The 54,809-nt window shown below is 65.2% G+C and carries 54 protein-coding genes and 2 pseudogenes (2 of these 56 running past the window's edge); 33 read left to right on the top strand and 23 right to left on the bottom strand.

Annotation, left to right across the window (positions count from 1 at the left end):
* A protein-coding gene (locus ABNX08_RS27220; RefSeq protein WP_022538809.1) for a LysR family transcriptional regulator crosses the window boundary here: on the bottom strand, positions 1–94 show its 5' end (the start). 800 nt of this gene lie to the left of the window's left edge; 94 of the gene's 894 nt are visible here — the first part of the coding sequence; it begins with the start codon at positions 92–94; the stop codon falls past the left edge of the window.
* Positions 95–181: 87 nt separating this feature from the next.
* Here ABNX08_RS27220 and ABNX08_RS27215 point away from each other — a divergent pair, with 87 nt between their 5' ends.
* The 4 genes from ABNX08_RS27215 to ABNX08_RS27200 all read left to right on the top strand — a co-directional run bounded on the left by ABNX08_RS27215 (position 182) and on the right by ABNX08_RS27200 (position 3,956).
* Positions 182–850, top strand: coding sequence for an RraA family protein (locus tag ABNX08_RS27215; protein ID WP_022538808.1), 669 nt, complete (start codon positions 182–184; stop codon positions 848–850).
* A 64-nt stretch (positions 851–914) separates the two neighbouring features.
* Positions 915–1,931 carry a tripartite tricarboxylate transporter substrate binding protein gene (locus ABNX08_RS27210; protein ID WP_022538807.1) on the top strand — a complete coding sequence of 339 codons (1,017 nt, stop codon included), beginning with the start codon at positions 915–917 and terminating at the stop codon, positions 1,929–1,931.
* Positions 1,932–1,972: 41 nt separating this feature from the next.
* Positions 1,973–2,632: a 4-carboxy-4-hydroxy-2-oxoadipate aldolase/oxaloacetate decarboxylase gene (locus ABNX08_RS27205; RefSeq protein WP_349606719.1), complete on the top strand. Its 660-nt coding sequence runs from the start codon at positions 1,973–1,975 to the stop codon at positions 2,630–2,632.
* A 352-nt stretch (positions 2,633–2,984) separates the two neighbouring features.
* Complete coding sequence (locus ABNX08_RS27200) at positions 2,985–3,956, top strand: tripartite tricarboxylate transporter substrate binding protein (protein ID WP_022538805.1); 972 nt, start codon at positions 2,985–2,987, stop codon at positions 3,954–3,956.
* Here ABNX08_RS27200 and ABNX08_RS27195 read toward each other — a convergent pair.
* A pseudogene (locus ABNX08_RS27195) lies at positions 3,848–4,170 on the bottom strand (hypothetical protein); the annotation flags it as partial. The gene ABNX08_RS27200 and the pseudogene ABNX08_RS27195 overlap by 109 nt on opposite strands.
* Before the next feature lie 364 nt (positions 4,171–4,534).
* Between ABNX08_RS27195 and ABNX08_RS27190 the strand changes: the two are divergent.
* Complete coding sequence (locus tag ABNX08_RS27190; protein WP_041681797.1) at positions 4,535–5,251, top strand: hypothetical protein; 717 nt, start codon at positions 4,535–4,537, stop codon at positions 5,249–5,251.
* 33 nt (positions 5,252–5,284) lie between these two features.
* Here the strand turns inward: ABNX08_RS27190 and ABNX08_RS27185 are convergent, their stop codons facing one another.
* From ABNX08_RS27185 to ABNX08_RS27150, 8 genes are all read right to left on the bottom strand, one after another.
* On the bottom strand, positions 5,285–5,659 hold the full coding sequence (locus ABNX08_RS27185; protein ID WP_374063720.1) for a transcriptional regulator: 375 nt from the start codon (positions 5,657–5,659) through the stop codon (positions 5,285–5,287).
* Between the two features lie 139 nt (positions 5,660–5,798).
* A complete protein-coding gene (locus ABNX08_RS27180; protein WP_022538802.1) occupies positions 5,799–6,716 on the bottom strand; it encodes a carbohydrate kinase in 918 nt (305 codons plus the stop codon).
* A 38-nt stretch (positions 6,717–6,754) separates the two neighbouring features.
* Entirely contained in the window at positions 6,755–8,395 is a 1,641-nt protein-coding gene (gene pgi, locus ABNX08_RS27175; RefSeq protein WP_022538801.1) for a glucose-6-phosphate isomerase, read from the bottom strand.
* 24 nt (positions 8,396–8,419) lie between these two features.
* Complete coding sequence (zwf, locus tag ABNX08_RS27170; protein WP_022538800.1) at positions 8,420–9,916, bottom strand: glucose-6-phosphate dehydrogenase; 1,497 nt, start codon at positions 9,914–9,916, stop codon at positions 8,420–8,422.
* A 39-nt stretch (positions 9,917–9,955) separates the two neighbouring features.
* A complete protein-coding gene (locus ABNX08_RS27165) occupies positions 9,956–10,888 on the bottom strand; it encodes an ABC transporter substrate-binding protein (RefSeq protein WP_041682100.1) in 933 nt (310 codons plus the stop codon).
* Positions 10,889–10,958: 70 nt separating this feature from the next.
* Complete coding sequence (locus tag ABNX08_RS27160; protein WP_022538798.1) at positions 10,959–11,990, bottom strand: ABC transporter permease; 1,032 nt, start codon at positions 11,988–11,990, stop codon at positions 10,959–10,961.
* A 159-nt stretch (positions 11,991–12,149) separates the two neighbouring features.
* Positions 12,150–13,712, bottom strand: a complete 1,563-nt coding sequence (locus ABNX08_RS27155) for a sugar ABC transporter ATP-binding protein (RefSeq protein ID WP_041681796.1) — start codon at positions 13,710–13,712, stop codon at positions 12,150–12,152.
* Between the two features lie 13 nt (positions 13,713–13,725).
* Positions 13,726–14,994: an ROK family protein gene (locus tag ABNX08_RS27150; RefSeq protein WP_022538796.1), complete on the bottom strand. Its 1,269-nt coding sequence runs from the start codon at positions 14,992–14,994 to the stop codon at positions 13,726–13,728.
* A 220-nt stretch (positions 14,995–15,214) separates the two neighbouring features.
* Here ABNX08_RS27150 and ABNX08_RS27145 point away from each other — a divergent pair, with 220 nt between their 5' ends.
* A complete protein-coding gene (locus tag ABNX08_RS27145; protein WP_022538795.1) occupies positions 15,215–15,559 on the top strand; it encodes a hypothetical protein in 345 nt (114 codons plus the stop codon).
* A gap of 40 nt (positions 15,560–15,599) precedes the next feature.
* Here the strand turns inward: ABNX08_RS27145 and ABNX08_RS27140 are convergent, their stop codons facing one another.
* The 3 genes from ABNX08_RS27140 to ABNX08_RS27130 form a co-directional block, all read right to left on the bottom strand.
* The gene (locus ABNX08_RS27140) at positions 15,600–15,929 is read right to left on the bottom strand and encodes a hypothetical protein (protein ID WP_022538794.1); all 330 of its coding nucleotides are present in this window, start codon (positions 15,927–15,929) and stop codon (positions 15,600–15,602) included.
* 46 nt (positions 15,930–15,975) lie between these two features.
* Entirely contained in the window at positions 15,976–16,527 is a 552-nt protein-coding gene (locus ABNX08_RS27135; protein ID WP_022538793.1) for a DUF3455 domain-containing protein, read from the bottom strand.
* A 206-nt stretch (positions 16,528–16,733) separates the two neighbouring features.
* A complete protein-coding gene (locus ABNX08_RS27130; RefSeq protein WP_022538792.1) occupies positions 16,734–17,573 on the bottom strand; it encodes a penicillin-binding transpeptidase domain-containing protein in 840 nt (279 codons plus the stop codon).
* A gap of 143 nt (positions 17,574–17,716) precedes the next feature.
* On the opposite strand from ABNX08_RS27130, the gene ABNX08_RS27125 reads away from it, so the two are divergent.
* Positions 17,717–19,381 carry a hypothetical protein gene (locus tag ABNX08_RS27125; RefSeq protein ID WP_022538791.1) on the top strand — a complete coding sequence of 555 codons (1,665 nt, stop codon included), beginning with the start codon at positions 17,717–17,719 and terminating at the stop codon, positions 19,379–19,381.
* Between the two features lie 182 nt (positions 19,382–19,563).
* Here the strand turns inward: ABNX08_RS27125 and ABNX08_RS27120 are convergent, their stop codons facing one another.
* Positions 19,564–19,869, bottom strand: a complete 306-nt coding sequence (locus ABNX08_RS27120) for a zf-TFIIB domain-containing protein (RefSeq protein ID WP_022538790.1) — start codon at positions 19,867–19,869, stop codon at positions 19,564–19,566.
* A 168-nt stretch (positions 19,870–20,037) separates the two neighbouring features.
* Here ABNX08_RS27120 and ABNX08_RS27115 point away from each other — a divergent pair, with 168 nt between their 5' ends.
* The 3 genes from ABNX08_RS27115 to ABNX08_RS27105 all read left to right on the top strand — a co-directional run bounded on the left by ABNX08_RS27115 (position 20,038) and on the right by ABNX08_RS27105 (position 21,689).
* A complete protein-coding gene (locus ABNX08_RS27115; RefSeq protein ID WP_374063719.1) occupies positions 20,038–20,619 on the top strand; it encodes a M23 family metallopeptidase in 582 nt (193 codons plus the stop codon).
* A gap of 91 nt (positions 20,620–20,710) precedes the next feature.
* Positions 20,711–21,232 (top strand): hypothetical protein, encoded by a 522-nt coding sequence (locus ABNX08_RS27110; RefSeq protein WP_349606710.1) that lies wholly within the window; start codon positions 20,711–20,713, stop codon positions 21,230–21,232.
* Between the two features lie 13 nt (positions 21,233–21,245).
* Positions 21,246–21,689, top strand: a complete 444-nt coding sequence (locus ABNX08_RS27105; protein WP_349606712.1) for a fimbrial protein — start codon at positions 21,246–21,248, stop codon at positions 21,687–21,689.
* Between the two features lie 151 nt (positions 21,690–21,840).
* Here ABNX08_RS27105 and ABNX08_RS27100 read toward each other — a convergent pair whose 3' ends face one another.
* Together ABNX08_RS27100 and ABNX08_RS27095 are read right to left on the bottom strand one after the other, a co-directional pair.
* Complete coding sequence (locus ABNX08_RS27100; protein ID WP_022538788.1) at positions 21,841–22,866, bottom strand: alpha/beta fold hydrolase; 1,026 nt, start codon at positions 22,864–22,866, stop codon at positions 21,841–21,843.
* Between the two features lie 55 nt (positions 22,867–22,921).
* Positions 22,922–23,461 carry a thioredoxin family protein gene (locus ABNX08_RS27095; RefSeq protein ID WP_022538787.1) on the bottom strand — a complete coding sequence of 180 codons (540 nt, stop codon included), beginning with the start codon at positions 23,459–23,461 and terminating at the stop codon, positions 22,922–22,924.
* 245 nt (positions 23,462–23,706) lie between these two features.
* Here ABNX08_RS27095 and ABNX08_RS27090 point away from each other — a divergent pair, with 245 nt between their 5' ends.
* From ABNX08_RS27090 to ABNX08_RS27070, 5 genes are all read left to right on the top strand, one after another.
* The gene (locus ABNX08_RS27090) at positions 23,707–24,447 is read left to right on the top strand and encodes a response regulator (RefSeq protein ID WP_022538786.1); all 741 of its coding nucleotides are present in this window, start codon (positions 23,707–23,709) and stop codon (positions 24,445–24,447) included.
* A gap of 53 nt (positions 24,448–24,500) precedes the next feature.
* A complete protein-coding gene (locus ABNX08_RS27085; protein WP_051370022.1) occupies positions 24,501–25,760 on the top strand; it encodes a HAMP domain-containing sensor histidine kinase in 1,260 nt (419 codons plus the stop codon).
* A gap of 349 nt (positions 25,761–26,109) precedes the next feature.
* Positions 26,110–26,472, top strand: a complete 363-nt coding sequence (locus ABNX08_RS27080; RefSeq protein ID WP_022538784.1) for a hypothetical protein — start codon at positions 26,110–26,112, stop codon at positions 26,470–26,472.
* Positions 26,473–26,543: 71 nt separating this feature from the next.
* Positions 26,544–26,960, top strand: coding sequence for an organic hydroperoxide resistance protein (locus ABNX08_RS27075; RefSeq protein WP_022538783.1), 417 nt, complete (start codon positions 26,544–26,546; stop codon positions 26,958–26,960).
* Between the two features lie 433 nt (positions 26,961–27,393).
* On the top strand, positions 27,394–28,518 hold the full coding sequence (locus ABNX08_RS27070) for a GNAT family N-acetyltransferase (protein WP_022538782.1): 1,125 nt from the start codon (positions 27,394–27,396) through the stop codon (positions 28,516–28,518).
* Between the two features lie 117 nt (positions 28,519–28,635).
* On the opposite strand, the gene ABNX08_RS27065 is transcribed toward ABNX08_RS27070, so the two are convergent.
* Complete coding sequence (locus ABNX08_RS27065; protein ID WP_022538781.1) at positions 28,636–30,870, bottom strand: polysaccharide biosynthesis tyrosine autokinase; 2,235 nt, start codon at positions 30,868–30,870, stop codon at positions 28,636–28,638.
* Between the two features lie 528 nt (positions 30,871–31,398).
* Here ABNX08_RS27065 and wbpA point away from each other — a divergent pair.
* The 9 genes from wbpA (at position 31,399) to ABNX08_RS27020 (ending at position 42,235) form a co-directional block, all read left to right on the top strand.
* Positions 31,399–32,715 carry a UDP-N-acetyl-D-glucosamine 6-dehydrogenase gene (gene wbpA / locus ABNX08_RS27060; RefSeq protein WP_022538780.1) on the top strand — a complete coding sequence of 439 codons (1,317 nt, stop codon included), beginning with the start codon at positions 31,399–31,401 and terminating at the stop codon, positions 32,713–32,715.
* An 18-nt stretch (positions 32,716–32,733) separates the two neighbouring features.
* Positions 32,734–33,684, top strand: a complete 951-nt coding sequence (gene wbpB / locus ABNX08_RS27055) for a UDP-N-acetyl-2-amino-2-deoxy-D-glucuronate oxidase (RefSeq protein WP_022538779.1) — start codon at positions 32,734–32,736, stop codon at positions 33,682–33,684.
* A gap of 7 nt (positions 33,685–33,691) precedes the next feature.
* Positions 33,692–34,273, top strand: a complete 582-nt coding sequence (wbpD, locus tag ABNX08_RS27050; protein WP_022538778.1) for a UDP-2-acetamido-3-amino-2,3-dideoxy-D-glucuronate N-acetyltransferase — start codon at positions 33,692–33,694, stop codon at positions 34,271–34,273.
* Positions 34,274–34,318: 45 nt separating this feature from the next.
* Entirely contained in the window at positions 34,319–35,434 is a 1,116-nt protein-coding gene (locus ABNX08_RS27045) for a DegT/DnrJ/EryC1/StrS aminotransferase family protein (RefSeq protein WP_022538777.1), read from the top strand.
* Positions 35,431–36,891, top strand: a complete 1,461-nt coding sequence (locus ABNX08_RS27040; RefSeq protein ID WP_374063718.1) for a lipopolysaccharide biosynthesis protein — start codon at positions 35,431–35,433, stop codon at positions 36,889–36,891. Before ABNX08_RS27045 ends, ABNX08_RS27040 begins: the two co-directional genes overlap by 4 nt.
* A gap of 30 nt (positions 36,892–36,921) precedes the next feature.
* Positions 36,922–38,028: a glycosyltransferase family 4 protein gene (locus ABNX08_RS27035; RefSeq protein WP_022538775.1), complete on the top strand. Its 1,107-nt coding sequence runs from the start codon at positions 36,922–36,924 to the stop codon at positions 38,026–38,028.
* Between the two features lie 220 nt (positions 38,029–38,248).
* A complete protein-coding gene (locus ABNX08_RS27030) occupies positions 38,249–39,508 on the top strand; it encodes an O-antigen ligase (RefSeq protein ID WP_022538774.1) in 1,260 nt (419 codons plus the stop codon).
* A gap of 164 nt (positions 39,509–39,672) precedes the next feature.
* Positions 39,673–40,629 (top strand): hypothetical protein, encoded by a 957-nt coding sequence (locus tag ABNX08_RS27025; RefSeq protein ID WP_022538773.1) that lies wholly within the window; start codon positions 39,673–39,675, stop codon positions 40,627–40,629.
* 52 nt (positions 40,630–40,681) lie between these two features.
* A complete protein-coding gene (locus tag ABNX08_RS27020; RefSeq protein ID WP_022538772.1) occupies positions 40,682–42,235 on the top strand; it encodes a hypothetical protein in 1,554 nt (517 codons plus the stop codon).
* 90 nt (positions 42,236–42,325) lie between these two features.
* On the opposite strand, the gene ABNX08_RS27015 is transcribed toward ABNX08_RS27020, so the two are convergent.
* From ABNX08_RS27015 to ABNX08_RS27005, 3 genes and pseudogenes are all read right to left on the bottom strand, one after another.
* Complete coding sequence (locus ABNX08_RS27015; RefSeq protein WP_022538771.1) at positions 42,326–42,718, bottom strand: hypothetical protein; 393 nt, start codon at positions 42,716–42,718, stop codon at positions 42,326–42,328.
* On the bottom strand, positions 42,715–44,238 hold the full coding sequence (locus ABNX08_RS27010) for a Rieske 2Fe-2S domain-containing protein (protein ID WP_022538770.1): 1,524 nt from the start codon (positions 44,236–44,238) through the stop codon (positions 42,715–42,717). Before ABNX08_RS27010 ends, ABNX08_RS27015 begins: the two co-directional genes overlap by 4 nt.
* A gap of 707 nt (positions 44,239–44,945) precedes the next feature.
* Positions 44,946–45,354 (bottom strand): annotated as a pseudogene (locus ABNX08_RS27005) (DDE-type integrase/transposase/recombinase); the annotation flags it as partial.
* Between ABNX08_RS27005 and ABNX08_RS27000 the strand changes: the two are divergent.
* From ABNX08_RS27000 to ABNX08_RS26985, 4 genes are all read left to right on the top strand, one after another.
* Positions 45,324–45,572: a glycosyltransferase gene (locus ABNX08_RS27000; RefSeq protein WP_349605902.1), complete on the top strand. Its 249-nt coding sequence runs from the start codon at positions 45,324–45,326 to the stop codon at positions 45,570–45,572. The pseudogene ABNX08_RS27005 and the gene ABNX08_RS27000 overlap by 31 nt on opposite strands.
* 265 nt (positions 45,573–45,837) lie before the next feature.
* Positions 45,838–46,794, top strand: a complete 957-nt coding sequence (locus tag ABNX08_RS26995) for a hypothetical protein (protein WP_022538765.1) — start codon at positions 45,838–45,840, stop codon at positions 46,792–46,794.
* A 52-nt stretch (positions 46,795–46,846) separates the two neighbouring features.
* Entirely contained in the window at positions 46,847–47,095 is a 249-nt protein-coding gene (locus ABNX08_RS26990) for a hypothetical protein (RefSeq protein ID WP_022538764.1), read from the top strand.
* A gap of 35 nt (positions 47,096–47,130) precedes the next feature.
* Entirely contained in the window at positions 47,131–47,331 is a 201-nt protein-coding gene (locus tag ABNX08_RS26985; protein ID WP_022538763.1) for a hypothetical protein, read from the top strand.
* Positions 47,332–47,421: 90 nt separating this feature from the next.
* Here ABNX08_RS26985 and ABNX08_RS26980 read toward each other — a convergent pair whose 3' ends face one another.
* Positions 47,422–48,774 carry a polysaccharide deacetylase family protein gene (locus tag ABNX08_RS26980; protein WP_041681793.1) on the bottom strand — a complete coding sequence of 451 codons (1,353 nt, stop codon included), beginning with the start codon at positions 48,772–48,774 and terminating at the stop codon, positions 47,422–47,424.
* Between the two features lie 420 nt (positions 48,775–49,194).
* Between ABNX08_RS26980 and ABNX08_RS26975 the strand changes: the two genes are divergently transcribed.
* A complete protein-coding gene (locus tag ABNX08_RS26975; RefSeq protein ID WP_022538761.1) occupies positions 49,195–50,439 on the top strand; it encodes a glycosyltransferase family 4 protein in 1,245 nt (414 codons plus the stop codon).
* A 117-nt stretch (positions 50,440–50,556) separates the two neighbouring features.
* Positions 50,557–51,699 (top strand): 3-deoxy-7-phosphoheptulonate synthase, encoded by a 1,143-nt coding sequence (locus ABNX08_RS26970; protein WP_022538760.1) that lies wholly within the window; start codon positions 50,557–50,559, stop codon positions 51,697–51,699.
* Positions 51,700–51,754: 55 nt separating this feature from the next.
* On the opposite strand, the gene ABNX08_RS26965 is transcribed toward ABNX08_RS26970, so the two are convergent.
* Together ABNX08_RS26965 and ABNX08_RS26960 are read right to left on the bottom strand one after the other, a co-directional pair.
* Positions 51,755–53,080 carry a phosphoribosyltransferase family protein gene (locus tag ABNX08_RS26965; protein ID WP_349605905.1) on the bottom strand — a complete coding sequence of 442 codons (1,326 nt, stop codon included), beginning with the start codon at positions 53,078–53,080 and terminating at the stop codon, positions 51,755–51,757.
* 114 nt (positions 53,081–53,194) lie between these two features.
* On the bottom strand, positions 53,195–53,650 hold the full coding sequence (locus tag ABNX08_RS26960; RefSeq protein ID WP_022538758.1) for a universal stress protein: 456 nt from the start codon (positions 53,648–53,650) through the stop codon (positions 53,195–53,197).
* 174 nt (positions 53,651–53,824) lie between these two features.
* Between ABNX08_RS26960 and ABNX08_RS26955 the strand changes: the two genes are divergently transcribed.
* The 3 genes from ABNX08_RS26955 to ABNX08_RS26945 all read left to right on the top strand — a co-directional run.
* Positions 53,825–53,980: a hypothetical protein gene (locus ABNX08_RS26955; RefSeq protein ID WP_374063717.1), complete on the top strand. Its 156-nt coding sequence runs from the start codon at positions 53,825–53,827 to the stop codon at positions 53,978–53,980.
* Positions 53,981–54,066: 86 nt separating this feature from the next.
* Positions 54,067–54,486, top strand: a complete 420-nt coding sequence (locus tag ABNX08_RS26950; protein ID WP_022538757.1) for an Hsp20/alpha crystallin family protein — start codon at positions 54,067–54,069, stop codon at positions 54,484–54,486.
* Between the two features lie 26 nt (positions 54,487–54,512).
* Positions 54,513–54,809: the 5' end (the start) of a universal stress protein gene (locus tag ABNX08_RS26945; protein WP_022538756.1), read on the top strand. 537 nt of this gene lie beyond the right edge of the window; only the first 297 of its 834 coding nucleotides appear in the window; the start codon lies at positions 54,513–54,515; the stop codon falls past the right edge of the window.

Here is a 54,809-nt window from a genome sequence, read left to right as displayed (position 1 = left end):
TCGCCGTCGGCGCGACGAAGAGCCGCTTTGCCGCCTCGGCCGCGCTGCCGGCGTCGACCACCTCGCAAAAGTAGCGGAGCTGCCTTTGGTTCATTTTTTATGAAGTTATATCCAAAAAACGATGTTTGATCTCGTCGTTACTTTACTCGAAACTCCATTGCATCAACACAGGGAGTGAGCGATGACGCAGGAGACACAAGCCGACTGGATCGAAGCAGCGAAGGCACTGACCACCGCTGAGGTTGCCGACGCGCTGGACTTTTTCCGGCTGCCCGGCAGTGCGCACGGCATCGGGCGCATTGCGGGGGCAGGCAAGCTGTTCGGCCAGGCCTATACCGTGCGCTACGCGCCGGTGGATACGGCAGCACCCGGCAGCGTCGGCGACTACCTCGATGAAGTGCCCGCCGGCGCCGTCGTGGTGCTCGACAACGGCGGCCGCACCGACTGCACCGTCTGGGGCGGCATCCTCAGCGCGCTGTCCGCGCATCGTGGCATCGCAGGTACGGTCATCAACGGCGTTTGCCGCGACACGGAGGAGGCCGAGCAGGCCAACTACCGTCTTTATGCCCGCGGCCGCTTCATGCGCACTGGCAAGGACCGGGTGCAGGTGGAAGCGTTGCGCGTACCGGTGAGTCTTGGCGAGGTACGGGTTTGCGCCGGCGATTTTGTCGTCGGCGATGCCGACGGCATCGTCGTGGTGCCGCAGGGCAGGGCGGAGGAAGTGTTCCGCAAGGCGCTGGCCACGCGCGCCGCCGAAGAAAAGATCCTGGCGGCAGCACTGGCTGGCGCAACGCTGTCGGAAGCCCGCCGCCAGCACGGCTACCACACGCTGCAACGCGCCGCCGGCTAAGGCGGCCTTCGGGCCAAAGCCGGCAGTCCGACCGGCGTATCGGCCCGAATCACGGAGACAATCAATGCCCGACACCTTCAACACCCGCGCGATGCGCGGGGACCGCCACGCATTCAATGTATTGTGCGGCGCCATGCTGTGCCTCACCTTTGCCGGCGTCGCGTCGCATGCTCAGGCGGAAGCGGCTTACCCGTGCCCGACCGTCCGGCTGGTCTCTCCCTATCCGCCGGGCGGCACCACCGACATCCTGGCGCGCATCGTGGCACCCGGATTGTCCAAGGGTCTTGGCACCACGGTCATCGTTGACAACAAAGGCGGGGCCAGCAGCAATATCGGCACCGAGTTCGTCGCCCGCGCCAAAGCGGACGGTTGCACGGTACTGCTGGGCAATAACACCGGCATCGTGATCAACCGCAATCTCTACAAGCTGAAGATCGACCCGGTGAAGGACCTGGCGCCCGTGGGCATGGTCGCGTCGGTCCCGCTGGTGCTGTATGTCAACCAGTCCGTCCCTGCGAAGACCGCGCCGCAACTGGTGGAGCTGGTCAAGTCGTCGCCGGGCAAATACAGCTATGCATCCGGCGGCAGCGGCAGCCCGCAGCATCTGGCTGGCGAACTGATGAAGCTCGACAAGCATCTCGACATGCTGCACGTGCCGTACCGTGGTCAGGGCCCTGCGCTCAGCGATGTGCTGGCGGGCCAGGTGCCGATTGCGTTCGAAACCACCACGGCACTCGCGCCGCAGCTCAAGTCTGGCCGCATCCGCCCGCTGGCGACCACCGGCGCCCAGCGTGCCAGCACGCTGCCTGACGTGCCGACCATGCAGGAGATCGGCTTCCCCAACTTCGTGATCGAGAACTGGTACGGGCTGTTTGTCCCTGCCGAGACGCCGAAGACATTGGTCGATCGCCTCAACGCCGAACTCAACCGCGTGCTGCACGACACAAGCGTGGCAGCGAAGCTCGCCGAGCTGGGCTCCCGTGATGTCAGTGGCACGGTGGCGCAGTTCCGGTCCTTCATTAGCAAGGAGCTGCCGCTGTGGGAGTCGGTCGTCAAGCGCTCAGGCGCGACCGTCGACTAAGCGCGCGTGGTATCGCCCTGCAATCGCTCCGTTATTCCACTATCTGCATCGCCATGATCCATTCCTCGACGCCACAACAACTCGAACGCCTGAAGGCCTTCGGCACCGCAACCCTGCACGAAGCGCAAGGCCAGAAGGGCGCGCTGGACGGCGGCCTGAAGCCGCTGGACCCGACGCTCAGGATGGCCGGGCCCGCCCTCACCGTGGACCTGCGTCCCGGCGACAACCTGATGGTCCACTACGCGCTGACCAAGGCGCGCCCCGGCGACGTGCTGGTGCTCGACGCCAAGGGCTTTACTGAAGCGGGACCGTGGGGCGACGTGCTGACCCTTGCTGCCCAACAAGTGGGTTTGGCGGGCCTGGTGATCAACGGCGCCGTACGCGACGGCAGTGCAATTATCGAAATGGGCTTCCCGGTGTTCTGCCGCGGGCTGTCGATCAAGGGCACCAACAAGAACCAGCCTGGCAAGGTCAATGTGCCGGTGTGCGTGGGCGGGGTATCGATTGCTCCCGGCGATTTCGTTGTCGGGGACCGTGACGGACTGGTGGTGGTCGCTGCCGGGGAGGTGGAGTCTGTGCTCGCAAAAAGCGCCGAGCGGGAAGAGAAGGAAGACTGGATGCGCCAACAGTTGGTGGAAGGCAAGACCATGGTTGAGTTGCTGGGGCTTGGCGGGACGCTGGAGCGCTTCGGACTTAGCTGAGCAGTAAGCCGGTCGAAATCATCACTGGCACCGCTGTCCGCACATACCCTCGGTTGACGTGGAAATTTATGTGCGTAAAATCAAATTCATAAATATGAATATCGGCCGGTGCGAACCCCGGGTCTGCACCGCCGCCGAATGGAGACAGCCATGCCTGGACGCCCCGGTCAGCCTGCGTACCGCCACGCCGTTCCCGACCGCTTTCCGAACCGCATCGGGCGCCCCGCGGCCGTGCCGTCCTTGTCTCCCCCGTTGTCCGCGCCCGGCCGCTGCTGAGCTGCCGGCATTGCTGCACCGCCGCGCGCCGTGCCGGCGCGGGCTATCGACAACCGCCATCCTGGAGACAGCCCCGATGAAACCGAACCTGCGTCGCCGCCTGATGCTGTGCGCCGCCGTGCTGGGCGCCATGCCCGCACAGGCCTGGAGCGATACCTACCCCAGCAAGCCGATCCGCATGGTGGTGCCGTTCGCCCCCGGCGGCGCCACCGATGTGGTCGCGCGGCTGATCTCGCAGAAGCTGGGCGAGGCGCTGAAGCAGTCGGTGGTGGTGGAGAACCGCCCCGGCGCCAACGGCATCATCGGCACCGACATCGTGGCGCGCGCGGCGCCCGACGGCTATACGCTGCTGCTGAACAGCGCCGGCGCGCAGACGCTCAGCCCGCTGCTGTACAAGGCCGGCTACGAGCCGCTGAAGAGCTTTGCGCCGATTTCGCTGATCAGCAATATCGGCTTCGTGATGGTGGTCCATCCTTCGGTCCCGGCGAAGACGGTGCAGGAGTTCGTGGCGCTGGCCAAATCGAAGAGCAAGCCGCTGAGCCTGTCGGCCGGCAGCAGCATGATCGAGCTGATCGGCGCCACCTTCAAATCAACCGCGGGCACGCCCGATATCGTCAGCGTGTCTTACCGCGGCACCGGGCCGCAGATGCAGGCGGTGGTGGCGGGCGAGGTGGACATGACCATCGATCCGTTCAATTCGATGGCGATGATCAAGGCCGGCAAGCTGCGGCCGCTGGCGGTGTTCGCGTCCAGGCGCTCGCCGGCGCTGCCGGACGTGCCGACCATGCAGGAAGCTGGCTTCGACGGCATGGCGTTCAATTCCTGGGCGGGTTTGCTGGCACCTGCCGGCACGCCGAAGGAGATCGTCACGCGGCTGAACCAGGAGGTGAATCGCATCGTGGCGCTGCCGGAGATCCGGCAGCGGCTGGCGGCGATCGACTACGAAGCCGTGGGCAGCACGCCGGAGCAGTTCGCCAGCACGATTGCCGAAGACGCGGCCCGATGGGCCAGGATCGTCAAGGAGACGCAGTACAAGGCGGGTTCGTGAAGCGCTACGCCGCCGCTGATGGCGGCGGCGATCATCACGTAAATCGTGGTGGCCATGCTGCTGCCGGTGTGGCCAGGTGATGATGAACGAGGCAAAGTCGCCGAAGATCGTCACCACGAAATTGGAGCTACCGGCGGGCCGATCGACTGCACGACGTGCCGGGAACAATTCGGAGAACGCCGCCAGGGATCGGGCCGGTGTAGGTGGCGATCAGCGTACTGGCGCACGATCTCGATGGGCGCTCCACCGCAGCCGACTGTACATTGGCTCGGCGCTGGGTCGGGTTGACCAGGCTGCAAGCCACGCATTACACTGCGCTCGGTTTTCACAAGCGGAGCTATCCGTGGACAGTTGTCCCAGTCATTCTCGCGGAAGGGGAGTTCCCCGAGCCGCCATGGCAAGCTGAACAACTGTAGTCTTTTGCTGCAGTATCGCCATGGCGGGCTGTATTGATTGCGGCCGGGCGCCAGCGCGCAGCCGCGCCGTCTTCCTCCTCCTTCCTGTCCTTTGTTTGTCGTGTCACGGCCGGCGTGTATCCTCGCCTGCCACGCCGCTGCTTGTTGTTCAGGAGGGTTGCCATGGTGTGGCACCGGTTTTTCGTTCGTCTTGCTGCAATGGCGGTCCTGGTGGCCGCCGCATCCGGTCCGGCCTTCGCGGCCCGGCCGCTGATCACCGACGATGCGCGTATCGTCGATCCCAAGTCCTGCCAGCTAGAGTCCTGGATGCAGTTCCAGTCGGGCGGCAACGAGTACTGGGCGCTGCCGGGCTGCAACTTCACCGGCAACCTGGAGCTGACGCTGGGCGGTTCGTTGCAGCGGGTCGATGGCGCGTTCGATGCCACCAACGTGCAGTTCCAGGCCAAGACCCTGCTGAAGCCGCTGGAGACCAACGGTTACGGCATTGCTTTGTCAGCGGGCGCCATCCACCATCCCAATGCTGAGCAAAGCAAGCTGTTCGGCAACTTGTATTTGAACGTGCCGGTGTCGTTCTCGTTTGCCGACGACCGCTTTGTCGCGCACCTGAATGTGGGCGCCAACCGCGACACCGAGAACGACCAGAGCCGCATGACATGGGGCATCGGCACGGAAACCCAGCTGCACCCGCGCGTCTATCTGATAGCCGAGACCTTTGGCGAGAATCGCGGCAAGCCGTCGTTTCAGGCGGGGTTCCGCTTCTGGGTGGTGCAGGACCGGGTGCAGGTCGATACCACCTACGGCAATGTGTTCGGCGGCGGTACCGGCGAGCGCTTCTTTACGATCGGGCTGCGTCTGCTGTCGCCGGCGTTCCTCCGGTAGCGGCGAGCACGCCGGCCATCCAGCCGCCCCATGTCAGCGTGCGCTAGTGAAGGCAAGCTCAAGTTCAACACCGCTGTAGTCAACGCGCGGTGCAAGCCTGCGGCGTGGGCCTTGCTCGAAGTGAATCAGGCCGTAGCCCTCCATCGTGCGGAGCGTCCGCGACAGGTTCGACACGGCGCGTCCTGTTTTCACCGACAGATCTTCGAGCGATTCTGGATTCGTTTCGGCGATCAGCGCGAGCAATTGGCGATTGGCTGGGGACAGGACCTTGGCCAGCACGTCCAGCGATTGAAACCAGACCTTGGGCTCATTCTTTCCGGGCTTGAGTTCGCCGCGGGCGATAGCCATGGTGCGGGCCTTGAAGTCTTCCAGTGAGGCGATGCCGATCTTGAGGTTGCCGCTCATCATTCACTCCTTTTGCTGCAGGATCTAACGAAGGGCTTACTTTCTCGAAATCTGGCGCGTATTTAGAGCTTTCCCAAAGGGCATTCCCTACTGGCTCCGGCTTTCCCATAGCTGATCGGCTTGCGGCGCCTGGCGCCGGCCTTCATGCCATAGCAGCCAACAATGCTTCCACTTCCTCGCGCCGCGGCGGATACGCGCCGGCCCAGGTCGCAGCGATGGCCGCCGCGGCGGCAGCCAGCCGCGCCTGCGCCGCAAGGTCGGCCGCGGCGCCGGACAGCACGCCGGCCATCCAGCCTCCCATCGCCGCATCGCCACAGCCGACGGTGTCTGCCACCTCGACGGTCAGCGCGGGCTGCTCGACGGCAACGCTGCCCTTGAGCAAGGTCATGCCATGCGCGCCGCGCGTCAGCATGACAGTGGCATTGGGCGCCATGCCGCGTACGTGCGCCAGTGCTGCGTTGGTATCGAGCGCGGGAAAGAGTCCGGCCAGGTCTTCGTCGGAGATCTTGACGTAGCTGGCCAGCCGCAGCATGTGAGCGAGGACGTCGCCGTAGCCGGACGCGCGCATCAGGTCGCGGAAGTTGGGATCGAAGGCAATCCGCTTGCCCGCCTGCGCGGCCAGCGTGGCTTCTTCGCAAAGCCGTGCCGCCAGCGGCTGGCGCACCAGGCTGATCGAGCCGAAATGCACCACCTCTGCCGCCTGCCGCCAGCCTGCGGGCAGGCGGGCCGGGTCAAAATGCAGGTCCGCGCTGTCATCGCCGACAAAGAAATATTGCGGCGGATGGCGCGACGCAACAAAGGCGAGGAAAGGCGAGCGCGCTACGCGCTGCAGGAAGCGGTCGTCCAGCCCGGCTTCGGCGCTGGCCAGCGCCAGGTCGTCGCCGAACAGGTCCTGGCTCACCGCGCCGGCGAACGCGGTGGCGATCCCCAGCCGGGCGCCGACGCGGGCCACGTTCCAGCAGGAGCCGCCGGGCAGGCCCAGCCAGCTGCCGTCGGGCTGGCGGACCATGTCGGTCAGCGCCTCGCCAAATACAACGTAGCGAGGAAGGGGCATGGACATTGCTGTCTCCTGTGATGTCTTGGTTTTGCGCTGCCCACTCAGCCGGCCACCGCGGTGCGCACCGCCTGTGCCCGGCGGATCAGCGCGGCGGTCGAGGCATCGTGCGCGGCGGCGCTACCTGCCGGTGCGCCTTCCAGCTCGCGCTGGATCGGCCCGGCCAGCTTCTTGCCGAGTTCCACGCCCCACTGGTCGAAGGAATTGATCTGCCACAACGCGCCCTGCACGAAGGTGCGGTGCTCCGACAACGCCAGCAGCGCGCCCAGGTGGAACGGGTTCAGCCGCTGCATCAGCAGCGTATTGCTGGGCCGGTTGCCTTCGAAGACCAGGTGCGGCACCAGCGTTTCATCGGACACGCCTTCGGCGCGTACTTCGTCGGCGGTGCGTCCGCGCAGCAGCGCTTCGCCCTGCGCAAAGCAGTTGGCGAGCAGCTTGGTATGGTGGCCGGGCAGGTCGCAGACCGGTTCCAGCGTGGCAATGAAGTCTACCGGAACCAGTTGCGAGCCCTGGTGCATCATCTGGAAGTAGGCGTGCTGGCCGTTGGTGCCGGTCGTGCCCCATACCACCGCCGCCGAGCCGGCGTCGAGGGTGCGGCCATCCAGCCGCACGGACTTGCCGTTGCTTTCCATCTCCAGCTGCTGCAGGAAGGCCGGCAGCAGTTCCAGCGGTTCGCAGTACGGCGCGACGCAGCGGCTGCCGGCGCCGAGGAAGCTGCGATACCAGACATCGAGCAGGCCGAGGATCATCGGCAGGTTTTGCGCCGGTGGCGCGCCCGCGAAATGCAGGTCCATCGCACGCGCTCCGTCGAGCAGCTGCCGGAAACGGTCGAAGCCGATGCCCACGGCAATCGACAACCCCACCGCCGACCACAGCGAGAAGCGCCCGCCGACCCAGTCCCAGAACGGGAACATATTGGCCGGGTCGATGCCGAATGCGGCCACGGCCTCGCGATTGGTCGACACCGCCACGAAATGCCGCGCCAGCGCCGCCTGGGTTGCGCCCTGATGCAGGAACCAGTCGCGCGCGGTACGCGCATTGGCCATGGTCTCCAGCGTGGTGAAGGTCTTGGAGCAGACGATCACCAGCGTGGTGGCGGCATCGAGCGTGGCCAGCGTGCGGGCGAGGTCGCTGCCGTCGACATTGGCGACGAAGTGCAGGCGCGGGCCGGCGGCTTGCGGGTCGGCCAGCGCGCGGCATACCATGCGCGGGCCCAGGTCCGAACCGCCGATGCCGATATTGACAACATCCGTGATGGCACGCCCGTCGAAGCCCGTCCACGCGCCGCTGCGCACCGCGCCGGCAAAGCGCGCCATCTGCGCCAGCACCCCGGCGACATCGTCACCGACCGCCACGCCGAGCGCGCGATAGCCGTCCTCGGGATAGGCGCGCAGCGCGATATGCAGCGCGGCGCGGTGTTCGGTGGTGTTGACCGCTTCGCCGGCGAACATGGCGTCGCGCCGCTCGCCCACCCGTGCCTGTGCGGCCAGTGCGAACAGCAGCGCCAGGGTCTCGTCAGTGATGCGGTTCTTGGCGTAATCGAGCGTCAGGCCGCAGGCTTCCGCGACATAGCGTTCGGCGCGCGCCTGGCCGTGCGGGCCAGCGAACCAGTCGCGCATATGGGCGCCGCGCAGGGTATCGGCGTGCGTGCGCAGGGCATGCCAGGCGGGTAGGGAAGTGGTCATCTCGGTTCCTCTGCAATACTCGGACTACATCTCTTCATGCCAGGCCAGGCCATCGCGCGACAGCAGGGCGCTGGAGGCCGCCGGCCCCCAGGTGCCGGCGGTGTACAGCTTGGGCGGCGCGGTGGTGTTCTCCCACGCCTTCAGGATCGGTGCGACCCAGCGCCACGCCTGCACCTGTTCGTCGCGCCGCACGAACAGGCCCAGCCGGCCGCGGATCACGTCGAGCAGCAGCCGTTCATACGCGCCGACGCGGCGCACGCGCGGCGCGGCGCTGGTCAGCTGCAGGTCGAGCGAGGCGGGCAGCAGTGCCTGCGTATCGCCCGGCTGCTTGGTCAGGAAATACAGCCGGATGCTTTCCTCCGGCTGCAGCGTGATCACCAGCCGGTTGCCCGGCGTGGTGCCCAGCGGATGCGGGAACAGCGGGTAGGGCACGTCGTGGAAGTGGATCACGATCTCCGCCACGCGCGATTGCATGCGCTTGCCGGTGCGCAGGTAGAACGGCACGCCGGCCCAGCGCCAGTTGGCGATCTCGGCGCGGATGGCGACGAAGGTCTCGGTGCGGCTGTCGGGGGCGATGCCCGCTTCGCTCGAGTAGCCGGGCACGGGATCGCCGCCGGCCGCGCCGCGGCAGTACTGGCCGCGTACCACTTTCTCGGCGACGTCCTCGGGGCGGATCGGACGCAGTGCCTTCAGGATCTTCAGCTTCTCGTCGCGGATGGCGTCTTCAGACAGGCTGGTGGGCGGTTCCATCGCCACCATGCACAGCAGCTGCAGCAGGTGGTTCTGCACCATGTCGCGCAGCGCGCCGATGCCGTCGTAGAAGTTGCCGCGGCGCTCCACGCCGAGTTCTTCGGCAATCGTGATCTGCACCTGCCGCACCCATTCACGCCGCCACAGCGGTTCGAACAGCACGTTTCCGAAGCGCACCGCCATCAGGTTCTGCACCGACTCCTTGCCCAGGTAGTGGTCGATCCGGTAGATGCGGTCCTCGGCAAAGTGGCGCGCCACTTCGGCGTTGATCGCTTCGGACGAGGCCAGGTCGTGGCCGAGCGGTTTCTCCAGCACCACGCGGCTGCGCTCGCCGGCCAGGCCCACGCGCGCCAGCTGCTCGCAGATCCTGACGAACAGGTGCGGTGCGGTGGCGAGGTAGCACACCACCACCGCTGCGGCGCGTGCATTGACCAGTTCGGCCAGCGCATCGAAGCCGCCGTCGGCGTTGGCATCGACCTGCAGGTAGACGATGCGGTCGAGAAAACCCTGCCAGGCCGAAGCCGCCGCGTTGCCGGCCAGTCCCGGCAGCACTTCATCGTTGAGCATCGACAGATACGCGTCATGCGCCAGCGGCTGGCTGCCCAGCGCCAGGATGCGTCCGCGTGGATGTAGCGAGCCGGCGGCGTGCGCGTCGAACAGCGCCGGCAGCAGCTTGCGCCGCGCCAGGTCGCCGGTGGCGCCGAACAGTACGAAATCGAATTCCGGGGAAGCTTGGGGAACCGAAGCGCCGGCAGGGTGGCTGTGCATCATGTCAAAGGAAGTAGAGGGGTGGAGGGGCCGGTCATGCCTTCAGCGCGGCGTGGCCCAGCCTTTGTATTGGCCGACATTGGCGCGCGTCACCAGCGTGGACGGCAGCAGCACGGTCGGGTTGGCGGGGCGCTGGCCGTTCATCATGTCCACGCCGAGCTGCACCGCCGTGCGCGCGATGGCCCACGGGTCCTGGCTGGCCGAGGCCTGCACCAGCGTGTCGGCCTTCAGCGCGGCCTCGATATCCGGCGCGCCGTCGACCGAGGCGATCAGGATGCCGCGGCGGTTGAGCTGGCGCGCGGCCAGGTCCGCGCCCACGGCCTGTGGATCGTTGATGGTGAAGACCGCATCCACCTTCGGGAAGCGCGTCAGGTACAGCTGCATCACGTTCAGCCCGCCTTCGCGCGAACCCTTGGCATCCTGGTCGTCGGACAGGATGCGGATCTGCGGATGCCGCGCAAGCACCGTCTTGCAGCCCTTGACGCGGTCGAGCACCGCCGACACCGGCGGGCCGTTCTGGATGATCACGTTGCCGCGTCCCTTGAGCTGCTCGGCGATATAGCCGCAGGCCAGCTCGCCGGCCTGGGTGTTGTCGGTCTGCACGGTGGCGTCGGCGCCGGCGGCGGCAACGTCGACCGCCACCACCACGATGCCTGCCTTGCGCGCCTTGCGTACCGCCGGCTCGATCGCGCGCGCATCGGCGGCGTTGATCAGGATCAGGTCGACCTTGGCGACGATAAAGCTGTCGATATGGGTGAACTGCTTGTTCAGGTCATAGTCTGCCGACAGCACCGTCACCTTGGCCTGCGGATTGACCTGCCGGGCCGCGGCCTCGGCGCCACGCGCCAGGGCGACGAAATACGGGTTGCCGAGGGAACCCAGTGTCACGCCGACTTTTTTCAGCTGGCGTTGCTGGGCTGGCGCGGACGCAGGCTGCGCCGGCGTCTGTGCCACGGCGGGGAGCGCACACACCATGGCGAGGGTGCCTGCCGCCAGGGCGTTGAGGATGGGTTGGATCACGATCTGTCTCCTGTCGGGCCGACTGTCAGGTACGGGCAGAGCCCTTCTGGCGATAGCGGTCGAGCGCCACGGCGCCGATGATCACCAGGCCCTTGATGATGTATTGCCAGATATCCGACACACCCAGCAGGATCAGCCCGTTGGACAGCACCGCGATGATCAGCGCGCCCACCAGCGTGCCGGCAATGGAGCCGACGCCGCCAACGAAGCTGGTGCCGCCCAGGATCACCGCGGCGATCGCATCGAGTTCATACGACTGGCCCAGCTGCAGCCCGTTGGCCGCATACAGCCGCGACGCCGACATCACGCCGCCCAGCCCGGACAGCAGCCCCGACACCGCGTAGACGAACAGCAGCACCACCCACACCTTGATGCCCGACAGGCGCGCCGCCTCGGCATTGCCGCCGACCGCGTAGATCTGCAGGCCCAGCACCGTGCGGCGCAGCACCACCCACGACACCGCCACCACGGCGGCGGCGATCACCACCAGCCACGGCACGCCCAGCAGGTCGCCGTTGCCAATGAAGGCAAAGCCGATATCCGGGTTGTAGACCGTGCTGTCATTGCCTACCAGGCGCGCCAGCCCGCGCACCGCGGTCAGGCTGCCGAGCGTCACGATAAAGGGCGGCAGCTTCATGAAGGCGATCAGCGCGCCGTTGACCAGGCCGAACAGCAGGCCGCACAGCAGCGCCGCCGGCACGCTCAGCGCGGCGAGTTGCGGCATCAGCGATACCAGCATTGCCACCACCGCGGACACCGACAGGATCGACCCGACCGACAGGTCGATGCCGCCGGTCAGGATCACGAAGGTCATGCCCGCGGCCAGCACCAGGTTGATCGACGCCTGCTGCGCGATGATGGAGAGGTTCTGCAGGCTGGCGAAGTTCTCGGTCAGCAGCGAGAAGCCGAGGCACAGCAGCACCAGCACCGGCAGCATGCCGAGAGCGCGCAGGCGTTCCTGCGTGGTGGCGCGGCCAGTGGCGCCGGCCAGGGCAGGGCGGTTGGCAGGGGCGGCAGCCGCGGCCGCGTGGGCCGTGGGATGGAGGGGATTGCGCATGGTGTCTCCTGATCGCTGAATGTCGGGCCTGTGTCGGCCGGTTTGTCTTGGGGCGGTCGTGTTCGTGTCCGAGGTGGCTTTTGCTATGGCGTTTCCGAAATCGCTTGTTTGCTCCGCTCTCCCACTTCATGGGAGCGGGGAGCAAACAGCCCGCTTCGATTAGTGCAGGGTGGGCTGGCCGGCCCCCGTGGCAAGCGCGATGATCTGCTCCTGCATGGCCGCGGCATCGGCACTGCCCGGCACCTCGCCAACCAGCTCTCCCTCGCGCATCACCAGCACGCGGTCGCACAACCCGACCACCTCTGGCAGTTCGCTGGAAATCAGCAGCACCGCCACGCCGGAACGCGCCAGCTCATTGATCAGCCGGTAGATCTCCGCCTTGGCGCCGATATCCACGCCGCGCGTGGGCTCGTCCAGGATCAGCACGCGCGGCCGCGTTTCCAGCAAGCGCGACAGCATCACCTTCTGCTGGTTGCCCCCGGACAGCGACCCCACATTGATCTGCGGATGCGCCACGCGGATGCCGAGCGACCGGATCGCCGAGGCAGTGCGTTGCCGCGCGCTGGCGCGGTTGAGGCGCCCGCCGCGCAGCGCATCGCGCGCCGCTACGATCAGGTTGATGTTCTCGTGCACGCTCTGGTCCAGGAACAGGCCTTGCAGCTTGCGGTCCTCGGTCAGGTAGGCGATGCCGGCATCGATCGCCTGGCGCGGGCTGGTGACGGCCAGCGGCGTGCCGGCGACGAAGACCGCACCCTCGGTGCGCGCATCGGCACCAAAGACCAGCCGTGCCAGTTCGGTCCGGCCGGCGCCGACCAGCCCGGCCAGGCCCAGTACCTCGCCGGCGCGCAGGTCGAAGCTGCACGCGCGCACGCGGCGGCCGTCGGTCATATTGCGTACGGACAGCATGATCTCGCCCGGCTCGACCTCGCCATGGGTGCGGGTGTAGAAGCCGGACAGGTCGCGCCCGACCATCATCTTGACCAACGCGGCCCGCGTCAGCTGCTCGCGCTCCAGGGTGCCGACGAAGCAGCCGTCGCGCAGCACGGTGACGCGGTCGGCCAGCTCATCGATCTCTGCCATGCGATGGCTGATGTAGATGATCGCCATGCCTTCGGCGCGCAACTGGCGGATCAGCGCGAACAGCCGATCCGTCTCGCGCGTGGACAGCGGCGTGGTGGGTTCGTCCATCACCAGGATGCGGGTCTCGAAATGCACCGCGCGGGCGATCTCCACCAGCTGGCGCTGCGCGATCGACAGCGTATGCACCGGCGTCTCCGGCGTGAAATCCGCCCCCAGCCGCGCCAGCGTGGCCTCGCAGCCGCGCGCCATGCCGGCGCGGTCGACCATGCCGCGGCGGTGCAGGTGGCGGCCCAGGTAGATGTTCTCGGCCACGCTCAGGTTGGGCGCCAGGCTCAGCTCCTGGTAGATCACGGCCACGCCATGCGCGCGCGCCGTGGCCGGGCCGTCGATCTCCACCGGCGCGCCGCCGATGCGGCATTCGCCGCCGCCATCGGCGATATAGGCGCCGGACAGGATCTTCATCAGCGTGGACTTGCCCGCGCCGTTCTCGCCCATCAGCGCATGGACCTCGCCGGCATGGACGGTGAGTTGCACGTTGCTGAGCGCCTTCACGCCCGGGAAGGTCTTGGAGATATTGCGCAGTTCGAGCAGGGGAGCGGGGCCGCTTGCCTGCGCGGCGTGCAGGTGCGGCGGCAGGGGCATCGCCCCCATGGCTTCAGACAATGGCATGGCTTGCCTCCGGAACGATGGCGGACGCACCCCGAAGCAGTTCGGCGCGCGGCGAGAAGTTCATGAACATCGGCAGCGATGCGGCACCGACCGCGCCGGCGTTGGCGCCAAAGCAGCCGCGTACCACCGTGGCGGGGGCGCGCGCTTCGGGCGCGCTCTCGTCCAGCGCCTGCTGCAGGCGCGCGATCAGCGTGGGCACCAGCCCGCCGTCGATATCCGCGTCGAAGATCACCAGCGGCACGTCGAGTACCGCCAGCGCGGATTGCAGCGCGGGGGCCAGCGCATCGACGCAGTCGTCGATCCATTCCTCGACCGCCGGGTGGGCCAGTTCGACCTGGCGCTGCAGGTCGGCGTGCCCGTTGACCGTCACGCCGTGGTGGCGCAGGTGGCGCGTCAGCGCGTTGAGGGAAGCGCGCGATAGCAGGATGTCGCGTCGCCTGCCGTTGCCGGCCACGGCGGGCGCCGATGACAGCGTGCTCGGGGGCACCGGCATCATCGCGATATCGCCGGCATTGCCGGACACGCCGCGCACGCAGTCGCCGTTGAGCACCACGCCGCCGCCGATGGCCGGCCCGAGGAACACGTAGAGGAAGTGCTGGGCGTGATGCCGGCCGTAGAACAGTTCGGCCACCGCGGCGGCGGTGCCGTCGTTTTCGCTGAAGACGGGCAGTCCGGTGGCGGCGTTGAGCATCGCCGGGAAGTCAGCCTGGTCCCAGGCGCGAAAGCTGGCCTGGAAGGCCTCACCCTGCACATCGAGTTCGCGCAGCCAGGCGCCCAGGTTGTACGGCTGCGCCACGCCGATGCCGAGCAACCGCTTCTGTTCGGCGGCGCTGAGCAGGGCGCGCATCTCCGCGATGTCGTGCCGCACGGTCTCGAGCGCCTGGTCGGGGTGGGGCAGCACCAGCTGATGGGCGCGGCTGGCCAGGATATGGCCGGCAAAGTCCACCATCACCACTTCTATGCTGCCCCGGTCCAGCCGCACGCCGATGCCGAAGGCCCCCTTGGGCTGCAGCCGGATCAGGCTGGCAGGCTGGCCGCGCTGGCCTTCGGTGCGGCGCCCGGCCTGCTCGATCAGGCCTTCTTCGGCCAGGGTCTGCACGATGCTGCCGACCGCCGTGTTGGTCAGCTGCGCCATGCGCGCCAGGTCGGCCTTGGAGGCCTCGCCGGCGCGGCGCAGTGCCAGCAGCAGCGCGCGTTCGTTATACAGGCGCAGGCTGGCGGAATTCACGCCACGGCCCGCTTTGGATGCGGTCATCTTGTCTCCGTCCTGTCGGCTCGCTTCAGGGGCGAGCGGTATTAATTAATTCATGCTGAATTAAATGATACCGGGGCCCAGAACTCAACCACGGGAAAACCCGGAGGGCGTATTCGCCTCATGAGCCGTTCCGGGCGGCGGGGCGCGCCCGCCGCCGCCTTGCGTGCAGTCACGGCGGCGGCTAGCGTGGAAAGGCAACGACTGGCAACGGGGAGCCCCAATGAAAGCCCGTGCAGAACCCGGCAACTGGAGCCACTTCTATATCCTCGACAAAAGGAACCGGCCGGTTCAGGTAGCCGGCCGCGAAGAATGGCAACGCTGGATGGAGGAGAACGACCCGGTATTCCGCCGCACCGTGTTGGAGGACAGCGGCGGCACCACGGTCACCACGCGCTTCCGGGGCGTCGCCGAGGCGATGGGGAATCCGGTGCTCTTTGTCACGCGCGTGACGGGCATGGGGGAACAGGACAACGAGAGCTTTGGGTCGCCCACGCTGGAGGCCGCGCTGACGCTGCATGAGGAGATCGTGCAGAAGCGGTTGAGGCAGCTGACAGGTAAGGCCTAGCGGTGGCCCGTTCGCAGCGCCGGGGCCGCCGCCGTGTGGCTTACTGCTTCGACATCTGCGTGACGAAGTACCCGCCGGTGCCGGTGCGGCCGGACATCACCAGCGTGTGCTTGTAGCGCGTGTCCTTGGTGACCAGGATGCTGCTATCGGCCGGCATGAACCGGATCGCGGCATAGCCCGTGTGTGGCAGGCAGGCCGACAACCCGCAGGAAGTTGTCCCGGGCTTTGGCGGCGTACCCGCCACGACATCCACGACATAATGATTTTTGGCCGAGCCAGGCTCCGCCAGCGTCACGGCGCCTTGCAGCGTGCAGACCCGGGTGCCGCTGGTATTGGTGCCGGTGAGGCTGCCGGCTTCGTCGATTTGCATCTCGAACGCGTCCTGCTTCCAGCTGCCGGCGATCGCCCGGCCTGCCTCAGGCCGCCGCCTTCCAGAACAGGTAATCGGCCTGGTACCGGACCGTCTGCGTAGCGCCGCTGTTGGCCGCGCCGCAGGCCGCTGCCGGTGCAACCCCGCCGCGGGTGGCCACGCGCTGGATATACGTCACGCCGGTCATCATGCCGCTGCCTTGCGCCGGATTGGCCTTGACCAATTGATGGGGGATATTGCCATCTCCGCCCGGCGCGATCGCAACCTGGGTGGCGGTCACCTTCGATCCGTCGTTCGACTCCCAGGTGGCCGGCGGGCCGTAGTACTTGCCGACGGGCTTGCCGCCGCGGTCGCTAAGTACGGCGTCGGGGCCCACGAAGGCCCATTCGAACTGGTCGCCGGCATTGGCTTTGGGCCGGCACATATAGCGCAGCTCGCCGGTGCCGACCGTCTGCATGGCGAGCTGGTGCCCGGCAGGTACCCGGATGGTGTCGGCAACCGCGGGGGCGGCCATCATGCCCCCGTGGCGCATGTCGCTGGCACAGGCGGCGAGCGCGACGCAGGCGGAAAGCGGAACAAGCAGGGTGGGGCGGATCATGGTCTGGCTCCTGGTTTGGCTAGGGTGCACGCAGCCGGCAGGCTGCATTGGCTTGTACTCACCAGCCGGCCGTTTGGATGCGGCCGGCGGCAAATATTTCTGCAACCAGCGGGCTGAGACCGGTCAGGCGGTCTGTATATGTCTCTTGGCCTGAATTTCATCGCCGTCCTACCGTTCCAGGCAGCCCGTGCCAGGAAGCGCCCGCCTCAGTCTGACAGCGCACCCGCTTGCCGCAGCGCGGCGCGTGCAATCTCCATCCGTGCCTTGGCATGCTCCGGCCGCACCAGGTCCAGGTTGAGCGCAAAGAGGTAGTTGTCGCCACCGCGTTCGACCCAGCCGACCAGCCAGCCCACCGCAGGCTGCGCCGAATCCGCCCAGCCGGTCTTGGCATGCAGCGTGTAGCCGGCGCCGCGTTCCATCACCGTGATGTCGTCCACGGCCGCGAACGTGGCCGGGGAGAACGGCAGCGTGCGCTGCACCAACCCCTTCAGGAAGTCGATCTGCTGGTAGGCCGAGATCCGCAGCGTGCCGTTGAGCCAGAAGCGGTCGACCGGCCCGGAGCTGTCGGCATTGCCATAGTGCGATGCGCTCAGGTAGCGTCGGTACGCCGCGCTGCCCACCCGCCGTGCCAGCGCCTGGTAGGCGGGAACGCAGGAGTTGGGAAAGGCCACGCGCAGCGGCACCTCGGCGTTGCATGCCTCGGGCAGGATGGCCTTGCCGCCGACCAGCCAGACCTTGCCGTCCCATGGCAGCTTGTCATGGTCGACATCGGCGACGGCGCCGCTTTCCAGGCCGATCAGCGAGTTGAGGATCTTGAAAGTCGACGCCGGCGAGTACTGCGTGGCAGCGCGTTGCGGGTTGTACGTCAGCATCCGGTCGCGCCGCAGGTCGTAGATGACCATGGTGCCGGCGGTGCCGGTCTCGCGAAAAAGTGGCGCGGCTTCCAGGGGGACTTCCTTCGGGGCTGCGACAGCGGCGAGGGTGGAAACCAGCAGGCCGAGGCCGACGGCCACCGGTGTCAACAAACGGGCGAGGCGATGGTTCATGGCAGTGGAGAGTTGGAGTTGAGTGGCAATCCGGGCCCGGACCGTGGTGCGCAGCATAGGAGAGCGCCCAGGCAACGCCAACCGGCGCCGCTGTAACTTGCGTAACATGCCGGGGTCGCGCCACCAACACGCCTGATTGCCCGATGCCAGCCACTCCCGCCCTCATCCATATCGACCTGTCCGCCCCGTACCGGGTTGATGGCCAGCCAGCGCGCTACCAGTCGGTGTGGCTGCTGGCGCGGATCTGGCACGCGCAGCGAGCCGGGGAGGGCAGCGTGCCGGCGTCGGCGGTGCGCTGCGCGTTCCCGGCGGCGGCCAACCTACGCATGCTGGTGTCGCGCGCGTTTGCCGACTTTGCGCGCTGGCAGGTGGCGGTCGGGTGGGGTGCGGATGCGCGGCGCGATCCCGACACGGCCAACCCGGCGCACCGCAGCCGCGGGCCGTTCTGGATCACGGCCGCGAGCGCGCGGCGCCTGCGCTTCATTGTGCACGGGCGCACCGTGGGACCGGCTGCAGTGGCCCGGCACCTGGGCTTCAGCGCGGCGGCGCTTGCGCCCGCGCCAGGCAGCATCGACGGCGTCGGCTATGTGATGCGCGACATGGCCTTCTGGAGCCAGCTGACCCAGGCCATGCGCAGCGCGCAGGACGGCTATGCCGGCGCGCACGGCTCGGCCGTGGCGGAATTCTTCCGCACGGCGCAGCGCAGCGCCGCCGACGCCTTCCAACAGGCGCTGGCGCTGCTCAAGGAGAGCCTGGCGTGGCGCCGCTGCGGCCGGCTGGAGCAAAGCCGGGCCGCGCTGCGGCGCTTCGACCGGCTGGCGCAGGGTGGCGATATCAGCGCGGCGATGCCGACCTTCGCCGCCATGGGGCACGTGGTGAGCGCGTGGGAGCGCTACACCCGCGGGGACAACGATGGCGCCGGCGCGGGACTGGCCGCGCTGCGCGCCGATGCCGAGCTGGGGCTGGTGGTGCGCTACAACCCGCGACTGCGCTTTGAGGTGCTGAACCTGGAAGCGCTGCTGCATAAGGCCGAGGCCATGCGAGCGCCAGGCGCCGGCGCGGTGCCGCCGGCACAGGCCGCGCAGCGGGCGCTGGATGCCTTTGCCGGCGCGCTGCAGGCGGCCTATGAAGCGGATTCGGTCGATGCCGTGCAGCATGCCGCCGCCAATATTGGACTGTGCCTGTGGCTGTTCTGGCGGCACGGGCGGATCGATGCGGCACGCGAGTTGTCGGCGGGCGCGGTGCAGCGGCAGGCGATGCGCTGGCTGGGGTTGTCGGAATGGATCTGCGACCGTTTCGGCGTGGGCGGCGGCACCGCCTGGAATGCAATCTTCCTGCTGCGCATTGCGCGCGGCAGCAGCGGACCGGACGCACCGCAGGCAGGGAAGGGCGAGGGCAGCGGCGTGCCGACGGCGGCGGCCAGCATGGCCGCGTTCCGCCGCCAGCGGCCGCTCTCGGTGGCCGAGGCCATCGATGCGCTGCGTCCCTTCCACGCGCCGTTCGCGCCGGCCAAGGGCTTTGTGCGCTGGTCCGCGGTGGCGGCCTTCGCGCTGGAGGACCATGACGCCGGCCACGTCAGGCTGGGGCCGCTGCAGCTGGCCAACCTGCTGCTGGAATCGGCGTGGTACCTCACCCATGAGCAGGGCGCGACGGCGAAGGCCTGTGCCGCGGCGGAGCGGTTGGTTGCACAGTTGCCCTCGCTGCGTGCAGCGGAGCGTGCGTTCTTTGCGGCCGAGATCCGGGCGTTGCCGCCGGAGTTGCGCGATGCCGCGGCGGAGGCAGGCAGGGGGCGGCGCAAGGGTGGGTAGGGAGGAACGAAAAAGGGGCGACTGCATGTCGCCCCTTGGGTGAGTTTGGCGGGTGTTGGATGACCCAGGACACCATGCTTGTTGAACCGCCTGCCCTGTCCCCCGGCCCCGCTCGCGCAGGCGGAAGAGGAGCACACCGGCGGCCTGCCGTGCGTGTCAGCCCGGGTCAGGACAAGCGAGGGTCAATCAAACAACTCTTGCCAGATGCTCTTCTTGCGATAGTGCTTCTGCTCGCGCTCGTAATGGCGGTCGCGGTCGCCGTGGCTGCGGTCCTGCTCATAGCCGCGCTCGTAGCCTTGCTGCTGCGGCGGCGGGCTTTGCATCGCGGCGGGTTGCACTGCCGCGGCGGGGGCCGCGGAGCGCTCCAGGATCTTGTCGAGTTCGCCGCGATCCAGCCATACGCCGCGGCATTTGGGGCAATAGTCGATCTCGATACCCTGGCGCTCGGACATCACGAGTTGCGTCTGCGGGCATACCGGACAATCCATGGTTTCTCCTCTTTGCTGTGAAACGGTCGTGGTAAGACCGGTGCGGCGGGGGTTGGTTCGCCGCAATGCGCGGGAAAAAGTGCTGTGAAGGACGCAATCAGGGCGGCGACCAGCCCACGGGCAAGGGGCAGCACGGAATTTGTCGCCCGCACCACCGTCGAAGCGGGTATGCCTTTGTCTCCTCCCGAAACCCGTTCCCCATCCAACGCGCGGACCTTCTCGCGCCTGGCATGGCTCGCCGCGCTGACCGCCATGGTCTGGGCCGCCTGGCCCTGGCTGCAGCCCCAGCTCGAACGCGCGATCTACGCCGCCCGCCTGTCCGCGCGCGCGGCGCTGGTGGCGCTGCCGGTGCCGGTCGAAGGTGTCGCGCAACGCGCGCTGCGCGATACCTGGCACGGCATGCGCTCGGGCGGCCGCAAGCACGAAGGCATCGACATCTTTGCGCCGCGCGGCCGCCCGGTGTTGTCGGCGACCGAAGGTATCGTCACGCGCGTTGGCACCAACCGGCTGGGCGGCAAGGTGGTGTGGGTGATGGGTCCGGGCCGGCAGTTGCACTACTACGCGCACCTCGACGACTACGCCTCGATCCGCGCTGGAGATATCGTCGCGGCGGGGAGCGTGCTGGGCTATGTCGGCACCACCGGCAATGCGCGCGGCACGCCGCCGCATCTGCACTACGGCATCTACACCGCGGGCGGCGCGATCAACCCGTTCCCGCTGCTGAAGGGACCAGCGGCGGCAGGACCATGAGGGCCCATGCCGGGCTTACGTCAGCCCGTTGCGCACCGCGTAGCATATCCGCCCACCGATCACCATAAGTCTAATATGTTGGGAAATGGATATGTTTAAGCATAAATTGTCAAACGTTTTGTTTCTGATATTGATCGCTTTAATTTCAAATAATTCTCAGGCAACTTGCACTGGGTTGGCACCGATTACTCAGATTGTTCTGAATTTTCCTTCGACTATTGTGGTTGGGCGAGATGTGGCTGTTGGACAAACAGTTGCACGCGCTCAAACCATTGATGGCTCTCACAGAAGTATTCTGAGTTGCGACTCGTCAGGCGGGACTCAATTCCATAGCGGGACCCGTTCCATGGTTCCTGGTTATACCAATGTCTACGATATTGGAGTTCCGGGCTATGGTTTGCGACTTTCGCAACAAAATAGCTCGGGTACTCCATTCTGGTATGTACCTTCTGTAGAGAAGTATTCGTACGCTCTCGGCGTATATTGGATTGCTGTTGTGTATTTTACCGGTGAAATTATCAAGACGAGCAACGCTGGTGGCAGCGGCCCAATAAATCCTTGGCAATATGCAATCCTTGCCGGCGATGGCAATACGGTGTTCGTGAACTGGTAAGTTGCGGCAGGCAGTGCAATTAAAACCCACCACCTGTACTGTGACGAATCCGGTAATTAATGTGGTGATGCCGGCAATAAAGAGCAACGCGTTGGGCGGGATCAACGGGACATCAGCTGTGCAGCCATTTGCAATCAATCTTGACTGCCCTTTGGCGGGACCGAAGGTGTATGTGACGCTGACGGATGCCACCACACCGGGAAACACTGGCAGCACGCTATCGCTGGCGAACGGATCCACCGCGACTGGCGTTGGACTCCAGGTGCTCAGCGGAAGCACGGTGGTGAGTTATGGTCCGGATTCGGCTGTGGCGGGCAATCTTAATCAATGGCAGGCTGGCACTTCGGCCGGCACTGCGATGAGTATTCCGCTCGGCGTTCGCTATATCCAGACCGCCTCGTCGATGGGTGCGGGGCTGGTCAAGGGGGCGGCAACCTTCACGATATCGTATCGGTAGTCACCAGGTGAGCTAAGAGGAATCCTGTGCGTCCTGATGCAGTGCCGGGATACAACGTGGCCGGGGGCGACAGTAGTGGCCGCCGGGCGTGACAAGCGCCCATCCGGCCGCGGCGAAACCTGCTACCGCAGCCGGCGGATGGCGCGACCGCTCAAAGCTTCGCCACATCCAGCACCGCTTGCGCAAACGCCTCCGGTGCTTCCTGCGGCAGGTTATGCCCCGCGCCCCGGATGATCCGGTGCAGCCGCTTGCCCGAGAACTTGCCCGCATAGGCCTTGCCGTCAGTGGCCGGCACCACCCCGTCGGCATCACCGTCCAGCGTGATGGTCGGCACGCCGATCACCGGCCCCGCGGCCAGGTGCTGTTCCAGCGCGTCGTAGGCGGGCTCGCCCTCGGCCAGGCTCAGCCGCCAGCGGTAGTTGTGGATGACTATGGCGACGTAGTCGGGGTTGTCGAACGATGCCGCGCTGCGCGCGAAGGTGGCGTCGCTGAAGTCCCAGCGAGGCGAATTCGCCTTCCAGATCAGCCGGTTGAAGTCGCGCCGGTTGGCTTCGTAGCCAGCGCGGCCGCGCTCGGTCGCGAAGTAGTACTGGTACCACCAGCCATGCTCGAGCGCCGGCGGCAGCGGCGCCTTGTTGCGCTCGCGGTTGTTGATCAGGTAGCCGTTGACCGACACCATTGCGCGGCAGCGCTCGGGCCAGAGTGCGGCGATGATATTGGCGGTGCGCGCGCCCCAGTCATAGCCTGCCAGGATCGCCTGCGCGATGCCGAGCGCATCCATCAGTGCGATGATGTCCAGCGCCACCACGGCCTGCTGCGCGTTGCGCGGGGTTTGCCCGGAGCGGAAGCGGGTGGTGCCATGGCCGCGCAGGTGGGGCACGATCACCCGGTAGCCCGCCGCCGCCAGCTGCGGCGCCACCTCGGCAAAGCTGTGGATGTCGTAGGGCCAGCCGTGCAGCAGGATCACCACCGGGCCGCCGGCGGGACCGGCTTCGGCGTAGCCGATATTGAGCACGCCGGCGTCGACCTGCTTGAGCGGTCCGAACGCGGGCGGCGCGCCGGCGCCGCCGGGCCCGGCGGATTGCGCGTGCGCGCTGCCGATCAGGTCCAGCCCGGCGATGGCGATGGCGGCGGTGCCGAACAGCAGCCGGCGGCGGTGGTTGATGGATTCAGGCATGACGATGTCCCTTTGTTGTTGTGCATGGAAGGATTGTGCGTGAAAGGCCGCGCGCTTACTTGCGCGCAGCCAGTGCCTGCTGGATCGCCGCTTCGGTTTCCTTGTAATTGCCTTCGCCAAAATGCTTGTAAATCACCTGGCCGTTGGCATCGATCAGGTAGAGCGCCGGCCAGTACTGGTTGCGCCAGGCGTTCCAGGTGGCATATGCGTTGTCCTGCGCCACCGGGTAGCGGATATCGAAGCGCTTGATCGCGGCCTGCACGTTGGCCGTCGATTTCTCGAAGGCGAACTCGGGCGTATGCACGCCGACCACCACCAGCCCCTTGTCGCGGTATTTGTCGTACCACTGCCGTACATGGGGCAGCGTGCGGATGCAGTTGATGCACTCGTAGGTCCAGAAATCGACCAGCACGACCTTGCCGCGCAGCCCGGCCACGGTCAGCGGCTCGGAGTTCAGCCACTTCTCGATGCCGGTGAACTCCGGGGCCTTGCCGTAATCGCCGGGTCCGGCGGACGGTGCGGCAAAAGGTGCCGCGGCATAGACGGCCGCGACGACGGCCGTGGTGGCGAGCAGGGTGCGAAAGATGGGGTACATGGTTCAGGCTCCGGACAGGGTGGCGGGCACGGCGAGGTGCGTTAGCCGCATTCCACCGCCCGTGCGTATCCCGGTTGTTTCCGGAACCGGGTCAGATTGCAATGTTTCATGTCTGCCCCCGTTCCAGATACAGAGCGATACAAAGCGCTCCACCCGCCGCCGCATAATGGCGGCACCCGGGCCCAGGCCGCGCATGGCCGCCCGATCATCCACCCGACCATTCCGCCCCGTTTTGCAGGCGCCCCATGACCCAGCAGGACCATATCCTTATTGTCGACGATGACCGCGAGATCCGCGAGCTGGTGGCCGCGTATCTCGAGCGCAGCGGCATGCGCGTCACCCTGGCCGCCAACGGCCGCGAGATGCGCGCAGGACTGGACAATGGCGCGGTCGACCTGGTGGTGCTCGACCTGATGCTGCCCGGCGAAGACGGCCTGGCGCTGTGCCGCGACCTGCGCGCCAGCGAGCGCCGCCACCTGCCGGTGCTGATGCTGACCGCCCGCAACGAAGAGGCCGACCGCATCCTGGGGCTGGAGATGGGCGCCGACGACTACCTGGTCAAGCCCTTCGCCGCGCGCGAGCTGCTGGCGCGCATCCGCTCGGTGCTGCGGCGCACGCGCATGCTGCCGCCCAACCTCCAGGTCACCGAGGCGGCCAGCATGCTGGCGTTCGGGCCCTGGCGGCTGGACACTACCGCGCGGCACCTGCTCGACGAGCAGGACGTGATCGTCGCGCTCAGCGGTGCGGAGTACCGGCTGCTGCGCGTGTTCGTCGACCATCCGCAGCGCGTGCTCACGCGCGACCAACTGCTCAACCTGACGCAGGGGCGTGATGCCGAGCTGTTCGAGCGCTCCATCGACCTGCTGGTCAGCCGCCTGCGCCAGCGCCTGGACGACGATGCGCGCGAGCCGCGCTACATCAAGACCGTGCGCAACGGCGGCTACGTCTTCACCGCCCCCGTCGAGATCCGCGAGGCACGGCCGTGAACGGCGGCGCGCGCAGGGTGCTGGCGTGGCCGCGCACGCTGTTCGCGCGCCTGATGGTGATCCTGCTGGTCGGCCTGGTGCTGGCGCAGGGGCTGTCCTTCGGACTGGTGATGATGGAGCGCCGGGAGGTGGCGGACCGGCTGATGCTGGGCAACCTGGAGATGGACGTGGCCAGTTCGGTGGCGATGCTCGACATGCTGCCGGCGGAGAAGCGCGGCGCCTGGCTGGAGCGGATGCGGCGGCAGAACTACAGCTACCGGCTCGATGCCGGCACGCCCGGCGAACCGCCGCGTTCGGAGCGGGCGCGGCGGGCCGTGGACACCATCGCGCAGGCATTGCAGGGCCGCTACGAGGTCACTGCCAGCAAGGCGCCCGGCAGCCGCGACCGCTTCCAGGTCCACCTGCGGCTGCGCGACGGCAATCCGCTGACCATCGACGTGCATCCGGCCGGCACGCTGTTGTCGTCCTGGCTGCCGGTGCTGCTGGCGGTGCAGCTGGCGCTGCTGGCCGGCTGCGCCTGGATGGCGGTGCGGCTGGTGACGCGGCCGCTGCACCAGCTGGCGGCCGCGGCGGAGAACCTGGGCCCGGACCTTAAGGCCGACCGGCTCCCTGAAAGCGGCCCGGCCGAGGTCGCCCACGCCGCAGCCGCCTTCAACGCCATGCAGGCGCGCATTGCCGGCTACCTGGCCGAGCGCGTGCAGATCCTGGCCGCGATCTCGCACGACCTGCAGACGCCGATCACGCGCATGCGGCTGCGCGTGGACCTGATGGAGCCATCCGAGGCGCAGGACAAGATCTACCACGACCTGCGCGCGATGGAGCACCTGGTGCGCGAAGGCGTGGCCTATGCCCGCACGCTGCACGGCGCCAGCGAGGCCCAGGCGCGCATCGACCCCGATGCGCTGCTCGACAGCCTGGCGGGCGACTATCTCGACGCCGGGCACAACATTGCCGTCCATGGCAGGGCCGGCACGCCGATCCTGACACGCCCGCAGGCGCTGCGGCGCATCCTCGCCAACCTGATCGACAACGCGGTCAAGTTCGGCGGCGACGTAACACTGGCCGTCTCGCGGCAGGCCGATGGCGCGCTGGCCATCGCCGTGAGGGACCGGGGGCCAGGCATTCCGGAGGCCGAGCTGGAGCGGGTGATGCAGCCGTTCTACCGCCTCGAGACCTCGCGCAATCGTGGCACCGGCGGCACCGGCCTGGGACTGGCGATCGCGCAGCAGCTGACGCAGGCGCTGGGCGGCACGCTGGCGCTGGCCAATCGCGATGGGGGTGGGCTGCAGGCCACCTTGACCTTGCCGGCCTAGCGCGCGATGTGCCGGGGCCGTCATCGGCGGCGGGCCCGGCGGCAGTTGTCTTTCCTTCCTTCGCTCCCCTTCTTCCTGCCGCGCTTAGGTGGCTTGCGGCCGTCCCGCCGCTGGCGCTCGCCCGTCGCTTTGTATGGCTTTGTATCTGGCGTCAGCGGAGATACGTGCGCTGACCATTCCGGCGCCGTCCTGCTATTTGCCAGATACACCGGTCGGCTTCAATGCATCTCGTGGCGCGGCGCAACGGCAGATCACCGATCTCCCAGCCGGCGCCGCGATACCGGCCACGCCGTTCGTTGCGGCAACGGCCCATCGACCGAGCCCTGCAACTGACACACGGAGCGTCCAAATGCCTTCTACCAATTTCTCCCGCCTGGCCCGCCAGATCCTGACCACCGTGGCCATCGCCGCCGCCCTGGGCGCCACCGCGCAGGCCGCCTCCGCCGCCGTACGTCCGGGCGACCATGACGTCGGCGGCATCGCCGCGGCCCGCACGGCCGACCGCGACGCCTTCACGGACGGCGCCCGCGCCGGTGAGCGCAGTCCCTTTGTCGACGGCGCACGCATCGGCACGCACGATGTCTTCACGGACGGCGCGCGCGGTGCCGGCGACGCCGCCACCATCGCCCGCATCAGCAACCGCGACGGCTATACCGAGAGCGAGCATGCGCCGGCCAATGGCGATCGCGCCGCCTTGCACGCCGCTGCCTGATTTCCCCTCCTGCCTGGCTGAGCGGTGCACGCTGGCCAGGCTTTTTTTTCATCCTCAATAAGGACCATGCCATGACCGAATCCGTAAAGATCATCTACACCGGCAAGACCCGTACTTCCGGAGGCCGCGAAGGCGCCGCGCGCAGCGACGATGGCCGGCTCGATATCAAGCTGTCGGGGCCGGGCAGCGCCGGCGCCGGCACCAATCCGGAGCAGCTGTTTGCGGCCGGCTGGTCGGCCTGCTTTATCGGCGCGATGAACAAAACCGCGGCGAAGCAGAATATCGTGCTGCCCGCGGACGTCGCGGTCGACACGGAAGTGGACCTTGCGATGAATGACGACGGATATTTCCTGCAGGCGCGGCTGAACGTGAGCCTGCCGGGCGTGCCGCGGGAAGCTGCCGAGGCGGTGGTGGCGGGCGCGCACCAGATCTGTCCGTACTCCAAGATGTCGCGGGGGAATATTGACGTAGCGATCCGTATCGTTTGAGGGATGTAGTGGCGATGCTCCGCTGGGCTTTGAGATAGCCTGGCAGCGTGTACACGCCGACGGTTTGCTCCTCTCTCCCGCAAGCGGAAGAGGGGAGCACACGAGCGGTACGCGAGGGTAGGTCTTCTGTGCGGCTCCCGCAGGCATCGATGCAAACCGATGCTTGGTACGGGAAGGCACACAGCCGCACCCTTTACTCGCCCAGATCAGACGCAAAGGCCCTAGAATCTGGGCCATGTCGCGCGTCACTGCAATGCTCCGCGCATTCATACTTCCGCTGCGGACTGCCATCGGAGGCGAGGGGCATGTCGAGCGTGAACGCTGTTGAAATGCCCCCGCCATGCTGGCGACTGTTTGCCAAAGCCGCCCAGCCGTCTTGCCCCAGCCAAAGTGCTCCAATCTCAACAGCCGGCTAACGGCATGGAAAGAAGGGATGAACATGTCGAATGTGATTGCCCGTGTCGCGACGGAGCCTGCCCAGCCGACTGCCCACCCCGTCCGTCAAGAGGACACTGACCACCGTGCCGGTCCCCATGCTCCGGCGGCAATCGGGCCCGCTGATGCCATCGGGCAGATCCCTGAAATCGACGTTGCGGGTGACGCGGCGCAAGGCCGGTACCGCCAGCATTGCAATACCACTCCATATATTCCGCTATTCAGCCAGGCGTGGTGGCTGGATGCCACCGCCGGCCCCGGGAACTGGAGTGCTGCACTGGTTGAACGCGGTGGCCAGGTGGTCGCAAGCCTGCCCTACGCCCCCCGGCGCATGTTCGGGTTCTCAGTCATTGCCCAGCCAGCGCTGGCCAAGATGGCCGGACCGTGGCTGGCACCGATGGACGGAAAACCACCGAGGGTGCTGGGTCAACAGAAGGAGTTGATGGACGAACTGATTGCGCAGCTGCCGCCGTTCGACCATTTCCAACAGCACTGGGATGCCAGCCAGACCAATTGGCTACCCTTCGCCTGGAAGGGATTCCGCCAGACCACGAAGTACACCTACGTGCTCGATGACCTGTCGGACACGGATGCAATCTGGAATGGCATGCAGCCCAACATCAGGGCCGAAATCCGTAAGGCGGGCTCTCGCCATGGCCTTCAGGTGCGCGACGACCTTGGTATCGAGGCGTTCATCAAGCTGAACAGGCAGGTCTTCACCCGGCAAGGCATGCGGCTACCCTACACGGACGACTACGTACGCCGCCTTGACGCTGCGTGTGCGGCGCGAGGGGCACGCAAGATCTTCATTGCCGAGGATAAATTGGGCCGCCGTCATGCAGGCGTCTATTTGGTCTGGGACGGGCGCGTCGCCTATTACCTGATGGGAGGCTCGGACCCGGTGCTCCGGACCAGCGGCGCGTCCAGCTTGTGCATGTGGGAAGCGATCCGCCATGCCTCGGGCGTGGCGCGCACGTTTGACTTCGAAGGGTCGATGCTGGAGCCGGTCGAGCGCTTTTTCAGGGCATTCGGAGCCAGACAGCAGCCTTACTTCTTTATTCAGAAGACACCATCACGCATACTGCTGACGTACCTGTTCCTGCGTTCGCTCCGCAATCCATAAGGAATCGCTGATTACGATAAGGGGCTCTCGCGTCGACGCGAGGGCCCCGCTTGCGTCCGATTTCCGTGATGCGGAAGGCGAAGGCAGTCTGAGCGCGATTTCCCGGCGCGCTTGCGTTCAGGCGTGCTTCTCCGTGCGGCCGTACTCGCTGAGATAGCGATACTTGCCATAGTAATAGTGCGAGCGATACCAGCGGCCTTCGACGTTGAGGCCGTTGAATAGCACGCCCTTGACCTCGGCACCCGCCTGGCGGATCGCCCGTTGGGAGGCCTGCAGTTCGCCCGCGGTGGTCGTTTCCGCGCGCGCCACCAGGAACACCGCACCGGCCTTGCCGGCGAGAATGCCCGCGTCGGCGGCGGCCAGCACAGGTGGCGTGTCGATCAGGACCAGGTCATAACGCGACCTGAGCTCATCGAGCAGGGCGTCCATGCCCGGGCTCTGCAGAATGTCGGCCGGGTGCGGTGCTTCCCTGCCGGCCGCGATGAAATCCAGCCCCTTCACTACCTGATGCCGCAGTGCCTGCTCCAGCGGCATGCCCATCAGCACGTCGGTCAGCCCGGGGCTGCGCTGCAGGCCGAAGCCATGGTGCAGGCCACCGCGGCGCAGGTCGGCGTCGATCAGCACCACGCGGCGTCCGCTGGCGGCGATCGCGGCAAAGTTCGCACAGATGAAGGACTTGCCGACGCCCGGCGCCGGGCCGCTGATCACCACGACGCGGTTGTGGCTGCCAGCCAGCGCGAACTGCAGCGCGGTGCGGAAGGTGCGCAGGCTCTCCACGGCGGGGTCATTCGGCAGCATGCGCGCCAGCAGTCCGGCATCGTCCTTGTCCGCCGACTGCAATCGCGCCTGCTGTGCGCTGAACGGGATGGTCGAATAGACGGTCATGCCTGTCTGTCGCTCCACCTCGTCGGCGTCGACGACGCCGCCCTCCAGCAAGCGCCGCGCGATCGTCACCAGCAGACCCGCGAGCAGGCCCAGTACCACGGACAGGCTGGCGATCAACCGGCGGTTGGGACTCTCCGGATTGACCGGCACTTCAGCGGGATCGATCAGGCGCGCGGTACCGACCTTGCTGGCCTTGATCAGCCTGAGCTGCTGGACGTCGTTGAGCAGGGACTGCAGCATTTCAGTGCTGACCTTGACGTCGCGCATGAGGCGCAGCACGTTCCGCTCGACATCGGGCAGGTTCTGGATCCGCCCGGAGACGCCATTGAGCTGTGCGTTCAGACCGGCGATCTGGCCATCGACGATGGCAAGTGCGGGGTGGTTGTCGGTGAAGCGCGCGGCCAGTTCCTGGCGCTTCTGCTGCAGCTCCTGCAGCCTGGTCTGTATCTGCACCGACTGCGCCAGGGCCAGCTTGGATTCCTCGCCCAGGTCGATCGTGCCGCGCTGGCCCCGCATCGCGTTGTAGCGGGTTTCGGCTGCTTCGACCTGCTGTCGGACCTGGGGCAACTGCTGCTCCAGGAGGGTGAGTGACTTCTCCGCTTCGGCGCCCCTGCGGCGAACGTTCTGGTCGACGTACGCCGAGGCGATCTCGTTGAGGATGGCTGCGATCATTGTCGGTGAGCCGCCTTCCAGGGCTACGCCGATCACGCCGCTCTGCCTGCCGCGTTCAGATATCCTCAACTGTTCTTGCAGCCTGGAGATGGCGGTGGCGCGAGGCAGGCGGCGCAGCACAAATTTGCTGCCGGCGCGGCCATCGAGCTGGCTGACCAGGAGCTTCACCGTGCCGCGCCCGGTAGCAATCGTCAGCGGCAGGCCTACGGTGCCGGTCGCCCTGGTATCGTCACTGTCAAAACTGACACGGTACTGGTTCCCGCCCAGCGCGGTGAGATGGATCCTGCTCCCCTCCATCTGCGGCGGTACTTCGAGCTGGCCCACGCCGACCGACTCCTTGCCCCACGCGAAGCCGCCCCAGCCGAACAGGCCGGGCGTGGACAGATCGGGATGAATGCCAGCGATGACCCGGCCGATCAAGGGGAAATAGCGTGGCGCGGCCTCGATATCGAGGTGCAGGTTGTCGACCGCCTTGCCTACCACAATCCGAGACCGCAGCAGTTCGATCTCCGCAGTTGCCGCCGTCTTCGCGTCGAATACCGGCGCGATGGCGGTTGCCAGCCTGCCAGCACCGGCGTCGCCATTGGTGTCTTCCACTTGCACCATGATGTCGGTGCGATAGACGGGCTTGGCGAGGAATGCATAGACCAGTCCGACACAGATGACCATGCCGGCCACAGCAAGAAAGGTCCAGCGGTAGCGCACCAGCACATCGACATAGGCGGTCAGATCGACCGGTTTGCCGCCCTCGTCCCTGGCATCCGGAACGTCGTTATGCATGCTCACGACTTTCATGTTCGCCTCCTGTGCGACGGCTGGCGCGATACCTCTACTCACAGGTCAGAAGCAAGAGGCCTGAAGAACGAGCGCATGAGCATCGGATTGCATCCAGTTCGTGCAAGCTGCTCGAGAATTCGCGACGACACCGATCCCCCGATAGGGGCATCCTAGGAAGCCATGCCTCCAGCATCGGTGCGCTGTCGCACATTGCTTGCGCGTGCAGCGTCGCGTGCAGGACGGTGTGGTCCTGCCTCCGTCGATTGGACGATAACCGTTAGGACGATTCCGCTTCCGTTGGCCAGTCCATTAGTCTGGCAGCGCCGTCCCGGCACGCCGGCACTGGCGCCGGGATCGTGGTACCCGCGCTCCCAACCAATAGCCAGTGCAGGTTCCGGCATATGTGTGGGTGACAACAGTTCCACATTTTTGGCGGTCGAGGCACTTCTACAATCGGAGCAGAGCCCATTCGCCCAGCGCTGTCCCCTCGTAGCCAGGCCGGCCTGATCGACCTCTTCGATTCACCACAACAAAGCAGATTCCACCATGTCGAGCCAAATCGCCAAAGACCTCATCGACCGGATCAAGAACAGGGAGTCCATTATCGGCATCGTCGGCCTGGGCTATGTCGGGCTTCCCTTGATGTTGCGCTACTGCGCGATCGGGTTCCGCGTGTTGGGTATCGACATCGACGAGAACAAGGTCGACAAACTCAATGCCGGCCAGAGCTATATCGAGCATATTCCCGCACGCAGCATTGCCCGGGCACGCGAGACCGGGTTCGAGGCCACCACGGATTTCGAGCGCGCAGCGGAGTGCGATGCCATCATCCTGTGCGTGCCGACGCCCCTCAACAAGCATCGCGAACCTGACATGAGCTTCGTCATCAATACGACGGACTCCATCAAGAAGTACCTGCGCGAAGGACAGGTGGTGTCGCTGGAAAGCACCACCTACCCCGGCACGACCGAGGAAGAACTGCTGCCGCGTGTGCAGGAGGGCGGGCTGGAGGTGGGCAGCAACATCTTCTTGGTCTACTCGCCGGAACGCGAAGACCCGGGCAATGGCAAGTTCGAAACCCGCAGCATTCCCAAGATCGTCGGAGGGCAGACGCCGGCCTGCCGCGAGGTCGGCATGGCGCTGTATGAAGCGGCGATCGACCGCGTGGTGCCGGTCAGCTCGACCAAGGCGGCCGAGATGACCAAGCTGCTCGAGAACATCCATCGCGCCGTGAACATCGGCCTGGTCAACGAAATGAAGATCGTGGCCACGCGGATGGGGATCGATATCTTCGAAGTGGTCGATGCCGCTTCCACCAAGCCATTCGGCTTCACCCCGTACTACCCGGGGCCGGGCCTGGGCGGGCACTGCATCCCCATCGATCCCTTCTACCTGACCTGGAAGGCCCGCGAGTACGGTTTGCATACCCGCTTCATTGAATTGTCGGGTGAAGTCAACAAGGCCATGCCGGAGTATGTGGTCGGCCGGCTGATGGAGGGGCTGAACCAGCAGGGCAAGGCACTGAAGGGCTGCCGGGTGCTGGTGCTGGGCATTGCCTACAAGAAGAATGTCGATGACATGCGCGAGTCACCCTCCGTCGAGATCATGGAACTGGTCCGGGCGCGGGGCGCGACGGTCGCCTACAGCGATCCGCACGTCCCTGTGTTCCCGAAGATGCGCGAGCACCATTTCGAACTGTCGAGTGTGCCGGTCGACGGCGAAACGCTCAGCGGCTTCGACGCCGTGGTGCTGGCCACCGATCACGACGGCTTCGACTACCTGCTGATCCGCCAGCATTCGAAGCTCCTCGTCGACAGCCGCGGCAAGTATCGCGCGGCGCAAGCGAATATTGTCAAGGCCTGAACACACGGGGACGCCAGCGTGAAACGATTCGCACTGATCGGCGCTGCCGGCTACATCGCGCCACGCCACATGACGGCCATCAAGGATACCGGCAATGAGCTGGTGTCGGCCTACGATATCAATGATTCGGTGGGCATCATCGACAGCATCTCGCCGCAGAGCGAGTTCTTCACCGAATTCGAACGCTTCTATGACCATGCCTGGCGCCTGCGGCGCGAACCCGCCGCGGCGCTGGACTACGTCTCCATCTGCTCGCCGAACTACCTGCACCAGCCGCATATCGCAGCCGGCCTGCGCCTGGGCTGCGATGTGATCTGCGAGAAGCCGCTTGTTCCCACGCCCGAGTTGCTCGATGAGCTTGCCCTGGTCGAGCGAGAGACCGGCCGGCGCGTGTTCAACATTCTGCAGCTGCGCCACCACCAGGCCATCCTCGACCTGAAGGACAAGGTCGCGAGCGAGCACAACGGGCACAAGCACGAGGTCGAGCTGACCTACATCACCTCGCGTGGCAAGTGGTATATGGAGAGCTGGAAGGGCGACACGCGCAAATCCTTCGGCGTGGCCACGAATATCGGCGTGCACTTCTACGACATGCTGCACTTCATCTTCGGCAAGCTGCAGCGCAATGTCGTGCACCACAGCTCGGACAACAAGGCGGCGGGCTACCTCGAGTACGAGAATGCGCGCGTGCGCTGGTTCCTCTCGATCGATGCCGGCGACCTGCCCGCGGCGGTGAAGGGAAGGAAACCGACCTATCGCTCGATCACCGTGGACGGCGCCGAGATCGAGTTCTCAGAAGGCTTCACCGACCTGCACACCGTCAGCTACCGGGAGATACTCGCGGGCCGGGGCTACGGCCTGGACGACGCGCGCCACTGCGTGGAAACGGTCAACACGATCCGCTCGGCACGCGCTGCAGCGCCCCGCGACGACGAAGGCCATCCTTTCCTGCAGCAACTTCTTGCCTGAGGTTCTGATGACATACCAGATACATCCCTCTGCCATCGTTGACGAAGGAGCACAGATCGGCGAAGGATCGCGCGTCTGGCATTTCGTGCACGTCTGCGCCGGCGCGCGCATCGGCAGCCACTGCTCGCTCGGCCAGAACGTGTTCGTCGGCAACCGTGTCGTCATCGGCGACCACGTCAAGGTGCAGAACAACGTCTCCGTCTATGACAACGTCACGCTCGAAGATGGCGTCTTCTGCGGCCCCAGCATGGTGTTCACCAACGTATATAACCCTCGCTCGCTGATCGAGCGCAAGGACGAGTACCGCGACACGCTGGTGAAGCGGGGCGCGACGCTGGGCGCCAATTGCACCATCGTCTGCGGTGTCGTGATCGGCGAATATGCCTTCGTCGGCGCCGGCGCCGTCGTCAACAAGGACGTGCCGGCCTACGCGCTGATGGTCGGCGTGCCTGCACGCCAGATCGGCTGGATGAGCGAATTCGGCGAGCAGCTCGACCTGCCAGTGCGCGGCGAAGGCGAGGCCGTGTGCCCGAATAGCGGGCAGCGCTACGTCCTGGATGGCGCCACGCTACACAAGGCCGCGGCCTGAGGCAGTGCCCCGGCTTGCCGAATCTGTCTGCAGAGGAAATTTGCCATGATCGAGTTTATCGACCTCAAAGCCCAGCAAGCCCGCATCAAGTACAAGATTGACGCTGGCATCCAGCGGGTGCTGGCGCACGGTCAATATATCCTGGGCCCGGAGGTCGAGGAACTGGAGCAGCGGCTGGCGCACTATACCGGCGCCCGGCATTGCATCAGCTGCGCCAACGGTACGGACGCGCTGCAGATCGCCCAGATGGCGCTGGGCATCGGCGCCGGCGATGAGGTCATCATGCCCGGCTTCACCTATATTGCCACCGCCGAAACCGTGGCCCTGCTGGGAGCGAAGCCGGTCTATGTGGACGTGGATCCGCGCACCTATAACCTGGATCCGGCGGCACTCGAAGCCGCTATCACGCCCCGCACCAGGGCCATCGTCCCGGTCAGCTTGTATGGCCAGTGCGCAGATTTCGACGCCATCAACGCCATTGCCGAACGCCATGGCATCCCGGTCATCGAGGACGCCGCGCAGAGCTTCGGCGCCGCCTACAAGGGCCGCAGCAGCTGCAATCTGTCCACCATCGCCTGTACCAGCTTCTTTCCCAGCAAGCCGCTGGGTTGCTACGGCGACGGCGGGGCGATCTTCACCAACGACGACGAACTGGCCAGGGTGATGCGCCAGATCGCCCGTCACGGTCAGGACCGGCGCTACCATCATGTCCGCGTTGGCGTGAACAGCCGGCTGGATACGTTGCAGGCGGCCATCCTGCTGGCGAAGCTGTCGATCTTCGATGAGGAGGTGGCGTTGCGCCAGCAAGTGGCGGTGCGGTACGGGGAACTGTTCCGTCGCGGTGGGTTCGAGGCCACGCCGCATGTCGAACCGCACAACCTCAGCGTGTATGCGCAGTACACGATTCGTGTCCAGGATCGCGACGCCCTGCAGGACGAACTGAAGGCCGCAGGGATACCCACCGTCGTGCACTATCCGCTGCCGTTGAACCGGCAGCCCGCAGTAGCCGCTTGCCAGGCCCGCCTGCCGGTCGGCGACGCAATGGCGCAGCACGTGTTGAGCCTGCCAATGCATCCTTACCTCGACATGGCAAGCCAGCAGGCCATTTGTTCAGCAATTCTCCAACTTGTCATGCGCCAGCCAGAGCGAGTCGTGCCTTGACCAAGCAAGCGCTTGCCGCGGACCCCGACACGGCAGCGAAGCCGCGCGTAGGCAGAAGTGTAGGCGTGCTGGTCAGCGGGCAGGCCGCCGCGCAGGTACTCACGCTGGCGGCATCGCCAATTCTGACCCGCCTCTATGCTCCGCAGGATTTTGGCGCCGTGGCGGTCTTCGCGGGCCTGCTGGCGTTCTTCGGCGTTGTCGCCTGCCTGCGCTACGACGCGTCGATCGCCCTGCCCGCCAGCGACCGCGATGCCGAGAACCTGGTGGCTTTGTGCCTGCTGTGTGTTGCGTCGACTACCGCGCTATGCGGGCTCGGCGTGCTGCTGTTCGGTGATTCGCTGATCCTGGCCCTGAACTGGTCGATCGACGCCAGCGTTCTCTGGCTGCTCCCCTTCGGCGTTGCTTCGGCCGGACTCTACACCGTGATCGAGAGATGGATGGTCCGGATGCAGTACTTCGGCCAGTTGGCGCAGACCAGGCTGCTGCGGTCCCTGATTGCAAACCTGGTTCAACTGGGAGGCCACGGCTTCGGCGTATTGGCCTTGATAGGCGGAACAGTGATCGGGCATGGCACCGGCGGACTTTTCTACGCAATCAGGGAAATCCGGCGCAGGCGGGGCGGCAACATAAAAGTGCTCCGGATCGTTGCCCTTGCACGCCGCTACAAGGACTTTCCGCTGTATTCCACCTGGACGGCCATATTCAATGTGGCAGGCGTGCACCTGGTGCCGCTGATCTTCTCGGCATTGTTTGGCGCTGCGGTAGTGGGCTACTTTGCTTTTGCGCTGCGCATGGTGTCGGCGCCGACCACGCTGATCGGCGCCGCGATCGGCAGCGTATTCTTCGCCCAGGCCCCGGCCGCCCTGCGGGCCGGCCGCCTGCCCGAGGTGGCCGAGGCGCTGCGCCGGAAGCTGGCCAACGCCGGCATCCCGGCGCTGGTGCTGCTTATCTGCGCCGGGCCGGACCTGTTCGCAGCCGTGTTCGGTGAACGGTGGCGCATGGCCGGCCACTATGCGCGCTGGATGGCACCCTGGATCTATTTTCAGTTCCAGTTCTCTCCGCTGTCCTGCCTTCCCGATGTGATGGAGTTGCAGAAGATGGAACTGACCGCGCAGTTCAGCACCTTCGCAATTCGTCTTGCCACGCTGGCAATGTGTTACGGATTCAGCGTTCCGGCGGACCCGAGCATTGCCGTGTTTTCGGTGGTGAGCGCCTTCGCCTATCTCGGGATGCTGGCCCTGTTCATGTCGCGAGTGGGGGTAGGGCTCAGGGCAATGATGGCGCACGATGCGAGACGGATTCTCGTCTTCTGCGCCTGGGCGCTGCCGTCGATATTGCTGTTCAGCGGCGAACCCGACTGGCGCACTCTTGCCAGCGCGATTTACTTCCTGGCGCTTTCGGCGTTCTGGATGCGGCGCACCCTGCGCGAGACGCGCCCCGGCACCGGCCAGACATGAAATGGGTTGTAGACGGAGTGACAAGCGCAGATGCTTAACGTAGCCCACCTCACCTCGGTTCATCCACGCTACGATGACCGGATCTTCCTCAAGCATTGCCGCAGCCTGGCGGCCAATGGCTATCGGGTCTCGCTGGTTGTGGCCGACGGCAATGGAGATGAAAGCCGGGAAGGGGTTTTCATCGCCGATGTCGGCACCTCGCCGGGGCGCTTGAACCGCGTCTTCAGTACCACCGCGCGCGTGCTGCGCCGCGCGATCACGCTGAATGCCGATGTCTACCACCTGCACGACCCCGAGCTGATTCCCGTTGGCTTGAGGCTGAAGAAGATGGGTAAGCGTGTCATCTATGACTCGCATGAGGATGTGCCCAAGCAGTTGCTCACCAAGCCCTACCTGGGACCGCGGCGGTTGCGAGCGCTGTCGGGCGTCTTCGCCATGTACGAGCGGCACGCCTGTCGCGCATTCGACGGCATCGTGGCGGCCACGCCATATATCCGGGACAAGTTCCTGCCGATCAATCCGCGCACGGTCGACATCAACAATTTTCCCATTCTCGGCGAACTGGACGGTCCGGTGGACTGGGAAGCCAAGCGTGCGGAAATCTGCTATGTCGGCGGCATCAGTTCAAGTCGCGGTATCCGCGAGACCGTCATGGCGCTGGAGCAGATGCAGTCCGCCGTGCGGCTGAACCTGGCTGGCCGGTTCGGCGACGAGGCGCTGGAGTCGGAGGTAAGGGCGGCCAGCGGCTGGTCCCGCGTCAACGAACTCGGGTTCCTGGACCGGGCCGGGGTGCGGAGCGTGCTGGCGCGGTCGGTGGCCGGCCTGGTGACGCTCCACCCGATGATCAATTTCCTCGATGCGTTGCCTGTGAAGATGTTCGAGTACATGGCCGCGGGGATCCCGCCCATTGCCTCCAGCTTTCCGCTCTGGCGTGAGATCGTCGAGGAAAGCGAGAGCGGCCTGTGCGTGGACCCGCTGGATCCGAAGGCGATCGCCGCTGCCGTCGACTATCTGGTGACGCACCCGGATGAGGCGCGCCGCATGGGTGAGAACGGCCGCCGCACCGTGGTCAGCAAATACAACTGGGCCAAGGAGCAGGACAAGCTGCTGCATTTCTACGAGCGGATTCTGGCGTGAAGTGTGAGCTGGGTCACGCACTGCCCTACAAAAGTAGCGGCAACTTTGATTAGATGGATAGCGCGGGAGCGGATCTCCATCGCCGACCCTTGCATCCGGAGAGGCACGATCCACGGCTTGTGCGGCCGGGACCTCCACAGGCTGATTGACGGGGACGAACGCGATGGCGATCGGGAATTCGACCGAAATAACGACTGACAGGGGAAGCAGCAGGGCGATCATGAAGCACAGCTACTTCTCATTGTTCGGCGGCGTAGTCTTCCTCACGCTCTTTCCGGGCTACTTCTTCTATCACAGCGCGGTTGCCGGCGCTTTGTTTCCGCCGGTGCTGGGCGGCTTCTTCGGCCCCATGTCGGTGGTGCTCGGCATCCCGCTGCTGATACTCGGCTTCGGTGCGCTGATAGTCGGGCGCGAGCGGACACTGTTTATCGATCAGGCTTTCTTCCTGTATGTGTCTTTTGTCACGGCATGGTCAAGCCTGCACTATCTGTTCGGTACGGGAGTGCAGGAGTCCTTCCCCTTCTACATGTATAACCTCAGCACGATATTCCTGTGGCTGGTGGTCTACGTGGCGGTACGGAGCCTCGATCTGAACGGGAAGTGGCTGCGTTGGATACTATCTCTTTCACTGCTCTACTTCCTGGCCGTCGCCGCATGGAACTCGGATGGCCAGTTCTACGATACCGAAAGAGTCGTTGGTGACGCGGTGCGGGTCTCCGGCTATCAGGGTCTGGCCCGTTCGGCCGCCGTTGTCGCCCTGGTGTTGCTCGCGTTGAATCGGGGATTGCGTGGCGCACTGATTGTAGTGATTACCGTGCCGCTATTGTTCCTGTTAGGGGCGCGGTCCGAGTTCATGGGATTCCTGGTGGTGGCCGCAGTTCTCTTCGGAATTCGGGAAGGCGCATTGCGTACCACGCTGATCTGGGTTCCGCTGGGCATTGCGTGCGTCGCCTATCTGGCTGTCAATTTCGAAGTCTTCGATGGCAGCTCGCGCATCCTGCAGCTTCTGGAGATCAGGGAATCCACTTCCTATCAGGCAAGAAACGAGTTGCTCGGGTATGCCGTCAAGACCATCGGGGAGCATCCCCTGCTCGGCAGCTATGGTTCCCAGATGTACCTTGGCGAGATGGGGGCCTATGCGCACAACGCGCTTTCCGCCTGGGTCAGCTACGGGCTGGTGGGCTTTCTGGGCTTTGTCCTCCTGCTTGGCTATGCATTGGTGCAGTCGGCCAGGCTGGCCAGAAAGGGCTACGCGGCGGATCCGCAGGTCGCGCTAGCGCTGGCGTTCAGCGTCTATGCGGTGACATTGGCGGCCACCGCCAAATCCGTCAACGACCCGATTTTCGCCTTGGCATGGGGCGCGACGGCGTGCGCGCTGGACAAGCGCAGGCGGGCGTGCAAGCCACCACAGACCGTCAGGCGCGCACGGTCTCATGAAGCAGATAGGGATGCACGATCACCACGTCCGGCAGGCCGGTGAGGGGTGGGCACCAGGCATTGCCACCATGCCGGGCCTCCGCGATACCTTCCGTCCGACGGCTGATCGCCATCTGCATGATGTTGCGCGTGCCATGGATCCACTAGTCTTGTGATCGGGCAAAGACCCGTACAGCGACAATAGTCACTCATCGATGACTGAGGCATATGGACATCAATCAGCAGAAGTACAGAGAGCTCTGCGAGATCGAACGCTCAATCCCGTTTTCCAGCCAGGCCTGGTGGCTGGACGCTACGGTCGGGCCTGACCGGTGGAGCGCGACCCTGGTGGAGCGGGCAGGGAAGGTGATCGCGGCAATGCCCTACGTCAAGAGGACGAAATACGGCTTTGTCATTCTTACCCAGCCTCCCGCTGGCCATGGCTTGGGTCCCTGGCTGGCGTGCAAGGACGCAAAACCGACAAAATTGCTCAGCCAACAGAAGGAGCTGATGACCGAGTTGATTGAACAATTGCCGAGGTTCGATCATTTCGCGCAGGCGTGGCATTACAGCGATACCAACTGGCTGCCTTTCTTCTGGAAAGGCTACCGGCAAACCACGAAATATACCTACATTCTTCCGGACCTCAGTGACGAGACGTCGCTTTGGAGCGCCATGCAACCCACCGTGAAACAGGACATCCGGAAGGCGACTGGCCGCTTCAATCTTCGCGTACGCCACAGCGATAGTATTGACGAATTCCTTCCCCTGAACCGCAATGTTGGCACCGACCCGAGATGGCGACGAGGCTATTCCGATGACGTCGCGAGGCGGATCGATGCTGCGTGCAAGGAGCGTGGGAAGCGCAAGATATTCATCGTCGAGGACGAGGAGGGACGGGCTCACTATAGCGCCTATCTCGTGTGGGATGAGCGGAGCGCCTATGGTCTGATGGGTGGCGCAAACCGGGACATGCCGCCCAATACCGGAGCCGGCAGCTACTGCATATGGGAAACGATCAGGTTCGCCGCGACGGTAACCAGGATCTATGACTTTTCAGGTTCCATGCTGGAAACGGTGGAACGCTTCTTCCGGGGATTCGGTGCTGTTCAGAGACCCTATTTCCTGATTTCGAAGACACCATCCAGGGCGCTTTCCCTGTATCAGCTCATGCGGTCCCGATAGCGGGGGCCAGCGGGGAGGCAAGGCGCCTGCGCTTCTACAAGGAGATGCTGGCATGAGGCAGAACAACGGACGCGCCCGCCGCCGCCGTGCGCCGGCGCTGCTGCGGGCCTGTGGCCTGGTTGCACTGCTGGTCTGCACCGTGCCGGCGGCACAGGCGCAATCCGGCGGCTTGATGCCCGCCGCGCTGGACTGCGGTGGTCCGATCGAAGGCGCGGTCTGGCGCCGCTGGGACGAACGCGGCTTCGCCTACGTGCAACAGCAGCTGATCGCGGAACGGCTGGTGAAGGAGGGTGACACCTACGCGCTATACCATTTTGAGATCTACTTTCACAACCTGCTGGCCATGGCACAACGTTGCCAGCGGATCGCCCGGCAGGGCCAGCTGGCCAGCCTGGTCTCCAGCACCTACGCGCAGCTGGAACCGGCGCCCGGCAAGCGGCCGGGCCGGGCATGGGTATGCCGCGGTGGGCCCGAGTGCAGCCACACCGTCTGGCTGCGCAACTCCGAGGTGATGCTCAACAGCACCCAGTTCCTGGCATTCGCGAGCAGCCTTGCCAACGGCATGAGCCGCGCGGTCCGGACCGGGGCTCCCGGCGATTTCGTCGAGCAGACCGCGCGCATCGCGCGCGAACACCTGGAGCGCTGGAGCGCGCCCGCGGCGCAGGACGCGTTGCACAAGCGGATCGCCGCCAGGCCGGAGGATGTGAAGAACAGCTCGTCCGAGTTGTTCCTGACCGACAAGGAACTCTGGCAGATCGCCATCTACGCGGACCTGGCCGGCATCCTGGCGACGCGGCCTCGCCTTGCTCCGGCGGCGGGCGTGGATGACCCCGGCTTCGCCGCGATGAAGACGCATCTGGACTTGCTCCTGCGCCTGGTTGCGGCTCGTATCACTGTACAGGAGCTTCCTGGCGCGGATGGCAAAGCGGGCAAGGGCGTCAGGGTGGCCGACCTCGACGCGGGATTCTGGCGGCTCTTTGACGACAACCGGTATGCCGCCTACACCGGACGCGACAAGCCGGTTGTCTGCAAGCGCGATCCGGCCAGGCCAGACGTGTTCAAGGTGCAGACGAACATCTCCGCTGAGCGCTTTGAGCCGGTCGCCAACATCGGCTGGGACATCAGCCACGCGCGGCGGCTGGTGCATTTCTTTGATGCCATCGAGCGCAATCGCTCAGCGATGGCGCAAGTGTTCGGCATCGCCCCGGCGAGCTTGCCCTCGCAAGACACCATCGCGGCTTTTGCGCGCCAGTTCAGTCGTCATGTGTGGAACCAGGACCCGGCTCGCCCGCTGTTCACCAACTACTACAGCGGCGCCAATGGCTGGTATCGGGTGAACTACGACAACGGCACCGGCAGTTGCGCGGAGGGCATTCCACCCTATGGCCTGGCGGAGGCCTTCCCGACCGGAGGCTTTGCGACGTGGCCCGCACTGCATGCGCTGGGGGTGCGCTTGTACGACCTGACGCAGTCGCCACGCGACGAAGACCGGGACTTCGTTGTGGCGCATTACCCAGGCCTGGTCGGAAAGCACGGCGACAGCAGGCGCATGCTTGCCGAACTGATGTTCTGGCCTACGCTGGTTCGCCGCAACGGCGCACGCTGAAGGACGAGGGCATCGCCGCAGCGCTGCCTGCCATCGAGCGAGCGCGGTCCCTGTGGAGGCGGGACCGCGGCTTGCCGGTGCGATGGCTTGTCAGTGGGCAACCACCGCCTGGTACAGCTCCCGCTCATCGGCATTGCCGAGCGAGGAGTTGTGCCACAGCATCGTGAAACAGCCATTCACCGCATTGCAGGTATCCTTCAGTTCCCGGAATTTCTTCCAGGCTGCCTCGCTGGTTCCAAGCCGCATATAGCCCATGACGGTGGCTTCCATCGCGATCAGCGGGCGAATGCGCAGGTTCAGGGCCTTTCCCGCGACCGGATCGAAGGCCGGGTACTCGAAGCAGGTTCCGCAGCGGAATCCGGCGCGGTCGGCGTAGCTGAGCGTGCTGTCGTAGGTCATGCCCGCCTGCTCCCAAGCGAGCATGGTGGTCGGGTGCGCCTCGCCGATGACGCGCCGGTGGAATAAAGCTGCAGCAGGTCTCATCCTTCCAGTTCTATAATTTTCGCTTCCAGGCTGCAACTTCCATCCAATGCCTTTCCGTCATCCTCAAGCGAGAAGGCCCAACCATGGCGCGGGCATATGAGCTTGCCATCTTCCGTAATAGTGGCGCAAGACAGATCTGCTCCTTGGTGAGGGCAATAGCGATTGATCTCATAACGTATTCCACTGCCCCGGGAAATCATTATTCTTTCCTTCGGAATGGCGAGCGTTTGGAGTATGGAATCGCGAAGATTTGAGACATCCGAAAGTAGGAATATGTTTATGATGTTGTCAAATCTGTCAGGAGCGCGATATAGCTTTGCCCTCAGCGAGAGGTGAATGTTCTGCCATCGGTCGCGGCCGCACATCAAGGCAAAGTATTTCTTGTCCGCGGTAATTCGCCAAAATGCCGGCATGGAACCAGGCGGATTAATAATGGCTTTCTCTGACAAATCAATACATATGGAGTCATCTTCGCCATCACCCCAGGCCAGTACCAGAAGAGACTCACATTGGAATTCCAGGTCCCAGATCTGATCCAGTCTGTTATTTATTTCATCTATCAGTTTTTCCTTTGAAAAATCAATAGCAAGACCTTCCCAGCGATCTGCAATATCCTTTTTGTAATCAAGAATATCGCGTTCCCTGGGTGGGGCGATGGGCTCCCGTGCGGTGAGTTCATTTATCTCATCCCCCGGCCTTGGGTACAGGATGTTTTCAATATTGGCGCGCAACAAATATTGATGAAGTTCTGGTTGGTGAATGAAAATGTTGCCGACCCCGTATGATAGGGGCAGGGGCAGGAAAGGAAATATTGCGGGCCCCGCAGCCGGGATGAAGAATCTTGGCTTAAGCCTTTGCATCGCGCCAACCACATTGTCAAGTTTTTTGATCGATTTTTCCTTGCTGAGCTCCGCTCGTTCGCTTTCACTGTAATTCTCATAACAGACCGGATGCCAGGTCGCCCCAGAAAACTGAACTGAATAGTAGGTTATCGACCTGGGCAGCTGATCAAGCCGATCAAATATCTTGCAATCGTTCTGGTTGAAAAAACTGAAAGCAGGCGTTTCAATCAGAAGCGCGCTATCATGATTCACTCCAATGTCCGACACAAAGCAGGTCAGCGTCAACCATGCGCTCATCAAGCTTGGCTGGCCATCGAGAAGTTCGATATATTGAAATCCCAGTTTGTCGATCTCGCTCCTCAGGGCGTCATCGCGAAATCGTGGAATAACAAATACCGCATCCCGGCCGATCTTGCTCAGGGTGTCCACGTCAAAATGATCCTGATGCTCATGGGAGATATATATCCAGCCCTTCTTTCTTTGGCTTGTCTCTATGAATTCGGCTTGAAGATGATGATTTTTTGGATACTGGAACCAGCTGCCATGGAATGCTCCGTTATCGGTGAGCCAGGGGTCTATCGCAAGATATTCCGTTGACGACTCGACCAGAAAGCCGTTATGCCCCAGGAATTTCAGGGAGACCGCTTGCTGCATACCCGTGCCAGTGATGTTCGCCATGGTCACTTCTCCTCATATCCTATATCCACGCCTTGGAATGGGTGCCGAAGGTCTCCTTAAAGATCCCCAGCCCGACCGCGATCGCCTGCCTCGAGCAGGCGCCATCGCCAACATTGTGCAGACCGATCTCGAAGCCGTTGTCCGACAAAAGGGCTCAGGTGTGTGCGAGCACCGCCAGATACAGGGCCCGTTCCTTCGCGGTGCCGAGCGAGGAGTTGTGCCACAGCCTCGTGAAGCAGCCGTTAAGGTTGAGCAAATTATCGAGATCACCGGGAGGCGTTACAACGGCACTGGGTGCGATGGCGCACGGATGTCTCATATGTCCAGGCTCACCAATTAATGTTACCGAGTGGAGACATTAGCCGTGCGATCAGGCGTAAGGGCCTGCGACCAAGCTTCGTAATTTTGCTCTGCCTTATCGGCATGACGTTTTGCCTGCCAAAAGCGGCCGGTTCCGGAATCGGTCTGACTCAAATCGAACAAATACAAGGAGTTGCAACGTGAGTGGACCATTCGATTAACCGTGGGCACGCAAGGCCGTTTCCCCAGCAGAAGAATGCAATGCCGCGCTGACGGACTGGGCACGGTGCGGGCCAGCCTGCAGAATCTGCGCTTCTCCGACATCGAGACCATCGAACCGAAGTGCATGCAAAGGCGTTGTCAACTTGCCGATGGCGAGACAAGGCAGTGGCATGTTGTACCACTGCTTAGGCAGCGGATGACGGATTTTGGGCCGCTTGGGTGAAGTGGTGCCAGGCGGTGAATCTCGCTGCGAGGTGCTTGCGATAGAGCGAAGCACACAGCAGATGCCGTTTCAGCGCGAAGTGTTGCCGAATCGGACCGAAGCTCGACAGGAAAGCCTGCGTGCGTTTCGGATCGCGAAAGCCACGCATGCGCCGCTCCCGTTCGCGGGTCGGCTGGTGGCTGTTCTCGGCCCGATTGGCTGCGCAGTTGATCGGTGACGATCCTGCGCGGTGCCGGGCAGAAACGCAGGACGCGCTGAAAGAAGTGTTTGGCCGCGGCCTTGTCGCGCCGCTTCTGCAGCAGCATGTCGAGTTCGGCGCCATGCTCATCGACCGCCCGCCATAGCAAGTAGGGCTCGCCGCGCAACGACACGCCCGCTCTGGCGTGAGATCGTCGAGGAAAGCGAGAGCGGCCTGTGCGTGGACCCGCTGGATCCGAAGGCGATCGCCGCTGCCGTCGACTATCTGGTGACGCACCCGGATGAGGCGCGCCGCATGGGTGAGAACGGCCGCCGCACCGTGGTCAGCAAATACAACTGGGCCAAGGAGCAGGACAAGCTGCTGCATTTCTACGAGCGGATTCTGGCGTGAAGTGTGAGCTGGGTCACGCACTGCCCTACAAAAGTAGCGGCAACTTTGATTAGATGGATAGCGCGGGAGCGGATCTCCATCGCCGACCCTTGCATCCGGAGAGGCACGATCCACGGCTGGTACGGCAGGGACTTCCACTGCTATCTGTTCGGTACGGGAGTGCAGGAGTCCTTCCCCTTCCATATGTATAACCAAGGATCCGCTAGTCTGGTGATCGGGGAAGACCCGTACAGCGACAACGGCCATTCACCGATGACTGAGACATATGGACCTCAATCAGCAGAAGTACAGAGATCTCTGCGAGATCGAACGCTCAATCCCGTTTTCCAGCCAGGCCTGGTGGCTGGACGCTACGGTCGGGCCTGACCGGTGGAGCGCGACCCTGGTGGAGCGGGCAGGGAAGGTGATCGCGGCAATGCCCTACGTCAAGAGGACGAAATACGGCTTTGTCATTCTTACCCAGCCTCCCGCTGGCCATGGCTTGGGTCCCTGGCTGGCGTGCAAGGACGCAAAACCGACAAAATTGCTCAGCCAACAGAAGGAACTGATGACCGAGTTGATTGAACAATTGCCGAGGTTCGATCATTTCGCGCAGGCGTGGCATTACAGCGATACCAACTGGCTGCCTTTCTTCTGGAAAGGCTACCGGCAAACCACGAAATATACCTACATTCTTCCGGACCTCAGTGACGAGACGTCGCTTTGGAGCGCCATGCAACCCACCGTGAAACAGGACATCCGGAAGGCGACTGGCCGCTTCAATCTTCGCGTACGCCACAGCGATAGTATTGACGAATTCCTTCCCCTGAACCGCAATGTTGGCACCGACCCGAGATGGCGACGAGGCTATTCCGATGACGTCGCGAGGCGGATCGATGCTGCGTGCAAGGAGCGTGGGAAGCGCAAGATATTCATCGTCGAGGACGAGGAGGGACGGGCTCACTATAGCGCCTATCTCGTGTGGGATGAGCGGAGCGCCTATGGTCTGATGGGTGGCGCAAACCGGGACATGCCGCCCAATACCGGAGCCGGCAGCTACTGCATATGGGAAACGATCAGGTTCGCCGCGACGGTAACCAGGATCTATGACTTTTCAGGTTCCATGCTGGAAACGGTGGAACGCTTCTTCCGGGGATTCGGTGCTGTTCAGAGACCCTATTTCCTGATTTCGAAGACACCATCCAGGGCGCTTTCCCTGTATCAGCTCATGCGGTCCCGATAGCGGGGGCCAGCGGGGAGGTAAGGCGCCTGCGCTTCTACAAGGAGATGCTGGCATGAGGCAGCACAACGGACGCGCCCGCCGCCCGCTTGCGCGGGCGCTGCTGGGCGCCGGCGGCCTGGTTGTACTGCTGGCCTGCACCGTGCCGGCGGCGCAGGCGCAATCCGGCGGCTTGATGCCCGCCGCGCTGGACTGCGGTGGTCCGCTCGAAGGCGCGGTCTGGCGCCGCTGGGACGAAGGCGGCCTCGCCTACGTGCAACGGGAGCTGATCGCGGAACGGCTGGTGAAGGAAGGTGACACCTAGTCCATCGCGTCTTTGAAATAGCACCCCATTCATCTATGATGGTTTTGCGACGTGGCCCCGCACTGCATGCGCTGGGGGTGCGCTTGTACGACCTGACGCAGTCGCCACGCGACGAAGACCGGGACTTCGTTGTGGCGCATTACCCAGGCCTGGTCGGAAAGCACGGCGACAGCAGGCGCATGCTTGCCGAACTGATGTTCTGGCCTACGCTGGTTCGCCGCAACGGCGCACGCTGAAGGACGAGGGCATCGCCGCAGCGCTGCCTGCCATCGAGCGAGCGCGGTCCCTGTGGAGGCGGGACCGCGGCTTGCCGGTGCGATGGCTTGTCAGTGGGCAACCACCGCCTGGTACAGCTCCCGCTCATCGGCATTGCCGAGCGAGGAGTTGTGCCACAGCATCGTGAAACAGCCATTCACCGCATTGCAGGTATCCTTCAGTTCCCGGAATTTCTTCCAGGCTGCCTCGCTGGTTCCAAGCCGCATATAGCCCATGACGGTGGCTTCCATCGCGATCAGCGGGCGAATGCGCAGGTTCAGGGCCTTTCCCGCGACCGGATCGAAGGCCGGGTACTCGAAGCAGGTTCCGCAGCGGAATCCGGCGCGGTCGGCGTAGCTGAGCGTGCTGTCGTAGGTCATGCCCGCCTGCTCCCAAGCGAGCATGGTGGTCGGGTGCTCCCAGCGCAGGTAGTGCATGCGGCCGCCCCACACCTCCTGCGTGATCTTCTCTTGCTCGCATACCCGCCGTAGCCGGCTTGCCTCCGCCTGGACCGCCGCGGGGACCTGATAGGTATTGAAGCTCGGGTGCAGGCCGATTTCGTGGCCGCGGGCATGGATGCGCTGCATCAGTCCGCGTATGGCGGGATGCTCGGGCTCGTAGTCGGCATCCTTGCTGGGGTCGGTGCGGCCGCAGATGAAGTAGAAGGCGCTGACCAGTCCATGGCGCTCGGAAACATCCATGAGCCAGTCGAAGGTATTGACCCGATCGGTCGGATGCAGCGCGGTCCGCGTCTTCATCCGGATGGCCGGGGCCTGCAGCACGCTTCTCACGTCCCGGCGTACCAGTATGTCGCCGGCCATGCGGCGGACCATTCTCGCCGCGGAGCCAAAACCATAGCGACTGGGCACATCCACGTCATGCGACACCTTCATGCTGGCCCGCAGTTGCGTGAGCTGCAGCTCGGGCCACTGCCGCCGGATCACCTGGCCAAGGATATGCAGCCACTCATCCACTACCGGCCGCTCCAGATAGCCATGCTTGTGGGCATGCGAGGCGCTGGCCGGAAAGCGATTGTAGTTGTCAAGATCGGTGCGGCCGACCTCCTCCTGACGCGACAGCATCCAGTAGCTCAGGCCGAGGATGTCATAGTGGATCCGGTAGCCGGTCGGGGTTGCCTCGATCAGCGGCGACGGTGCGCGCGCGAGGCCTGGCGCCGGCAAGGGCCCGCGCAGGACCGGCTGCCAGCCCTCGGCAAGCGCATCCCAGGTGGTGAAGGTGAGTGCCGAGTCGGCGCGCCTGAAGGTGCCGGGGTCTGCGGCAATCTCAATCGATCCCTGGCCGGAACCGGCAAGGCTCAGGCGGACAAAGCCCGCATCAGTCCCTTGCAGCTGAAAGCCATGGCCGAACCGCTCCGCGAGAATCCGCTGTAGCCAGGAGAGGGTTTCCTGAGTCATATGCCTCATTCAGAGAATTCCAGAGTGAATACGCGGTTGGGAAAATTATCCGGACTCGGTACTGCGCTCGCAATGGCGTTGGGTGCGACGCCGAACGCAAAGCGAATACGTTGAGCTGCCGAACAGCTGTCTTGAGGCCGCTACGGTGCCGCGTCGGAGTGTGGGCCGGGCCACGCTATGGACTTTCCAATTGCGGCAGACTTTGATTAGATGTAGTCGGTTGGATTGAAGAAGTACGCAGCCGATGACGGCAGAGTGTTTCAGCATCCGGCCGTGACCATTGCCTTGTGCGCCGACAAGCGGTCGCGCCACGGAGCCGTTCTTGACGAGCCCACATTGCCCTGATGACCCACCAGACCCCCGGGAGAGTCCAACTGGACGAAGCCTGCCGATGACATCTGCGCCAGCATCCAACGATCGGGCCCATCCATGAAACACGTCTGGATTCTCAATCACTATGCCAAGGAACCCAACAGCGGCACAGGCGGCACGAGACACTTCCATCTCGCGGAGCACCTGGGCTCGTCTGGCTGGCAGGCGACCGTCATCGCGGCCAACGCCAACTCAGTCGGCAGCGAAGAGCGGCCGCTGGCGGCAGGTGAGTTGTCGCGCCTTGACCGTATTCGCGATGTGCCCTTCCTCTGGGTGCGCACGCCGATATACCAGGGCAATGGCGCCGGCCGCATCCTGAACATGCTGGCCTACAGCTGGCGCGCATTGCGTCGGCGGACCACGCGCGGCCTGGCGCGCCCGGACGTGGTGATCGGTTCCAGCGTGCATCCCTTGGCCGCGGCGGCGGGCGCCCTGCTGGCGCGCCGCTTCAAGGTCCCATTCGTGTTCGAGGTGCGCGACCTGTGGCCGCAGACACTGGTGGACATGGGCCGCCTGCGTGAAGGGGAATTCCTGACCTGGGCGCTGCGCAAGCTGGAGGCGTGGCTGTACCGGCGCGCCGATCGCATCGTCGTGCTGCTGCCGCACGCGTGGGAGTACATCACGCCGCTCGGCATCCCGAAGGAGCGCATCACCTGGATACCCAATGGCGTGGACCTGTCGCTGTTCCCGCCGCCACCGGCGCGCACCGGGGAGCCGTCCGGGCGTTTCACGCTGATGTATTTCGGCGCCCACGGGCAGGCCAACGGCCTGGACAACGTGCTGCAGGCGATGAAGCTGGTGCAACAGCGGCCGGAGGGGCGGCACATCACCCTGCGCATGGTGGGGGATGGCCAGCTGAAGTCTGCGCTGATGGCGCAGGCGCGGGAGCTCGGCCTGAGCAATGTCAGCTTTGAGCCGCCGGTGCCGAAATGCCGCATCCCGGCCGTGGCGATGGAGGCGGATGCCTTTGTCATCGCCGTGCGCGACCTGCCTCAGCTGTACCGGTACGGCATCAGCATGAACAAGCTGTTCGACTACCTGGCTGCGGAACGCCCAATCGTCATCGCCTCCAATGCCGCCAACAATCCGGTGGCCGACTCGGCGGCGGGACTGACGGTGGGCGCGGAGCAGCCCGAGGCACTGGCCGACGCCATCATCAGCATCGCCGCAGCGCCGCTCGAGGCCCGCGAGCGCATGGGGCGCGCTGGGCGGGAGTACGTCGAACGCAACCACAGCTTCCAGTACCTGGCGCAGCGCCTGGCTGCCGTGCTGGACGAAGCATGTGGAGCCAGGTCAACCTAGTGTCTCGCGCCGCCCCGGCGGACGAGAGGGCCGCGCATGGATTAAAGTAGCGCAACCGAACCTGGATCTCCGGCATCCGCCGGAGATTTTTTTATCCCAGTTCCCCAGGAGCCAGCCATGAATGGTCCACAGAAATCACCGCCCACCATTGCCGAGGGTTGGCAGACGCCGCCGGACCGCACTAGCGTGACCGACGACGCGCGCGTCGATGACATCATTCCACTGCCCCCGCCTGAACACCTGATCCGTTTCTTCCCCATCCGGAACACGCCTGTCGAATCCCTGGTCACCCAGACGCGCCAGCGCATCGCGCGCATGCAGCACGGCAAGGACGACCGGCTGCTTGTGATCATGGGACCTTGCTCGATCCACGACCCGCAAGCTGCACTCGAGTACGCGCGGCGCTTGATGGCGCAGCGGCAGCGCTACGCCGAGTCGCTGGAGATCGTGATGCGTGTGTACTTCGAGAAGCCCCGTACCACCGTGGGCTGGAAAGGGCTGATCAACGACCCCTATCTGGATGAGAGCTTCCGCATCGACGAGGGCCTGCGCATTGCGCGCAGCCTGCTCGTCGACATCAACCGCCTCGGCTTGCCGGCGGCCGGCGAGTTCCTGGACGTGATCTCGCCGCAGTACATCGGCGACCTGATCTGCTGGGGCGCGATTGGTGCCCGCACCACCGAGAGCCAGGTGCACCGCGAGCTGGCTTCTGGCATTTCGGCGCCGATCGGCTTCAAGAATGGCACTGACGGGAATATCAAGATCGCCATCGACGCCATTCAGGCCGCCTCGCGTCCGCACCACTTCCTGGGGGTGCACAAGAACGGGCAGGTGGCGACGGTACACACCAAGGGCAACCCGGACTGCCATGTCATTCTCCGCGGGGGCAAGGCCCCGAACTACGATGCGGATTCCGTGGCGGCCGCCTGCCGGGAACTGGAAGCGGCCGGGCTCGGCAACTCGCTGATGGTGGATTTCAGCCACGCCAACAGCAGCAAGCAGCACCAGCGGCAGATCGATGTCGCGCGCGACGTTGCGCAACAGATAGGCAGCGGCAATCGAGCCATCTTCGGGGTCATGGTCGAGAGCAATCTGCTCCCCGGCGCGCAGAAGTTCACCCCGGGCGAGCACAATCCGTCTGCATTGACCTACGGACAGAGCATCACCGATGCCTGCATCGGGTGGGACGATTCGGTGGCAGTGCTGGACATGCTTAGCGAGGCGGTCAATGTACGCCGCGGGCTCTATTCGAAGCCGTAGCAACGACGATGATCGACAGCCGGCCAGTTCACCGCCGGCGCAAGCGCAGGGCGCTTCAGTGCGCGTCGTAGGCGAGCACGGCGGGTGGGGCCGCAGGCAGTAGCTGTTCGAACCAGTCCGCCGTCAGGCTGGCGATGCTCGCCAGCGCCGGGCGGTCTTCGAAGCTGCGGCCGTTGGTCGGGATCAGCCGCAACTGCCGCGGGCCGCGCATCTGCCCGAAAGCCAGGTCGTTGACGCGGATGCTCTCCGGGTCGCCGCTGGCGCACATCAGCAAGACCGGTGTTTCAAGCTCTCGCAGGGCTGCGTCGCCGGACAGGTCCGCGCGCCCCGCGACAAAGGCCATGGCCGCGAGCCGGTCCGGGTTGACCGCGGCTTCGCGGGCCGCTGCCGCGGCGGCGCTGCCGGTACTGAGCAAGCCCGCCGGCAAGCTGGCAAAGGGCGTGCGTGCGCGCAGGAAGTCCAGCGTCTGGCGCAGCCGCGCCGCCAGGTCGTCCAGCTCGGAAGCCGCGGCGTCGTCGACGCGGCTGTCCGGGCGCAGGTCGACCAGCATGGTGGCGAAGCCCCTGGCCCGCAGCTTGCGCGCCAGGTAGTGGCTGCGCGCGGCGCGGCGCTGCGCCCCGCCCGCATAGACCATCAGCACGACGCCCAGCGGATCGGGGCCGGATTCGAGCATGGCCGGCAGCCAGCCGCTGCCATACGGGACCTGCACGGCCGCGCTGAGCGATGGCAAGCCGGCGCCCGCCCGTTGCCCGGCGCCCGGGCCGGCCTGGGCGGGCGTCCTGGCCAGCAGTTGCCTGACCCGGTCGTCGCTCACCAGCTGGAACTCCCGATAGTAGTGCGCGAGGCTGGCGATGCGCTCCGGCGTGTCCAGGCAGACAACTTCGTCGGCCAGCGCGCGGATCCGTTCCAGCCCGGCCCTGGCGGCCACCGGCAGCGCGCAGACGATGCGCGCCGGATAGCGCTTGCGCAGGCGTGCCAGCGCGGCATACATGGTGGCGCCGCTGACCAGCCCGTCGTCGACCACGATCACCACGCGAGCGTGCGGGTCGCAGTGCTGCCGCAGCGGCGTATAGACCGCTCGCTGGCGGCGCAGCTCGTCGAACAGGGCGTCGCGCCGCTCGTCCGCTTCGCCGCAGGAATCGCCTTCGCCGGTGCGCCAGGTTGCGCCGGCATCGTCCAGGGCCACGCCGGGTGCGATTCTGCGCGCCATCGCCAGGTCAAAGTCGGCACCCAGCGTATCGGCGACGATGCGCCCGACCGGCACCCCGCCGCGCGGTATCGCCAGCACCAGGGCGCCGGTGCCCCGGTAGGCGCGCAAGGCCCCGGCCAGCTCCGTGCCGGCATGCTCGCGGGTCTGGAAACGCGTCTGGTAACGGCTCATGGAAATCAGCGAAGAAGGTGGCGGAGGGAGAGGCCGCAGCCAGGCCAGACGGGCCGGGCCAGGAAATACGCAGTGATATACGGTCGGAGCCGGGCAGGCGGTCCCGGCTTGCCGTCAGCCTTCGGTCTCGCTGCGGATCAGCAGCACTGGCTTGCTGGCCCTGGCAAGTACGCCTTCGGACACGCTGCCCATCAGCAGGCGCCTGACGCCGCGCCGGCCGTGGGTGCCCATGACGATCAGGTCGGCATTCCAGGCATCGGCTTCGGTGACGATGGTCGCCGAGATCCGCCCCGGCGCCACCGGCTTCTCGTCCAGTTGCGTGATGCTGCGGATACCGGCCTCGCCCAGGCGGGCCGTGGCGGCCTCCAACGCCTTGCGGCCATGGGCGATGAGGTTTTCGACCAGCTCGCGCGGGTCGAAATAACTGGCCTCGAAGTAGACATCGGAATCGTCCACCACGTACAGCACCTTGACTTCGGCACCCGTGGCCCGGGCGATGATGACGGCCTGGCTCAGGGCCAGGTCGGACGAGCGGCTGCCGTCCACGGCGAGCAGGATGCGCTGGTACATGGTGTGTCTCCTGAGGGGGCAACTGGCGACGAATTTCTGTTGCGATTCGTTGCAGTTAGCGTAGCCGGTGGCAGCGATATGGGCTTGACGCGGATCAACCCGGCGCAGGCAAATCGTGCTGGGTTTCTTCGCGAACCGTTGCCGGGGGTCTGGAAGTGGCGGCGGCGGACCCTGATGCGCGCCTTGGTGCTGCAGCCCGCACTGATCACCCGCCAGGGCAGGGCTGCACGTGCGGGGCAGAACGTCGCCACCTGCGCGCCGGTCGAACTGGCAGGGACGTTGCCGGGTGGCGTTGCCGTTGCGCAGGCGCGCGTCCCCAGGCATCGTTGACGCGGCGCAAATCCATGCCGGCCGGCCGTGTCACGATGGACTCACCTGCAAGTGCCGGGCGGCAATCGCCAGAGCAAGGAGGCATCATGGGCAGCAACAGGTACGACCCGTTCTCCATCGAACCCATCGGCGACATGCTCCAGGGAGTGCTGCGCACGCTGCGCGGCGCGGCCGAAGGCGGTGGGGGCATCAAGGTGGACGTCAGCGAGACCGAGCGGGACTATACGGTGACGGCGGAGATCCCCGGGGCGAGGAAGGAGGATATCGAGGTGTCGGTGGAGCGGGGGACGGTGGTGATTTCCGCCAGGGTCGAGCGCTCCAGCGAAGAGAAGGAGGGCGAGCGCGTGATCCGCCGCGAACGCTACCGCGGCACGATGCGGCGCGCCTTTGCGCTGGATACCGACGTCGACGAGGACAAGGTCGACGCGGTCTATGAAAACGGCGTGCTGCGCCTGGTGCTGCCCAAGAAGCAAGCCACGCCACAGAAGACCATCAACGTCCGCTAGCGGACCGCCACGCACAGGATCACGCCATGCCCATGCACTTCCGGACCATCCTGGTCGACCTGCGGGAAGACCATGCCCGCGCCGCCCGCATCGAGGCCGCCGCGCGACTGGCCGCGCAAAGCGGCGGCAGTGTCGTAGGGCTGACTGCGACCGGCACGCAGCTCGAACCATTCCGTGGCGCCGGCGCGGAAGCCGGCAGCTACGCCGCGCTCGCGGCCGGCCATTTGCAGCGCCTGGCCGCAGAGCATGAGGCCGTCTTGCTGGAGGGAACGCGCCAGGTATCGGCTGCTGTCACGACCCGGCATTTCGTGGTCGAGGCGGAA

Source organism: Cupriavidus sp. DF5525 (assembly GCF_040149425.2).
GTDB lineage: Bacteria > Pseudomonadota > Gammaproteobacteria > Burkholderiales > Burkholderiaceae > Cupriavidus > Cupriavidus pickettii_A.
The sequence above is the reverse complement of the archived record's forward strand: the minus strand, read 5'-3'. Positions and strand labels throughout refer to the sequence as shown.

What these genes read in the sequence shown, in the direction of transcription:
- zwf (WP_022538800.1), bottom strand. Translation starts at nt 9,916, where the DNA reads ATGATGCACAGCCACCCTGCCGGCGCTTCGGTTCCCCAAGCTTCCCCG.
- ABNX08_RS27200 (WP_022538805.1), top strand. Translation starts at nt 2,985, where the DNA reads ATGAAACCGAACCTGCGTCGCCGCCTGATGCTGTGCGCCGCCGTGCTG.
- ABNX08_RS27065 (WP_022538781.1), bottom strand. Translation starts at nt 30,870, where the DNA reads ATGAAAGTCGTGAGCATGCATAACGACGTTCCGGATGCCAGGGACGAG.
- ABNX08_RS27160 (WP_022538798.1), bottom strand. Translation starts at nt 11,990, where the DNA reads ATGCGCAATCCCCTCCATCCCACGGCCCACGCGGCCGCGGCTGCCGCC.
- ABNX08_RS27190 (WP_041681797.1), top strand. Translation starts at nt 4,535, where the DNA reads ATGGTGTGGCACCGGTTTTTCGTTCGTCTTGCTGCAATGGCGGTCCTG.
- ABNX08_RS27145 (WP_022538795.1), top strand. Translation starts at nt 15,215, where the DNA reads ATGAAAGCCCGTGCAGAACCCGGCAACTGGAGCCACTTCTATATCCTC.
- ABNX08_RS27180 (WP_022538802.1), bottom strand. Translation starts at nt 6,716, where the DNA reads ATGTCCATGCCCCTTCCTCGCTACGTTGTATTTGGCGAGGCGCTGACC.
- ABNX08_RS27210 (WP_022538807.1), top strand. Translation starts at nt 915, where the DNA reads ATGCCCGACACCTTCAACACCCGCGCGATGCGCGGGGACCGCCACGCA.
- ABNX08_RS27120 (WP_022538790.1), bottom strand. Translation starts at nt 19,869, where the DNA reads ATGGATTGTCCGGTATGCCCGCAGACGCAACTCGTGATGTCCGAGCGC.
- ABNX08_RS27090 (WP_022538786.1), top strand. Translation starts at nt 23,707, where the DNA reads ATGACCCAGCAGGACCATATCCTTATTGTCGACGATGACCGCGAGATC.
- ABNX08_RS27155 (WP_041681796.1), bottom strand. Translation starts at nt 13,712, where the DNA reads ATGCCCCTGCCGCCGCACCTGCACGCCGCGCAGGCAAGCGGCCCCGCT.
- ABNX08_RS26965 (WP_349605905.1), bottom strand. Translation starts at nt 53,080, where the DNA reads ATGAGCCGTTACCAGACGCGTTTCCAGACCCGCGAGCATGCCGGCACG.
- pgi (WP_022538801.1), bottom strand. Translation starts at nt 8,395, where the DNA reads ATGACCACTTCCCTACCCGCCTGGCATGCCCTGCGCACGCACGCCGAT.
- ABNX08_RS26995 (WP_022538765.1), top strand. Translation starts at nt 45,838, where the DNA reads ATGGACCTCAATCAGCAGAAGTACAGAGATCTCTGCGAGATCGAACGC.
- ABNX08_RS26975 (WP_022538761.1), top strand. Translation starts at nt 49,195, where the DNA reads ATGAAACACGTCTGGATTCTCAATCACTATGCCAAGGAACCCAACAGC.
- wbpD (WP_022538778.1), top strand. Translation starts at nt 33,692, where the DNA reads ATGACATACCAGATACATCCCTCTGCCATCGTTGACGAAGGAGCACAG.
- ABNX08_RS26950 (WP_022538757.1), top strand. Translation starts at nt 54,067, where the DNA reads ATGGGCAGCAACAGGTACGACCCGTTCTCCATCGAACCCATCGGCGAC.
- ABNX08_RS27095 (WP_022538787.1), bottom strand. Translation starts at nt 23,461, where the DNA reads ATGTACCCCATCTTTCGCACCCTGCTCGCCACCACGGCCGTCGTCGCG.
- ABNX08_RS27030 (WP_022538774.1), top strand. Translation starts at nt 38,249, where the DNA reads ATGAAGCACAGCTACTTCTCATTGTTCGGCGGCGTAGTCTTCCTCACG.
- ABNX08_RS26960 (WP_022538758.1), bottom strand. Translation starts at nt 53,650, where the DNA reads ATGTACCAGCGCATCCTGCTCGCCGTGGACGGCAGCCGCTCGTCCGAC.
- ABNX08_RS26955 (WP_374063717.1), top strand. Translation starts at nt 53,825, where the DNA reads ATGCGCGCCTTGGTGCTGCAGCCCGCACTGATCACCCGCCAGGGCAGG.
- ABNX08_RS27085 (WP_051370022.1), top strand. Translation starts at nt 24,501, where the DNA reads ATGGTGATCCTGCTGGTCGGCCTGGTGCTGGCGCAGGGGCTGTCCTTC.
- ABNX08_RS26990 (WP_022538764.1), top strand. Translation starts at nt 46,847, where the DNA reads ATGAGGCAGCACAACGGACGCGCCCGCCGCCCGCTTGCGCGGGCGCTG.
- ABNX08_RS27010 (WP_022538770.1), bottom strand. Translation starts at nt 44,238, where the DNA reads ATGGCGAACATCACTGGCACGGGTATGCAGCAAGCGGTCTCCCTGAAA.
- ABNX08_RS27020 (WP_022538772.1), top strand. Translation starts at nt 40,682, where the DNA reads ATGAGGCAGAACAACGGACGCGCCCGCCGCCGCCGTGCGCCGGCGCTG.
- ABNX08_RS27035 (WP_022538775.1), top strand. Translation starts at nt 36,922, where the DNA reads ATGCTTAACGTAGCCCACCTCACCTCGGTTCATCCACGCTACGATGAC.
- ABNX08_RS27070 (WP_022538782.1), top strand. Translation starts at nt 27,394, where the DNA reads ATGAACATGTCGAATGTGATTGCCCGTGTCGCGACGGAGCCTGCCCAG.
- ABNX08_RS27110 (WP_349606710.1), top strand. Translation starts at nt 20,711, where the DNA reads ATGTTTAAGCATAAATTGTCAAACGTTTTGTTTCTGATATTGATCGCT.
- ABNX08_RS27115 (WP_374063719.1), top strand. Translation starts at nt 20,038, where the DNA reads ATGCCTTTGTCTCCTCCCGAAACCCGTTCCCCATCCAACGCGCGGACC.
- ABNX08_RS27140 (WP_022538794.1), bottom strand. Translation starts at nt 15,929, where the DNA reads ATGCAAATCGACGAAGCCGGCAGCCTCACCGGCACCAATACCAGCGGC.
- ABNX08_RS26970 (WP_022538760.1), top strand. Translation starts at nt 50,557, where the DNA reads ATGAATGGTCCACAGAAATCACCGCCCACCATTGCCGAGGGTTGGCAG.
- ABNX08_RS27045 (WP_022538777.1), top strand. Translation starts at nt 34,319, where the DNA reads ATGATCGAGTTTATCGACCTCAAAGCCCAGCAAGCCCGCATCAAGTAC.
- ABNX08_RS27165 (WP_041682100.1), bottom strand. Translation starts at nt 10,888, where the DNA reads ATGGTGTGTGCGCTCCCCGCCGTGGCACAGACGCCGGCGCAGCCTGCG.
- ABNX08_RS27015 (WP_022538771.1), bottom strand. Translation starts at nt 42,718, where the DNA reads ATGAGACCTGCTGCAGCTTTATTCCACCGGCGCGTCATCGGCGAGGCG.
- wbpA (WP_022538780.1), top strand. Translation starts at nt 31,399, where the DNA reads ATGTCGAGCCAAATCGCCAAAGACCTCATCGACCGGATCAAGAACAGG.
- ABNX08_RS27150 (WP_022538796.1), bottom strand. Translation starts at nt 14,994, where the DNA reads ATGACCGCATCCAAAGCGGGCCGTGGCGTGAATTCCGCCAGCCTGCGC.
- ABNX08_RS26980 (WP_041681793.1), bottom strand. Translation starts at nt 48,774, where the DNA reads ATGAGGCATATGACTCAGGAAACCCTCTCCTGGCTACAGCGGATTCTC.
- ABNX08_RS27125 (WP_022538791.1), top strand. Translation starts at nt 17,717, where the DNA reads ATGCCAGCCACTCCCGCCCTCATCCATATCGACCTGTCCGCCCCGTAC.
- ABNX08_RS27025 (WP_022538773.1), top strand. Translation starts at nt 39,673, where the DNA reads ATGGACATCAATCAGCAGAAGTACAGAGAGCTCTGCGAGATCGAACGC.
- ABNX08_RS27100 (WP_022538788.1), bottom strand. Translation starts at nt 22,866, where the DNA reads ATGCCTGAATCCATCAACCACCGCCGCCGGCTGCTGTTCGGCACCGCC.
- ABNX08_RS27185 (WP_374063720.1), bottom strand. Translation starts at nt 5,659, where the DNA reads ATGATGAGCGGCAACCTCAAGATCGGCATCGCCTCACTGGAAGACTTC.
- ABNX08_RS27080 (WP_022538784.1), top strand. Translation starts at nt 26,110, where the DNA reads ATGCCTTCTACCAATTTCTCCCGCCTGGCCCGCCAGATCCTGACCACC.
- ABNX08_RS27215 (WP_022538808.1), top strand. Translation starts at nt 182, where the DNA reads ATGACGCAGGAGACACAAGCCGACTGGATCGAAGCAGCGAAGGCACTG.
- ABNX08_RS27135 (WP_022538793.1), bottom strand. Translation starts at nt 16,527, where the DNA reads ATGATCCGCCCCACCCTGCTTGTTCCGCTTTCCGCCTGCGTCGCGCTC.
- ABNX08_RS26985 (WP_022538763.1), top strand. Translation starts at nt 47,131, where the DNA reads ATGATGGTTTTGCGACGTGGCCCCGCACTGCATGCGCTGGGGGTGCGC.
- ABNX08_RS27075 (WP_022538783.1), top strand. Translation starts at nt 26,544, where the DNA reads ATGACCGAATCCGTAAAGATCATCTACACCGGCAAGACCCGTACTTCC.
- ABNX08_RS27130 (WP_022538792.1), bottom strand. Translation starts at nt 17,573, where the DNA reads ATGAACCATCGCCTCGCCCGTTTGTTGACACCGGTGGCCGTCGGCCTC.